Raw genomic sequence first — 56,079 nt, forward strand, 5'->3', positions numbered from 1 at the left:
CCCCACCCCCGCCCCGCGCCGCCGGGGGGGGGGGGGGCGGGGCCCCCCCCCGCGGCCCCCCCCCCCCGCCGCCCCCCCGGGGGGGGGGCGGCGAGGTTGCCCCCGACCCCACCCCGCTTCGCAAAATGCCGCCCTGCGGCATTTGCTCCGCGACCCTCCCCCCAAGGGGGAGGGTTAAGAGCCGCATCTCAGATGGCAGCGGTAACGATGATCTCGACCAGATATTCCGGTCCGGCAAGCTTGGCCTCGCCGGTGGCGCGGGCCGGGGTATGGCCCTGCGGCACCCACTTGTCCCACTCCGCGTTCATCTCTGCAAAGGTGCTCATGTCGGCCAGCCAGATGATCGCCTGCAGGATCTTGGTCTTGTCCGTTCCGGCCTTGGCCAGCAATTCGTCGATGGCCGCCAGAATGTCCCTCGTCTGGGCGCCGACGTTTCCGCCCGGCTCGCCGACCTGACCGGCCAGATAGACGGTATTGCCGTGGATGACGATCTGGCTCATGCGCGGGCCAACATCGATGCGACGAATGCTCATGGGATGTTTCCTTCTGTTGTCGGTTGCGCCTCTTTAGAGTCGCCGTCTGCCGGGGGCAAGGTCGACTGAGTGAATCCTCTTGAGCCAGCAGGGCATGGGGCTAAACAGGACACGCCAAATGGTTTAGTCGCCGCAATTCCGCCCGATTGACTTGTTGACTAATGTAATAACATCACATATCCAATCGCCGCCGCCGTACCTGTCGTGCCACCGGATCGTCACATGACCAAAACCTGCCTGACCTTCAGCGACCTGACGCTGGGCTACAACAGCCATCCGGCAATCCATCATCTCGACGGCACGATCCACCGGGGATCGCTGACCGCGGTCGTCGGCGCCAACGGCTCGGGCAAGTCGACCCTGATGAAGGGTATCGTCGGCGTGTTGAAGCCGATGGCCGGAACGGTTGTCCGGGCGCCCGGCGTGCGCGCCGCCTATCTGCCGCAACAGTCGGAGCTCGACCGCTCCTTTCCGGCCAGGGTCGTCGATCTGGTTTCGCTCGGGCTGTGGCCACGCCGCGGGCTGCTCGGCCGCTACACCAGGGAAGATCGCGAGTCGGTCAGCCAGGCGCTGATGGCCGTCGGCCTCGGCGGCTTCGAGAAGCGCCCGATCGACACGCTGTCGGGCGGCCAGCTGCAGCGCACGCTGTTTGCCCGCGTGCTGCTGCAGGATGCCGATCTCATCCTGCTCGACGAGCCGTTCAACGCCGTCGACACCAAGACCGTCGGCGACCTGATCGCACTGATCAAGCGCTGGCATGGTGAGGAGCGCACCATCATGGTCGTAGTCCACGATCTGGATCTGGTGCGCCAGAATTTCCCCGAAACGCTGCTGCTGGCGCGCCAGCCGATCGCCTGGGGCGAGACAAAGGAAACGCTGCGGCCGGAAAACCTGTTGCGCGCGCGCCGCTTCCACGAAGCCTGGGAGGAGAACGCGCCCTGGTGCGAGCCCGACGACCACAAGCATGGTGGTCACGCTCACGACCATGGGCACGACCATCATCACGGCTCCGGGCCGCGGGCAGCATGATGGAAATGCTCTACGGTCTTCTCATCGCTCCGTTCGCCGATTTCGCCTTCATGCAGCGGGCGCTTGCCGGGTCGCTGATGCTGTCGCTCGGCGCCTGCCCCGTCGGCGTCTTCCTGATGCTGCGGCGCATGAGCCTTTCCGGCGACGCCATGGCCCACGCCATCCTGCCGGGTGCTGCCGCCGGTTTCCTGTTCTATGGGCTGGAGATCCTGCCGATGACCATCGGCGGGTTGATTGCCGGCATCATCGTCGCGCTTGGCGCCGGCGCCGTCTCGCGTTTCACCATCCAGCGCGAGGACGCCTCGATGGCGGCCTTCTACCTGATTTCGCTGGCCATCGGTGTGCTGATGGTATCGATCCGCGGCTCCAGCGTCGATCTCATGCATGTGCTGTTCGGCACCGTGCTGGCGCTCAACAATGAAGCGCTGACGCTGATCGGCGGCATCGTGCTGGTCACGCTGGTCAACCTTGCCATTTTTTGGCGGGCGCTGGTCGCCGAATGTCTCGATCCGCTGTTCCTGCGTTCGGTCAGCCGGCTGGGCAGCCCGGTGCATTTCATCTTCCTCGGCCTCGTCGTGCTCAACCTTGTCGGCGGCTTCCAGGCGCTCGGCACGCTGCTATCCGTCGGGCTGATGATGCTGCCTGCGGCCGCCGCCCGCTTCTGGACCATGCGCGTCGAGCCGATGTGCGTGCTGGCGGTGCTGATCGGCTTTGCCTCCTGCGTCGCCGGGCTGCTGTTGTCCTACCACGTGTCGCTGCCATCCGGCCCGGCGATCATCCTGTCTGCGGGCGTCGTCTATTTTGCCTCGATCCTGTTCGGCACGCGCGGCATCCTGCGCGCCCGTATTATCCATCACCGCCACAGAACCGCCTGATCCCAACAGAGGTGACCTTTCCATGCTGAAATCGATCCGCACCGCCTTGGCAATGAGCGTTATAACATTAAGCGCCTTTGGCGCATCATCGGCCCTCGCGGAGCCGTTGAAAGTGGTCGCCAGCTTCACGGTCATTGCCGATTTTGCCAAAAATGTCGGCGGCGACCGGATCGATCTGACCACCATCGTCGGGCCGGACGGCGATGCCCACGTCTACGAGCCGAGTCCGGCCGACGCGGTGGCCATGGCGGGTGCGGATGTGGTGCTGGTCAACGGCCTGCATTTCGAAGGCTTTCTGCAGCGCCTGGTCGACGCCAGCGCCACCAACGCGACAATCGCCGTTCTGACCAAAGGCGTCACGCCGATCAACTTCAAACCCGAATTCGCCGATGCCGACGCCGCTGAAGGCGAAGATACCGATCCGCATGCCTTCCAATCGGTCGCCAATGCCAGGATCTACGTGAAGAACATCGCCGACGCCTTCTGCACCGCCGACGCCGAGGGTTGCGACACCTATAGCGCCAATGCCGCCGCATACACCGAGAAGCTCGACGCGCTCGAGGGTGAAGTGCAGATGGCGATCCAGTCGATCCCGCAAGAGAAACGCGTCGTCATCACCTCGCATGACGCGTTCGGCTATTTCGAGAAGGCCTATGGCCTCACCTTCCTGGCCCCCGAAGGGGTGTCGACCGAGTCGGAGCCGTCCGCTGCGGACGTCGCAAAGCTGGTCAGCCAAGTTAAGCAGGACAAGGCGGCGGCGGTCTTCGTCGAGAACATCGCCAACGCGCGGCTGATCGAGCAGATCGCCAGCGAGACCGGGGTCAAGGTGGGCGGCACGCTCTATTCAGACGCGCTGTCGCAGCCCGACGGCCCGGCCTCGACCTATATCGACCTGATGCACAACAACATCGCCCAGATCAAAGGCGCGATACTCGGAGGGTGAGACGCCGACCACTTGGTCGGCTTGCGCACGTGTAGGCAACAAACTGCTACAGCGTCCTTTGTGGATCCAAGGATGCGCGGTGCTGTAGTAGCCCGGCTGGATTTCCCGCATGAGAATGTCTATCTGCGCAGCGGGATTTCTTTCTGGGCGGATTGCCGTCCAGCCCTGGAAGTGGCAAGACTCCGCCCCTGGCCAGCAGGCATCGAACATTGCGAGGACGCCATCATGGAATATCGTCAGATCAGCGAGGACTATTCGGTCTCGGGCCAGATTCAGCCCGAAGAGATCGCCGCCATCAAGGCCGCCGGCTTCAAGAGCGTCATCTGCAACAGGCCGGATGACGAGCAGCCCGGCCAGCCATCAGCGGACAGTGTCAAGGCAGCGGTCGAAGCTGCCGGGCTCGCTTTCCGCTACATCCCGGTCATCAGCGGCCAGATCACGGCCGAGAATGTCGGGGACCAGGCCGAGGCGCTCGACGAACTCGAAGGCCCGATCTTCGCCTATTGCCGTTCCGGCGCACGCTGCACCAATCTTTACGGGCTGATCCGGCAGTCGAAGGGCTAATTTAGATCGGCAGCGCGCCGGTTTCCTTCAGCGTTTCGAGTACGATCGCCGTCTTCACATGCTGCACGGACTCGTGCGGCAGAAGCACGCCGTTGACGAATTCCGACAGCGACTTCAGGTCCGGCGTAACCACCTTCAGGATATAGTCCATCTCGCCGGTTAGCGCGTGCGCCTCCTGCACTTCCGGCAGCCGCGCCACCAGTTCGCCGAAGCGCTGCGCATTGTCGCGGTTGTGGGTGGCCAGCGTCACCGAGATGACGTTGACCAGCGAGAAGCCGAGCTTGTCGCGGTCGAGCACCGCGCGATAACCCCTGATGTAGCCGTCCTCCTCCAGCCTTTGGCGGCGGCGCGAACATTGCGACGCCGACAGGTTCACCCGTTCCGACAAATCGTTGTTGGTCAGCCGTGCGTCGCCCTGCAATAGAGCCATTATCTTGCGGTCAAACTGGTCGATGCGCGCCTCATCCATAGAATCTTCTCCATACGTGCACAGTTCGCGCATCACTCGATCATTTAAAGCGTTTGAATGCAAGCACCATGCGCCCGTTCCGCGCTATGATTATGCGGAAATGGCCCTTTCCGGCCACAGAGCTTTTTGGAGGACAACACCATGGGCCCCTTCCCACACGACGCACCGCCCGCAAAGATCAGCAAGGCCAATCCCGCCGGCACCGACGGCTTCGAATTCGTCGAGTTCGCGCATCCCGAACCGGAAAAGCTCGCCGAGCTTTTTACCCGCATGGGCTATGTGCCGGTAGCCAAGCACCGCACCAAGGACATCACCGTCTGGCGGCAGGGCGACATCAACTATGTCGTCAATGCCGAACCCGGCTCGCATGCGATGAAATTCGTCGACAAGCACGGCCCCTGCGCTTCCTCCATGGCCTGGCGGGTCGTCGATGCCAAGCATGCGTTCGACCATGCCGTCGCCAAGGGCGCGACGCCCTATGAAGGCAAAGATAAAACGCTCGACGTGCCGGCAATCGTCGGCATCGGCGGTTCACTGCTCTATTTCATCGATACTTATGGGGAAAAGGGCTCGGCCTACGATGCCGAGTTCGACTGGCTGGGCGCGCGCGACCCGAAGCCGGAAGGCGTCGGCTTCTATTATCTCGACCACCTCACCCACAATGTCTACCGCGGCAACATGGACAAATGGTGGGATTTCTATCGCGACCTGTTCGGCTTCAAGCAGATCCATTTCTTCGATATCGACGGCAAGATCACCGGCCTGGTCAGCCGCGCCATTACCTCGCCCTGCGGCAAGATCCGCATCCCGCTCAACGAGTCCAAGGACGAGACCAGCCAGATCGCCGAATATTTGAAGAAATATAATGGCGAAGGCATCCAGCACATCGCCGTCGGTACGGACGAGATCTACGGCGCTACCGACAGGCTGGCCGCCAACGGGCTAAAGTTCATGCCGGGCCCGCCGGAAACCTATTATGACATGTCCCATGCCCGCGTGCACGGCCATGACGAGCCGATCGAGCGCATGAAAAAGCACGGCATCCTGATCGATGGCGAAGGCGTGGTTGACGGCGGCACGACCAAGATCCTGCTGCAAATCTTTTCAAAAACCGTGATCGGCCCGATCTTCTTCGAATTCATCCAGAGGAAGGGCGACGAAGGTTTTGGCGAGGGCAATTTCCGCGCTCTGTTCGAATCGATAGAGCAGGACCAGATCAAGCGCGGCGTGCTGAAGGTGCAGGCGGCGGAATAGGCAGCGGCCTAACCTCTTGCGGTTGGATCAGTTGTTGCTCAGATTCTAGCCATGAATATTTCTGTCGCCGAGGCCAAGGCCAAATTGTCGGAACTCGTTAGGCGTGCGGAAGCCGGTTAGGAGATCGTGCTCACGCGCTGCGGCAAAGTCACGGCTCGCCTCGTGCCGCCAGCATCGCCCGACCTCCTGCCTCGCATTGGCGCCTTGAAAGGCAAGATCCGCATCGGTGACGACTTTGACGAACTCAGCCCTGAATGGGGCGACTACGACAAATGATGGACACGTGCGCCAATCAGTGACGTCGCACCGGTAAGTGGAGGAGCAAGCTCCAAGCGCCGAAGTTTACTTGGTGAGGCCGGCGGCTTTGCGAAGAATGTCGTTGATCCGGCTCTGCCAGCCGGGTCCGCCGGCACGAAAGCGTGCAACCACGTCACTATCGAGCCGAAGCGTCACCTGCTTCTTCGGATTGTCGAGCGCCGGCCGCCCGCGCGAACGGCGAATGCTTTCGGCGAGGTCCGGAAAAACTTCAGCGAAGGGACGTGCGTTTCGAAAATCCTCCTCTGTCCATTCCGGATTGTCCGAAACGGCATCCCAATCTTCCTTGCTATAGCCGCGCCCCGGTTCGAACTTTGTCTGCAACTTACGTTTTGTCATCGAACAACCTTCTTTCAGCCGGGCTGGCCGGACGCATCGAAATTATCGAGATGCCCTCGGAGCCGAGCCGGGCAAACACCACGGCAACGACACCATCGACGATCCGGCCAATTGCGATGAGGCGACCAGCTTTTGCCGTCCGGATTGTCGAGGCAAGAAAAAACTCGTCATCCAGCGCGGCAAAATCCAACCCGTGTTTCTCGATGTTGGCCAACCGTTTCGGTTCGTCCCAGACGATCTTCATCCGAAATTTATGTACCTACAATAATTAAGTCAAGAATTTTCGTAACTACAATTAATTGCCGCCATTAATTGCCAACCTCTCGACCTCGGCTTTCCTGAGTTGCAGATCATAGTCGAGGAAGAATTCGTCGAGTTGCGGCGGTTTCACCGACGTACCGGACAGCATGGCGTGCACTTGGCCGCGATGATGGATGTCGTGGATGAAGAGGTGGGCGAGCAGGTCGCCGATCCGCTCCGGTATGTTTCCGTCCTCGCGCCGGTCAGTGACGACACGGCGGTCTAGATCGGCCGCCGACAGACCGTCGCAGAAGGCGATCAGCCCCCGGTCGGCCGCGACCTGGGCGGCAAACAGCGCTGGTGGTTCATCGAACGGCACGAAATCGTCATGGGCCGCGGCGCCAACGCCACCCTGCTCGAGAAAATCGAGATAGAGATGATCGACAGCCAGGATGTGATTGAGCGTGGCCTTGATCGAGGGAAAGAAGCTGGTTCGCTCGGCTTCGAATTCACCGGGCTCAAGCTGTAGCACGGCGCGGTAGAGCCGGTCGTTCGACCAGAGATTGTTGCGTGCCATGCGGCGATTATGGTTCAGCAGGTCCACGTCACATACTCGCCCAACCAGCCCAGGCAATCAAATTCACAGCAATACCGATAGCACCTATGGCTAGCAGACGAGCGATCATGCCACGCCGCAGCGCTTGCGTTTCAACATCGCTTCCAACGTCCCGGTTCAAAGCGACGTAAATAGGCTTCGCCCGACGCGCAACGCTGCTGAAGTTGCGGAGTCTTTCAGATCGGTCCTCAACCTGATGGCAAAGTCGGATTGCCGAAATTAGAAGCCAGGCAGTAGCGATGCCGCAAATTCCCACAAACCAGAGATAAGTAGCAGTGTACGGCATCCTGATCCTGCCAGCGTTTCGGAACGACGCTAGATATAGAATTGCTTCAAATTGCGTATTTCTCGACCTTCTGCTCGATCGCACCAAAAATCGAATGTCCGGTCCTGTCCTTCATCTCGATGCGTACCGTGTCGCCAAAGCGCAGGAACGGCGTTGTCGGTTCGCCGGCCTCGATCGTTTCGATCATGCGCAGTTCGGCAACGCAGGAATAGCCGGCGCCGCCCGCCGAGGCAGGCTTGCCCGGACCGCCGTCGAGCTTGTTTGAGACCGTCCCCGAACCGATGATGGCGCCGGCGGCCAGCGGCCGGGTTTTTGCGGCATGCGCGATCAGCACCGGAAAATCGAAAGTCATGTCCACGCCGGCGTTAGCCCGGCCGAACGGCTTGCCGTTGAGGTCGACCAGCAGCGGCAGGCTGACCTTGCCGCCATCCCAGGCATCGCCGAGTTCGTCCGGCGTTACCGCGACCGGCGAAAAGGCCGAGGACGGTTTCGACTGGAAGAAGCCAAAACCCTTGGCAAGCTCTGGCGCGGTAAGGGAACGCAGCGTGACGTCATTGACCAGCATGACCAGCCGGATCGCGGCCCGCGTCTCATCTAGGCTTGCTCCCATCGGGACATCATCGACAATGACGGCGACCTCCCCTTCCATGTCTATGCCGAAAGCCTCGTCGGCCGCCCGGATCGGATCACGTGGCGCGATGAAACTGTCCGAACCACCCTGATAAATCAGCGGATCGGTCCAGAAGCTTGCCGGCATCTCGGCGCCGCGCGCCTTCCGGACCAGTTCGACATGGTTCACATAGGCCGAGCCGTCCGCCCATTGATAGGCGCGCGGCAACGGCGAATGGGCGTCATGCTCGTGAAAGCGCGCTGACGGCACCGCATTGTTCTCCAGCGATTCCGCCATGGCGGCGAGATGCGGCGCGATCCGGCTCCAGTCGTCGAGTGCCGCTTGCAGCGTCGGCACCAGAAACGAGGCATCGGTAAAGCGCGTCAGGTCGCGCGAGACGACGACCAACTTTCCGTCGCGCGACCCGTCCTTCAATGTGGCAAGCTTCATGCGGTTTCCTCTCCTGGTGCGGCTTTGGTGCCGCTTTGAATTTTTGTTCTACGCCTGATCTCTTCCGAAAACCGGTTCTCACTTTCGCTAGCGGTCCGGTTCGGGATCATGCTCCAGTCCCACAACAAGGCCGTCGCGGGCGATCGTCAAGTCACCGGCCCATGTTTTCCTGACGGCGGCGATCCAGTCGGCCTCGTCGATCTCGGGATCGTCGGCCGGAATGAGGTGGTTGAGCACCAGTCGCCCGACCCCAGCGTCGGTGGCGATGCGCCCCGCCTCCCCGGCAAGACTGTGGCTGGCGAGCAGATGTTCCCTCAGCCGCGCGCCGTTGCCGGTCTTCGCAAGGAGCCGCTCGATACCCTCCTCCAGCATGGCCTCATGGACGAGGATGTCGGCGCCTTTGGCAAAATCGGCCAATGGCGGAAAGAACGTCGTATCGGCAGAGAATACGACGCTTTGTCCGGCGTGCTCGAAGCGCAGCGCAAAGCAGTCGGTCACCGGCGGATGGTCGACGCGCAGCGCCGAAACCTTCAGGCCGCGCTGCTCCGTCACCCCGCCTTCGCCGAATTCGATGATCGAAACCATATCTCCGATATCAGGCCGGCCCTCGTCGGCGATGCGTATCTCGATGTCGAATTCCATCGCCTGGCAAAAGCGCTGCCAGTAATGGCCAGTGCCGGGCGGGCCGAACACAGCGACCGGTGTCGCCAGACCCGCCGTCCATGCGGTGTGGATCAGCGGACCGAGTTCCAGCACATGGTCGGAATGCAGATGCGTGATGAAGACCAGGTCGAGCGCCTTCAGGCTGATGCCGGCGTCGGCCAGCCCGCGCGTCACGCCAAGCCCGCAATCGACGACGATGTTGCGGCCGCCGATCTCCAGAAGCGACGAACTTGGCCACGGCCCGCACGGCCGGAGCGCCGGGCCGCCCTTCGAGCCCAGCAGCACCAGCCGATCCCGCGTAGGATCGGCGCTCAAGACCAGTCGCCCTCGGGCGTGCCGTTGAAGCGCTTCTTCAGATCGGCCCAGCAGTCGATGTAATTCTCCTGCCGGGTTTCAACTTCGGCGGCGTAGCGGGTCAGCATCTGCGGGAATCGCGTCTCGAACATGAAGGCCATGGTGTTGTCGAGCTTGACTGGTTTCAGGTCCGCGCGCGAGGCCTTTTCGAAGCCAGACGCGTCGGGCCCGTGGGCCAGCATCAGATTGTGCAGGCTGATGCCGCCGGGAACGAACCCCTCCTCCTTGGCGTCGTATTGGCCGTGGATCAGGCCCATGAACTCGCTCATGATGTTGCGGTGGTACCAGGGCGGACGGAACGTGTTTTCGGCCACCAGCCAGCGCGGCGGGAAGATGACGAAGTCGATGTTGGCGGTGCCCTCCTCGCCGCTCGGCGCGGTCAGCACCGTGAAGATCGACGGATCGGGATGGTCGAACAGGATCGCCCCGACCGGCGAAAACGTTGCAAGATCATATTTATAGGGCGAATAATTGCCGTGCCACGCCACCACGTCCAGCGGCGAATGGTCGAGTTCGGCGACATGAAACTGGCCGCACCATTTCACGATCAGCCGGCAAGGCGTCTCCTTGTCCTCGAACCAGGCGCAAGGCGTCTTGAAATCGCGCGGATTGGCCAGGCAATTGGCGCCGATCGGGCCACGATCCGGCAGCGTCAGCTTGGCGCCGTAATTCTCGCAGACATAGCCGCGCACTGTCTCATCGACCAGTTCGACCTTGAACACGAGGCCGCGCGGCAGCACCGCGATCTCGCCGGGTCGCAATTCGATGACGCCCATTTCGGTAACGAAGCGCAGCGCCCCCACCTGCGGCACGACCAGCAACTCGCCGTCGGCGTTGAAGAAATGGTCGTCGACCATCGAGCGGTTGGCGACATAGACATGCGCCGCCATGCCGGTCTGGCCAAGCACGTCGCCGGCGGTGGTGATCGAGCGCATGCCGGCAATGAAGTCGGTCGGCTCCTTCGGCATCGGCACCGGATTCCAGCGATATTGGCCGAGCGCCAGTTCGTGATCGCCGATATTCGGCGCGCTCTTCCACAGCGGATAGGTCGCCGCCTTGAAGCGGCCGGTGTGCCTGACGCTCGGCCTGATGCGATAAAGCCAGGAGCGCTCGTTGGTGCCGCGCGGGGCAGTGAAGGGCGAGCCGGAGAGCTGCTCGGCATAGAGGCCGTAGGCCGGCCGCTGCGGCGAGTTTCTCCCTTGCGGCAGCGAGCCTGCCAGCGTCTCAGTCTCGAAGTCGTTGCCGAACCCCGGCATGTAGGAAAAGGCCATGGTTTCCTCCCTGGATACTGACAGAGTGCTCTTCTCGCCTCCAATGGCTGCGGCACTCAGGCGTTGACGTAATTGGTTTCATTTGTAACCATCGAAAATGTAACTATCAACGGCAGCAACTGCCGGGATACTAAGCCATGGACATCCTGAAACTGGAAAGCTTCCTGCCCTACCGGCTCTACCGTCTCGCCGATGCCGTCAGCCGCGAATTCTCGAGGGTCTACAAGGACCGTCACGGCCTCACGCGCCCGGAATGGCGCACGCTGGCCGGGCTCGGCCAGAACGGCACGATGACCGCGACGGAACTTGGCGAGCAATCCGCCATGCACAAGACCAAGGTCTCGCGCGCCGTCGCCGAGCTCGAACGGCGGCGGTGGCTGACCAGAGCGCCCGACGAAAACGACCGCCGCCTCGAACATCTGGCACTGACCAGAGCTGGCCTTGCCGCCTATCGCGAAATGGTGCCGCTGGCGAAAGCCTTCGAGCGGCACTTGCTGGGAAAGCTGAATGCCAGCGAGCGCGCAGCAATCACGAACGGACTGAATGCACTCGAAATAAACTTCGCCTTGGGCAAGGGTTAAATAGCTATAGTGGTCGGTAGTGCGCCCAACCCGAAGTAAGTGCGTTCGGTCTCAATCATGCGCCTTATTTGGCGTCGAAACGCAACCGGGTCTTCGACGTGAGCCAAGACCGAGTGCGCTCGCGAAGCAGCGGGCTCCCGTACGCTCCCCAGCATCAGTCTTGCCGTGCCTTGATCCCCAGCCAAAGCCGCCGCAACACCGGCATGGAAAGGAGCCCACACGCCGTGGTCGCCCAATTTCAATTCGTTCACCAGGACCGTGGCAGTTGCAGCTACCCAAGGGAACGTCGATCGATAAATCTGGTCAATTTCGGCTGCCGTCCTGGCCATTTGACTTGCCAAGGGGAGAAACTGCTCAGGACTTTCAAACTTGGCAAACGAGCCAACGCGCTCAACGCGATCGAAGGTCAATGTGCTCGGTAGTGAACCCCAAAGCCAGTGAACCGCTAAGTTCAGATAAGAGCCTTTTGACCATGAGCTGGGTTGGAACTCGACAACACTTAGCCAGAAGCCACGATCGGCAATCCATGTTCGCGACTGACCCTTCCGCCGAAATCCAGCGGGTTGCAATGCGATCTTTGCCTGCGAAGCAATGATACGTCCGTGCTCGTTTTCCGCCATCTCGGCCCCCCAATGTGAAGACAAATGGGCTGGCGCTACCAGTCCATCACCACCTTGCCGGAATTGCCGCTCTTCATCGCTTCGAAGCCCGAAATATAGTCGTCAATGCCAATGCGGTGGGTGATCAGGCCGCTGACATCGAGCGGGCCTTGCACCAGTGCGATCATCTTGTACCAGGTCTCGAACATCTCGCGGCCATAGATGCCCTTGAGATGCAGCATCTTGAAGATGACCTTGTTCCAGTCGATCTCGAAGCCGGTCGGCGCGATGCCTAGAATGGCAATCTTGCCGCCATTGTTCATGGCGTCGATCATGTCGCGGAAGGCGGGTGCCGCACCCGACATTTCGAGGCCGACGTCAAAACCTTCGGTCATGCCGAGCGCCGGCATGATGTCGCGCAGCTTTTCCTTCGACGCGTCGACCACATGCTGAACGCGGAGCTTTTTCGCCAGCGCCAGCCGCACCGGGTTGATGTCGGTGATGACCACTTTTCGCGCGCCGACGCATTGAGCGACGAGTGCAGCCATGATGCCGATCGGCCCGGCGCCGGTGACCAGCACGTCCTCGCCGACGAGATCAAAGGACAATGCGGTGTGAACCGCATTGCCTAAGGGATCGAAGATTGCGGCGATTTCGTCGGGCACGTCGTCGGGGATCGGCACGACATTGTGCTGCGGGATCGCCAGATATTCGCCGAAGGCACCCGGCCGGTTGACGCCGACACCGAGCGTGTTGCGGCACAGATGCCCCCTGCCCGCCCGGCAGTTGCGGCAGTGGCCGCAGACGATGTGGCCTTCGCCCGAAACACGCTGGCCGATCTTGTATTCGGTCACCGCCGCACCGAAATCGGCGACCGTGCCAACGAACTCGTGCCCGGTCACCATCGGCACCGGCACGGTCTTTTGCGCCCACTGGTCCCAATTGTAGATGTGGACGTCGGTGCCGCAGATCGCGGTCTTCTTGATCTTGATCAGAACGTCGTTCGGGCCGATTTCCGGCACCGGCACTTCTTCCATCCAGATGCCCGGTTCGGCCTTGGCCTTCACCAGCGCCTTCATCATGTTCGACATTCTTTTGTCCCTTGAATCTCTTGATCCGGACTCGCTTTTGGCTTCCGGCCGTTCAGGAAATCACACCGAGTTCGCGCCCGACCGCGCCGAACGCCTCGACCGCGCGGTCGATGTCGGCACTGGAATGGGCGGCCGACATTTGCGTGCGGATGCGCGCCTGGCCCTTCGGCACCACCGGAAACGAGAAGCCGATGACATAGATGCCGCGCTTCAGCATGCGCGCCGCCATCTCCTGCGCCAGTGTCGCATCGCCCAGCATGACCGGGATGATCGGATGATCGGCGCCGGCAAGCGTAAAGCCGAGCTTACCCATTTCAGACCGGAAGCGCGCCGCATTGGCATAGAGACGCTGACGCAGCGCATCGCCATTGCCGATCAGTTCGAAAACCCGGATCGAGGCGCCGGCGATCGCCGGCATCAGCGTGTTGGAAAACAGATAGGGACGCGAGCGCTGGCGCAACCAGTCGACCACCTGGCTCTTGGCCGATGTGTAGCCGCCCGATGCGCCGCCCAATGCCTTGCCGAGCGTGCCGGTGATGATGTCCACCCTGCCCTCGACGCCACAATGCTCGGCCGAGCCGCGGCCGTTCTTGCCAACGAAGCCGGCTGCATGGCTGTCATCCACCATCACCATTGCATCGTACTTCTCGGCGAGATCGCAGACGCCCTTCAGATTGGCTATGATGCCGTCCATGGAAAATACACCATCGGTGGCGATCAGCCGAAAACGGCAATCCCTTGCCTCCTTCAGCCGCGCCTCCAGATCGGCCATGTCGTTGTTGGCGTAGCGGTAGCGCTTCGCCTTCGATAGCCGCACGCCGTCGATGATCGAGGCGTGGTTCAGCGCGTCGGAGATGACCGCATCCTCCTCACCGAGCAGCGTCTCGAACAGGCCGCCATTGGCGTCGAAGCACGAGCCGTAGAGGATCGTATCTTCCATGCCGAGGAAGCCAGAAATCGTCGCCTCGAGCTGCTTGTGCTCTTCCTGCGTGCCGCAGATGAAACGCACCGACGCCATGCCGTACCCGTAGCGGTCAAGCGCCTGCTTGGCCGCGTCGCGCAATTCGGCGCTGTCTGCGAGCCCGAGATAGTTGTTGGCGCAGAAATTCAGCACCTTTTCGCCGCCCACCTCGATCTCTGCCGACTGCGTCGAGGTGATCACCCGCTCGGATTTGTAGAGGCCGGCCGATTTCAGCCCTTGAAGCTCGCTGTCGATATGGGAGAGGAATGCCGCGCTCATGATCAGGCCCTGTTGAGATTTGAATGGACTGTCGCCCCGCGCGGGCGAAAAATCCACCGCAAAAGCGACTGCTTCGGTGACGCGCCGGCCAGTGGCCAGAATGCCGCCCCAGAATGCCGCCAAATGGCGGAATGCTCAAATGCAGGTGCCGCGCGAAAGAACGCGATAACCATTTCGCGAGCTTTCCACCGCTGCCGCTATCGCCGCTCTGTCGACTTCCAGAGCTGTTAACACTTTTAAGCCAATGGTTCTCACACCTAAACAATCTGTCGGCGAGAGGGACCGCCCCAGAAAATGTCGCAGCAACCGGCGCAAACCATTTCGGGCAGGCTGATACTGTTGATCAAGGCCGGCTATTGGCTGGCGCTGCTGATCATTGCAGCCATGGTGGTGGCCTCCTTCATCCTTCTCCAGCAGATGATGGCTGCCCAGCGGCACGACGATACGCTGCTCGATATTGTCGGCATGCAAAAGACGCTGTCGCAACGCATTGTCTTCCTTGCAAACGCTGCAGGTGCTGCTTCGCGCAACCAACAACCGGCTCTGGTCACCGCATTCAAACAGGCCACGGCGGAGTTCGAGAGGAACTACGACCTTCTGCTCGAGCGGGTCGTCGCCGACCCGGCGTCATCGGCAAGGTTCGATCCAAAGTCAGTCGAGAGCGTGCTTTTCGCCAAGCCGTTTCATCTCGATTACTTCTCGGTCGGGCTTATCGCCAACGGCCAACGCCTGGTTTCGGCGTTCGAATCACGACTCGGTATGGCCGATAATGGCGGCTACAAGGGCGGCGGCGAACGCGTCAACCTCGACGCTTCCATCGCCAATGCGACCCTGTCGGGCTATGCGGCACTCGGCCAGCGCATCAGCGCCCATGCCGATGCGCGATCGGAAACACTTCTCGATCTCCATCGAACGCTGTTCTACACCACCATCGGCGTCATCGTGCTGGTGGCACTTTTCATCTTCAGGCCGATGTCGAACGCCATTCTGCGCAAGACGCATGAACTGATCGATGCCCGCAATTCCATGGCCTTCATCGCCGTGCATGACGGCCTTACCGGCCTGCACAACCGCACCTTCCTGACCGACCATTTCGATACGCTGATCAAGGGGGCACAGCGCCGGCGAGAGCGGCTTGCGGCGGTCCACCTCGACCTCGACCGGTTCAAGCAGATCAACGACACGCTTGGCCACGCCGCCGGCGACTATGTGCTGGTGGTGACGGCGCAGCGCATGCGCGATTCCTGCCGGGCTTCGGATCTCTGCGTGCGTCTCGGCAGTGATGAGTTCGTAATGATCCTCAATGGTGCCGGCGGCACCGAGGACATCAACATGGTCGCCAGACGCGTTCTGACGCAGATCAACGAACCGATCGTCTTTCGGGGCACGACCATCCTTCCGGGCGCCAGCGCCGGCGTCGCCGTCTATCCGGTCGACGCCGACAATGCGCAAGATCTGCTCGTCCATGCCGACCTCGCGCTCCACTCCGCCAAAAAGCAGAGTGGCGGCAGCCTCTCATTCTTCTCCGAGGAGTTGCGGCATGAACTCGATTTCCGCAAGCGGCTCGAGCATGACATTAGGATCGCGATCGCGGAGAAGGCGTTCCAGGTCTATTTCCAGCCCCAGGTTTCGTTGTCGAACGGTACGATCAGCGGCATCGAGGCGCTGGTTCGCTGGAAACATGTCGAGCGCGGCATGATCGCACCGGGCGAATTCATTCCCGTCGCCGAAAAATGCGGACTCATGCCGGAGATCGGCCGCATCGTCATCGCCAAAGCAATCAGCGAGGCGGCCGAGTGGAGCCGCGCCGGTGTTGCCTTTGGACGGCTCGCCGTCAACGTGTCCGGCTCCGAACTGCGTGAGCCCGATTTCGACGCCTTCCTCTTCGGCGTGCTGGAAAAAACTGGCCTGCCGCCACAAAAGCTTTCGCTGGAAATCGTCGAATCCGTCATTCTCGACGACGAGAAGACCGGTATCGCGGCAAAGCTGCGGCACATCCGCGCCGCCGGTGTTCATCTCGAACTCGACGATTTCGGCACCGGCTACGCGTCGCTCAGCCACGTCAACCCGAACGAGATCGACCGGCTGAAGATCGATCGCCGCTTCGTCCAGAACATCAATGAGAACGACGACAACACCAAGATCGTGCGGGCCATCACCGAACTCGCCCGCGGCCTCGGCATCTCGATCGTCGCCGAGGGCGCCGAAACCGAGGCCGAGCTCGATTCGCTGATGGCGATCGGCTGCGACCAGGTGCAGGGCTATTCCATCGCCTTCCCGATGCCGCAGGACACGGCACGCGAATGGCTGGTCGCGCGGGCGCCGAAGAAAGCCAGGCTAACGCTGCTGCGGGGAAGCCGGGCGTAAGGCGCCAACCTTGACATGCCGCTTCGGAAATGGCGGCCTGACGGGTAAGTCCGGCTAAGGTGCCGCCGACTGTCGCAATGGCGGCAAATTCTTCAGCGGATTGAGCATCAGCACCCCGAGCGGTGCAAAATGACGCTCGTTGTCCGTCAGTATCGTCAAACCGTGGACCTCGCCCGTAGCGGCGATCGCTATGTCTTCGAACCCTGGCCGATGCGCCCTTGCCTGATCACGGATGGACCCGGCGGCATGTGCGGCGCGCAAATCGAAGGGAAGAACCCTCTTTCCTTGGGCCACTGAAACAATGCGTTCGGCAGTTTGGGATCAATCGACATTCGCCCGCAGCGCCGCCAGGACTTCCGCGAACTCCGCCAGCCTCTCGTCGGACAACCCGGTCCGCAGCCGCTTGTCGAAGGCGAGTGCTGCCGTGCGCAATTTCAGGAACAGCGCCTCTCCCACTTCGGTCAGCTCGACCTGATGGACCCGGCGGTTTTCCGGATCGCGGCGCCGGGTCAGCAGGCCTTGCGTCTCCATCGCGTTCAGATGGTGGGTCAGCGTCGCGCCTTGGATTCCGATCATGCCGGCGAGCTCGCGCTGGTTGGCCAGTTCGCGCGACTTGATCGACAACAGAGTGACCCAGACCGGCAGCGTGCCGCCAGCCTCGACCAAGGCGGAGTCGAAGGCCTGTGCGACAAGCTTTGCGGTGCGGGCGAGATTCATCCCGACTGGCGGGCGGTCAAAAAGCGTCATGATCCGACACTAGAGCAAGGGAAAGGCCGATGGAACTGGCCCTTGACTTTACATTGACATCTAATCATTCGATATCTAATCCTATGGAAAGCGGTGGGAAAGGAGAAAATGCGGTCATGCAATATGTCTACATCGTCGTCCTCGGCCTTCACGTCATGGCCGGTGTGTTCTGGGCTGGAACGACCATCGCGGTCGCCCGCGTTCCGGAGATTCGGATCGAACGGTTTTTCCGGCCGCAAATGGGTGCGGCCGGCATGGTTTTCCTGACCGGCGCTCTGCTCTGGCATTTCTTCCACAGCGGCTATTTCGGTTCGATGGAAATCATTCTGGCCCTGGGTATCGCGACGGCGCTGGTTGCCGCCGGTATTCAGGGCGCGCTGGTCGGCTCTGCCAGCAGGCGGCTTGCCGGCACTGACGCGGCGACGGAAATGCAGTTGCGCGCGAAAATGACAAGGGGCGAACGCATCGCTGGTGGGCTGCTGGTCATCACCATACTTTGTATGGCTACCGCCAGGATGTTCTGAGTGGGGCCTGCCGCAATCACGGTTCAAGAGATCGTACGGTGTCTGGCGGCAAGCCGACAGCGTGCGCGGCGCGCAGATCGGACCGACGTGCCTGATGGCTCTCCGTGCGGAGGTTCGGCTGCGCGCCACCAATCAATCCGAAGTGATCTTCAGATCCGCAATCCGAACCTGATGCCGTCATAGACTGCTGCGTGGATGTTGCGAGAGGCTACCGCATCGCCGATGCGGAAAAGCACGAAACCGCCTTGCGGATTGCGCGCCGGAAAAATGTCGCCGCCATTGACCAGCCGCTCGTAATCGACCGCGCCGCCGTTCTTCGACAGCGGTTTCAGTGCGAGATAGAGATCATCGAGCGGCAGCGTGCCGTGCTCGACCACCACCTGATCGACCCGCCGCTCGCCGCGCCAGCCGTCAGCGAAGTCGGAGCTGAGCTCCGCAACCAGTTGATTGCCCTCGCGCCGCACCGAACGCAGCCGCGTGTTGATGGTGATGGTGACGCCCTTTTCCTGGAAGGCGCGCATATAGGGCACGTGGTTCATGCCGCCCATTTCCGGGGCGAAGAAGCGTTCGGGCGAAACCAGCTCAAGCTTTGCACCGCTATTGGCGATCAATTCGGCCGCACCCATGCCCTGATGGCCGCCATTGTCGTCATAGAGCAGCACGTGTTCGGCCGGCTTGATGCTGCCGGCCATGATCTCCCAGCTCGAAGTGACGAGATTGTCGCCCGCCACCAGCGGCGGGTTCTGCGGCAGGCCGCCGGTGGCGACAACCACCACGTCGGGCGACAGCGCCAGAACATCGTCCTTCTCCGCCCAGATGTCATAGCGGATATCGACGCCGAGCCGGCCGAGTTCGGCCAGCCGCCAGTCGATAATGCCGATCAACTCCTTGCGGCGCGGGTTTTGCGTCGCCAGCCGCACCTGCCCGCCGGCCTGGCTCGACGCTTCCAGCACCGTCACCTTGTGACCGCGCTCGGCCGCGACACGCGCCGCCTCCAGACCGCCGGCCCCAGCGCCGACAACGACCACGTTTCGCTTCGGTCCCTCGGTTCTCGAGATGATGTGCGGAATATCAGCCTCGCGGCCGGTTGCCGCATTGTGGATGCACAGCGCCTCGCCGCCCTCATAGATGCGGTCGAGGCAGTAAGTGGCGCCGACGCAAGGGCGGATTTCGTGCTCGCGGCCCTCCATCACCTTCCGGATGATATGCGGATCGGCCATGTGGGCGCGGGTCATGCCGACCATGTCGAGCTTGCCGGTGGCGATGGCGTGACGCGCGGTGGCGACATCGGCAATCCGCGCCGCATGGAAGGTCGGGAATTTCGTCGCCGCCCTCACCTCGCCGGCGAAGTCGAGATGCGGCGACGAGCGCATGCCGGTCACCGGGATGACCTTGGTCAGCGCGGCATCGGTTTCGATCGAGCCGCGGATGATGTTGAGGAAGTCGACCTTGCCGGAGCCGGCCAGCCTCCTGGCGATCTCCACGCCTTCCTGTTTCGAAAGGCCTTTTTCGAAATCCTCGTCGGCGACCATGCGAATACCGACGACGAACTTTTGGCCGACCGCCGCCCGCACCGCATCGAGCACCATGCCGGTGAAGCGCAAGCGGTTGTCGAGCGTGCCGCCGAAATCGTCGTCGCGCTGGTTGGTGGCCGGCGACCAGAAACCGTCCATCAGGTGGCCATAGGCCTCGAACTCGATGCCGTCGAGGCCGGCGGCCTGGCAGCGCTGGGCGGCGGCGGCATAGTCGGCGACGATGCGCTCGATGTCCCAGTCCTCGATCGTCTTCGGGAAGGCGCGATGCGCCGGTTCGCGCACCGGCGACGCGGACAGCACCGGCAGCCAGTCGGCCTTGTTCCAGCCAGTGCGGCGGCCGAGATGGGTGATCTGGATCATCACCTTGCAGTCATGCTCGTGGCAGGCATCGGCGAGTTCGGTGAGCCAGGGCACGATGCGGTCGTCATAGACATGCAGATTGCCGAATGCGGCCGGGCTGTCGCGCGAGACGATCGCCGAGCCGGCTGTCATGGTCAGCGCCATGCCGCCTTTGGCCTTTTCGGCGTGGTAGAGCCGGTAGCGCTCCTTCGGCATGCCGTCCTCGGAATAGGCCGGCTCGTGACTGGTCGACATGACCCGGTTCTTCAGCGTCAAATGTTTGAGCTGATAGGGCTGGAGAAGCGGATCGTTAGTGGTCATCGTCTTCCTGTTTCAAATTGTGCTAATGAGCGGCAAATTTTTGTTTTGCGCATGTCGTATCCCAAAACCGCGCGGGTCAGGCCCGTGGGCAGGCTTTTGGGCGACATGCAGTAAGGAACCCGCCCATGACCGATACGAAAAACCTTACCCAGCTCGGCACCAACGTCGAGGCGCCACAGAGCCCTGAAGCGGCAGTCCTGGAAACCGTGCCGTTTTCGCGCGGCGACGGGCCGCCGGCCATCGTTCGCTTCACCTGCCCGGAATTCACCTCGCTCTGTCCGGTCACCGGCCAGCCGGACTTCGCCCATATCGTAATCGACTATGCACCCGACACGCTGCTGGTGGAATCGAAGTCGCTGAAGCTGTTCATGACCTCGTTTCGCAACCATGGCGCCTTCCATGAAGAGTGCACCGTCATGATCGGCCGCCGCATCATCGCCGCGACCAAACCACTGTGGTTGCGCATAGGCGGCTATTGGTATCCGCGCGGCGGCATTCCGATCGACGTGTTCTGGCAGACCGGCGCGCCGCCGGAAGGCGCATGGCTGCCCGACACCGGTGTTGCGCCCTATCGCGGGCGCGGGTGAGCCTGAGTTTCTAAGGAACGCACGTTGCATCAGTTGAGCGGCAGCCGCCGGTAGCGTCCGGGATTGTTCGGGTCGCTGAAATGGCCCATCGGCCCGTGTTCGGCGAAGTGCCCCGCCCAGCGCTTCATTGCAGCGGGGTCAAGTTCGACGCCAAGTCCGTTGCCCTCCGGCACACGCGCCGTGTTGCCGGTCTGCCGGAAAGGACCGTCCTTGATGACGTCACCGATCTGCCAGCGAAACAGCGATTGCGATGCTTCGGTAATCCACGGCGTCGCCGCCACGACATGCAGATAGGCCGATGTCATGATGCCGAGATCGTTCGAGTAGCACCAAAACCCCTTGCCCATCGCTTCGCAGGCGGCGATGAATTTCAGGGTTTTCGACAAGCCGCCGAGGGCTGCAAAATTGCAGACGAAGTAATCCGGCGCGCCGAGCGCGACCGCCCGTCTGAGATCCGGGATATGCGTGGAGAACGGAATGCGCGAATGCTGGCGCAGCGCCGCCATTTCCTCGAAGGTCGCGACCGGATCCTCGTAATTGCGGATGTTGAACGGCTCGATTTCGCGCAGCACCCAGCGCGCGGTGGTCAGCGACCACTGCATGTTGGAATCGAGTCTGATCTGCGCCTTGTCGCCAAGCGCCTCGCGCAGCATGCGCACGGTCCTGATCTCGAGTTCGGGATCGCCCATGATCAGCTTGCCCTCGAAGATGGTCGAGCCATGCTCCTCGCGCATCTTCAGGCAGTACTCGACGATCGCTTCGGACGTCATCTCGCCACCCGTTCCGCCCTGCGCGGCGCGAAACGAGAAATATTCCGAAAACGGAATGTCCTTGCGCACGGCGCCGCCGAGGACTTTGTAGAGCGGCATGCCGAAGACCTTGCCTCTGATGTCCCACAGCGCCAGTTCGACGGCGCCGAACGCCACCGAGGCGGCATTCTCGCCGGTGTTGGCGGTGATCTGCCAGGGCGGCACGCAGCGCGCCTCGCAGTCGGCGATGTCGAGCGGATCGGCGCCGATCAGCGCCGGCGCGATCTCGGCCTTGATCACCTCGCCGAAATGCCACCACGGCGCCTCGCCCAGTCCGACCACGCCTTCGTCCGTCTCGACCTCGATGATCGATTTTGAGGCGCCGCTATAGAGACCAGCCGTCCACCAGAAGGGGGCATCTAGCGGAACGTTGACATGGGTAACGCGGATGTTGGTGATCTTCATCGGTTCTCACTCGCACTGATACTGACTGAGCGCCCATTCGCCGGTCACCGACAGAAGGTCCGTGATCTTCCAATCGCCGTCGACCTTCCTGAATTTCCACTCCAGCCGGTGCGGATTGCCAGCGACGACGAAGGCGACGACGACCTTGGCTTCGTCGCCCTCGACCGCTTCAATGGTCTTCAGGCTCTTGTCGATCTCGGCCCTGTCATACGCCGCATTGTCGAGCGCCATGTTGGGATCGAGACACTCGCCCTGCCCTGATTTCCGCAGCGCATCGCTCTTGTCGAGCACCGACTTCGCGGGATCGGCGAAGTGACTACGCTCTGCCGGATCGAGCTCAAGCCCGACATGCTCGTAGAACGGTTTCACCACCGCCGTTGGCGAGCCCGGCTGCACCGGGGCGGCCGGGGCCCCATCAGTCGGCAGGGACGCGGCCGGCGCATTTGCGGGCGGCGCGCCGATCAGGCCTTGAGCGGCGGTGCTGCTCAACCCCGCCGCCAGCAGGCACACAGTCGCCAGGGCGCGGGCCATGGCATCACTCCGGAGTCTGACCGGCCAGGCATTCGAGCGCACTCAGCGTCCAGCCGCTGCTCTTCGAGGTAATGTCGGCGATCTTCCATTTGCCGTCGATCTTCTTCAGCGACCAGACCATTTCGCGTTTGGAATCCTCGCCTTCCGGGAAAAGCTTGAAGGTCACCGTCACGCTGGCGCTGTCGCCATCCACCGCTTCAGACAGCTTCAGCGTCTTGGCGACTGTCTTCTCGTCATAGTCCTGCGCGTCGAGACCGGGGGCGAAATCGATGCAAGGCACCTCATCCGGCTTGTTCTTCTGCGCCTGGTCGTTGAGGTCGAACAGCTTGGTCACCGGCTCGGTGAAACGGTCGCGGTATTTCGCGTCGGCCTCGAACTTGACCTCGGGCATGTAGAAGAACTTCACCGCGTTGGATGCCGGCCCGGCCAGGGCGGCCGCAGGCGCTGCGATCGAGAGGGCGGCGGCAAGCACAGTCAGTCTCATCCGATAATCTCCAGGCTTTCGTGGTGGGAACCGTTCAATACCACGAATCCTGCATCCCGGCTTTTTTGCAGCCTATGAAATCCCTTTGGGCGTCAACTCAGGCGCCCTTGGGCGTTAATTCAGGCGTCCAGCCAGACGTTCTGGAGATCCATCTCGAAAGTCTGGTGGACAGCGTAATTCTTCACCTTCTTGTTCATGTGGCTGTACAGCTTCTGCCAGAACGGCTGAATGATGACGCCCGAATCCTGCAGGATCTGCTCGACGTCCTTCATGACCTCGCGGCGCTTCTCCACGTCGATCAGCGAGAGAGCCTGCTTGAGCTTGGCGTCGAAATCGGGATTCGAATACGCCGTCTCATTCCAGGCCTCGCCGGTGCGATAGCCGAGCGCCAACACCTGAACGCCGAGCGGGCGCATGTACCAGATGGTCATGGAATAGGGATATTTCGTCCAGTCGTTCCAGAAGGTCGACCCCGGCAGCACCGTGCGCTTCACCTTGATCCCGGCATCGCGCAGCTGCCCGGCAATCGCGTCGCCGGTGTTCCTTTGCCAATCGTCCTCGACGGTGATCAGTTCATGCTCGAAGTCGGCCTGTCCGGCCTCGGCCATCAGCGCCTTGGCGCCCGCCGCGTCGCGTGTCTTCTTAGGCAGCGGAAAATATTCCGGATGGATCGGGCTGACATGGTGGTTTTCACCTGGGGTGCCCCGCCCGGCGTAGCCAAGTTCGAGCACCGCATTGTTGTCGACGGCCATCTGCAGCGCGTTGCGGACCTTTTGGTCGTCATAAGGTTTGTGCGTGATGTTGGTCCGGGCAACGAGCGTCGTCGCTGTCGCGACCTCCGATTTCACCAGATCCATCTGGTCGAGGATGTCGATGAAGTCGGCGGGTGTCTCGAAATTGACGTCGATTTCGCCCGATTCGAAGGCATTCACCGAAGCATTGAAGTCGGTGCCGTAGTCGATGAATTCGACACTGTCGAGCGGCGCTTCACCGCCCCACCACTTGCCATTCTCACGACGCTTGACGACCGCTTTCTCGCCGACCGAATAAGACACAAGTTCGAAAGGCCCGGTGCCAATCGGCTTGGCGATCGGATCGGCGCCGTCGGCGTCGAATTTGCGATGGACGACGAGCGCCGGATAGTCGGTGAAGTTCGGGATCAGCGAGATGTCCGGTTCGTTCAGCTTCAGCTTGACCGTATTGTCGTCGACCTTGGTGATCGCTCCCTCCCTGGCCTTGCCGGTCTTTGTGTCGATCAGCGCACCGACGCGCGCGGCCATTGAATTGCCGGCGGCATCCTTCCCGCACCAGCGTGTCAGATTGTAGACGACATCATCGGCGTTGAAAGCGTCGCCATTGTTCCAGGTGATGCCCTTGCGCACATGCAGCACATATTCGGTGGCGTCGTCGTTGACGTCCCAGCTCTCGAGCAGGACCGGCTCGAATGTGAATTCGCGCGTATAGCGGACAAGCGGTTCGAGCCAGGTGCGGGTGATGTTTGCCATCTCCACCCAGTCGTAGGTGCGCGGATCCTTCTGCGCCTTCACCGACATCGACACGTGCAGCGTTCCGCCTTTCTTCGGCTCTTCGGCCAACGCCCGTTCCGGCACCGCAAGGCCGATCATACCGTAGGCAAGCGCAGTCGATGCCCCGAAGGCGCTCGCCAGCGCCAGAAACTCGCGCCGGTCCATCCGACCTGCACGCGTCTCTGCCGCCATCGCCTCGATCGCATTCGGCACGCGATCACCGCTGCTTCTGAAGAGTGCCATTTTTTCCTCCCGTCTGGTTCCCGTCAGGTCTTCGCCTGTCCTATTAACTAACGCTGTCGGGCAGCTTCTCCTCGCGCAGCGCGATCAAATCTTCGAGACCATCGGCGATGCCCTCATCGAGCTTCGGCTCCTCATAGTCCGCCAGCATGTTGCGCGCTTTCTCGCGGCCGCGCGTGTCATGGTCCTTTGCCCCTTCGGCCTTCCACTGTTCGTACGAATTGAAGTCCATGATGCTCGGCATGAAGAAGGCGGACTCGAAATGTTCAAGCGTGTGCTGGGTGCCGAGGAAGTGGCCCTGCGGCCCCACCTCGCGGATCGCCGCCATCGCTTCCTTGAAATCGTCGAACGGAAGGCCGCCTGCATATTTGTACCAGCCAACAAGCTGTTCGCAGTCTGTGGCGAATTTTGAATAGCCGCAGGTCAGGCCGGCCTCGAGCCATCCGGCGGAATGCCAGATGTAGTTGGCGCCGGCAAGGATGGCGGCATGCATCAGCATGTTCGCTTCGTAGCCCGCCTGGGCATCGTTCAGCTTCGATCCGACATGGAAGCCCGACGTGCGCCATGGCAGCCGGTATTTCCGCGCCAGTGCCCCCATCAGGTACATCATCTGGGCGGCCTCCGGCGTGCCGCCCATGGGAGCGCCGGTCTTCATGTCGACCGTGACCATGAACTGTCCGTAGATCTGCGGCGAGCCCGGACGCAGGAGCTGCGTGAACGCGACGCCCGCCAGCGCTTCCGCATTGACCTGCGCGACCGCTCCCACCGCCGAGGCCGAAGTCGAGGCGCCGCACAGCGCGAACGGCGCCAGGATCAGCGGCTGGTTGTGACGCGCATAGACCTTCATCGCGTCCAGCATGGTGGCGTCCCATACCAGTGGCGAGTTGCAATTGGTGATCGCGACCAGCACAGGGTTGTCACGGACAAAATCCCCGCCGAACACGATGCCCGCCATCGCCATCGTGTCTTCCGCCCGATCCCTGGACGTCACGATCCCCATGAACGGCTTGTCGGAATGCTTCAGCGCCGAATGAATGATGTGGAGGTGACGCTTCGGCACCGCAATTTCCATCGGCTCGCAGATGATCGAGCTCGACGAGTGCAGCGCTGGCGCCATGTAAGCGAGCTTATGAAAATTCTGAAGGTCGGCGAGCGTGCCATAGCGCCTAACGTTGTCGAGGTCGCGCACGTAAGGCGCCCCGTACATCGGCACGAAGATGGAGTTGCTCCCGCCGACGCGGACCGAGCGCTCAGGGTTGCGCGCATTGAGCGTGAACTCCGGCGGGACTTTCGAGACGAGTTCCATCAAGAGCGCGCGGTCAATGCGGACGCGCGTCTCAGAGACATCGGCTCCGGCGGCCTTCCACAGTGCTATGGCCTCGTCGTCGCGGAACTCGCATCCCACTTGTTCGAGGATGGCGAGTGACTCCTGGTGGATAAGCTCCACCGCCTCGTCCGGAACCATCTGATAGACGGGGATCTGGCGCACCAGAGTCGGAAACGACGCTATGGGTGCGCCCCGCAGCGCCTTGCGCCCCAAGCGGCCGCCGCTGCGGCGGTTGGCGTGTTCGGTCACTTCAACGGCCGGTACGTTCATGGCAACTCCATCCTCCCAGAGCCAGTCAACTTAGCGAGACAAAATACAGCTGTGACGCTGGAAAATCCTGATCTCCTGTATAAGTTCAGCTTATGCGAAGCCTGCGCCACCTGCTGCCGTCCGCCGGCAGCCTGATCGTTTTCGAAGCCGCCGGGCGGCTGTCGAGTTTTACCGCCGCCGGGCGAGAGCTTGGCATGACGCAGGCTGCCGTGTCCTACGCGATCCGCGGGCTTGAAGAGCAGCTCGGCGCGAAACTCTTCCAGCGTCGCCATCGACAAGTCAGCCTGACCGAAGCCGGTGACCGCTTTCACGCCGACGTCTCGCTTGGCCTGTCGCACATCCGCAAATCGGCGGAGGATTTGCGCCTACAGGCGACCGGCGGCCATGTGACGCTTGCCGCGTCGACCGCTTTCGGCTCCTTCTGGATGATGCCGCGCCTGCAGCAGTTCCGCGACGAACTGCCGGGCATTGATCTGCGCATCCAGACCGCCGACCGCGATCTCGACATCATCGCCGAGGGCATCCCGCTCGCTGTGCGCGGTGGCGAGCCCCGGGAATGGCCGGACTATCATTCACTGCCACTGGCCGACGAGGAGATATTCCCCGTCGCCGGCGTGAGCTATGTGGCACGGTTCGGGCTGCCGGAAACCGTCGAGGATCTTCCATCACACCGGCTCATCCATCTCGAAGAACCGTTTCGCGAGGCCGCGAGTTGGGACGAGTGGTTCGCCTCGGCCGGGGTCAACATCACCGATGCCGGGCGCGGCTTGCGCATCAATGATTATGCCTTGGTGATCCAGGCGGTGATGGAAGGGCAAGGCATTGCGCTCGGCTGGGGTCACCTCGCCCAGCGCCTGCTGGCGTCGGGACTGCTCGTGCGCGTCACCGACCACACAATGACGACCGGCAAGGGCTTTCATGTCATCTGGTCGAGAAACCGGGAGCTCAGCGACAATGCTCGCAAGGTGCGGGACTGGCTGGCCGCGCAAGCATGAGGCTCCCATTAATGCTCAATCAACCGTCACGACGATCTTGCCGAATTGCTCGTTCGACTCGAGAAAGCGATGCGCTTCGACGATCTGCTCGAATGAAAAGGTTTTGGCGATTGCCGGCTTTAGCGAACCTGACATCAATCCGTCGAGGATGAACGCCTTGGCAGCTTCCAACTTCACCGGATCGCCAGTGATCTCGTGGACGAGATAGCCGCGCAGCGTCAGCGCCTTGGCCAGCACAGCGAACAGCGGGAACGGCGTCGGCTCGGGGCTCAAGCCGCCATATTCGATGAGAATGCCACCCCGTGCCATCGCCGCCGTCAGAGGCGCGAAAATCGGGCCGCCGACCGCGTCGAACACCACTCGGATGTTGTCCGGACTGGCGATTCCCCTCAGCCGGGCTTCCAGATCTTCGTCCGCTGAAGCGACGACATGGGCCGCGCCGAACTTGAGCAGGGCCTCTCTCTTGGCAGATGTCCGCGTGACCGCGATCGCGGTCGCACCAACGATGTTGGCAATCTGGATCGCGGCAAGTCCGACACTGCTCGATGCTGCGGTAATGACGACAAAGTCGTCTCTGCTGAGCTTGGCAATGTCGATCAGTGCACCATAGGCGGTGAGATATTGCATCCAGCCGGCTGCCGCCTCTTCCCAGCTGAGCGATGGCGGATGTTTGACCACGAGCTCGGCGGGATATGTGGCAATCTCACCATAGGCGGGCCAGCGGGCCATCGATAGTGGCGGCACGACGCTGACGGCGTCACCTGGCGCAAAACCGTGCACGGCTTCGCCGACCGCTTCGACGACACCCGCTGCCTCAAGGCCAAGACCGGAAGGCAACGGCGGCGTCTGGATATAAGTGCCCGAACGCAGCAGCGCCTCGGCCCGGTTGAGACCCAATGCCTTGACCCGGATCTGAATCTCGCCCTGACCGAGCGCGGGAATATCGAGATTCTCGATGCGCAGAACCTCGGGACCACCATGCTCATGAAAGCGGACAACACGTGCCATGCGGTCATAACTCCAAAATATTTGAACCGAATACGCTATGCCAGCGGCCATCCGGCAGATAAATGGTTGCTTGGGCAAGACAGTAGAAACTGGGAGTTTTGAATATGGATCGCCTTACGAGCATGGCCGTGTTCGTCAAAACCGTCGATCTCGGCTCGTTCGCGGCGACTGCTGCCGCTCTCGACCTGTCCGGACCGATGGTCGGCAAGCATGTCCGGTTTCTCGAGGAGCGTCTGGGCGTGCGCCTCATCAACCGGACCACACGCCGCCAGAGCCTGACCGACTTCGGGCGCGCCTACTATGAGCGCTGCCGGATGGTACTCGCTGAAGCCGAAGCTGCGGATGCACTCGCGGCCGATCAACTTTCCGAACCACGCGGAAAGCTGCGCGTCATCATGCCCGTGCACTTCGGCCGGCGCTGCGTTGCCCCGATCCTGCTGGAGCTTGCGCAGCGATATCCCGCTCTGGAACTCGACCTGTCGTTCAGCGATCCCATCGCCGATCTTGCAGAGGATGGCTGCGATCTTGCCATCCGGACCGGCAATCTGGAGGATCAGGCCAGCGTGATGGCGCGTCGCGTCGCGCGCCAGCGCATGGTCGTCTGCGCGTCGCCATCCTATCTCGAGATGCATGGGTTGCCACGGCAGATAGAGGATCTCGGCAGCCACCAGACCATCATCTACCGCCGTTCGGGCCGTGTCGTTCAACCGTGGTTGTTCCCGCGTCACGGCCAGCCTGCGCTGGAAGTCATGCCGGTCAGCCGGTTGCGGTTCGACGACCTCGCTGCGATTGCCGATGCTGCGGCAGCCGGCATGGGGCTTGCCTGGCTGCCATACTGGCTGGTCCGTGAGCGCATTCAGGCCGGCGCACTTGTCCCGCTGTTTTCGGACCAGTCGGGATTTCTTTACGACGCCTATGCGCTCTGGCTGCAGACGCCTCACTTGCCGCTGAAGGTTCGCCTTGCCGTCGACGCGCTGGCAGCGGCACTGCCCAGGCTGATGACGTGAAATGCAGGAGCACGGTGAGCGGCGCGGATTCCTGAATTCGCCCCTCCCGCATGGGCGACGAATCCGCGTATAGTACCCCCATGCCCATCCGCCAGCTTTCCGAAACGATGATCAACCAGATCGCCGCCGGCGAAGTCATCGAGCGTCCGGCAAGCGTGGTCAAGGAACTGGTCGAGAACGCACTCGACGCCGGCGCTGCCAGAATAGAGATCGTCACCGCCGGCGGCGGGCTCAACCTGATCCGCGTCACCGATGACGGCTCGGGCATCCCGGAGAAGGAACTGGCGCTGGCGATCGCGCGCCACTGCACCTCGAAGCTCGCCGACAACATCCACGACATCCGCTCGCTCGGCTTTCGCGGCGAGGCGCTGCCGTCGATCGGCTCGGTGGCGCGGCTGTCGATCCGCTCGCGCACGGCCAACGGCGACAGCGCCGCCGAGATCGGCATCGAAGGCGGCCGCGTATCTGCCGTCAAGCCGGCGGCCGCCAATCGCGGCACAACGGTCGAGGTGCGCGACCTGTTCTTCGCCACGCCGGCGCGGCTCAAATTCATGAAGGGCGAGCGCGCCGAAAGCTCGGCGACCAGCGACGTGATCAAGCGCATCGCCATCGCCTTCCCCGCCGTGCGCTTCACGCTGGCCGGTTCCGACCGCTCGACGCTGGAACTGCCGGCGACCGACGACAGTGCGGAAGGCCGGCTGCGCCGCGTTGCGCAAGTGATGGGCGCCGACTTTCCGGCCAATGCCATCGCTATCGACGCCGTGCGTGACGGTGTGCATCTCGCCGGCCACGTCTCGATCCCGTCCTTCAGCCGCGCCAATGCGCTGCAGCAATACGCCTATGTCAACGGCCGGCCGGTGCGCGACAAATTGATCGCCGGCGCCATCCGCGGCGCCTTCGCCGACGTGCTGCCGCGCGATCGCCATGCGGTGACGGTGCTGTTCCTGACGCTCGATCCGGCCATCGTCGACGTCAATGTCCATCCGGCCAAGGCCGATGTCCGCTTCCGCGATCCGGGGCTGGTGCGCGGACTGATCGTCGGCGCCATCCGCGAGGCGCTGGCCAATGCCGGCATCCGTGCCGCCACATCAGGGGCGGCCGGCATGATGGCGGCGTTCCGGCCGGGCGCAGCGTCCTATGCGCATGCCGGTCCAGCCAACGGCCATCGCAGCTATGAGGCCGCCTACCGTGCCTCCGGCTTCGCCGGTTTCGATCCGGCCCGCTCGCCGCAGCGGCCGCTGGACATGGGCTTGGAAGGCGGGGGATTTGAAGACACGGAACCAGGAAACGGCGGCTTCGGCGAAAACGATCAGGTGGCGTTCGACGCCGGACCGCTTCACAGCGCCGACGCGCGTGCCGGACAGACTGAGGCGGCGGATGCGCTGCTCGGCATGGCGCTGGGTGCCGCACGCGCGCAGGTGCATGAGAACTACATTGTCGCGCAGACCAGGGATTCGCTGGTCATCGTCGACCAGCATGCGGCGCATGAGCGGCTGGTCTACGAGGCGCTGAAGAACGCGCTGCATGCGCGCGCCGTGCCGTCGCAGATGCTGCTTTTGCCCGAGATCGTCGATCTGCCGGAAGAGGATGCCGAGCGGCTTGCCTTGCATTCCGAAACGCTGGCCCGCTTCGGCCTCGGCATAGAGCGTTTCGGCCCGGGTGCTGTCGCCGTGCGCGAGACGCCGTCGATGCTCGGCGAAACCAATGTCCAGCAGTTGGTGCGCGACCTTGCCGACGAGATCGCCGACAACGACACGGTCGACACGCTGAAAGAGCGGCTGGACAGGATAGCCGCGACCATGGCCTGCCACGGCTCGGTGCGTTCCGGCCGCCTGCTCAAGGCAGAGGAGATGAACGCACTGCTGCGCCAGATGGAAGCGACGCCGGGGTCCGGCACCTGCAACCACGGCCGCCCGACCTATATCGAGCTCAAGCTTGCTGATATCGAGCGGCTGTTTGGCAGGCGGTAAGCAGGCGCAGGGCGTAGACCCCACCCGGACCTTCGGTCCGACCTCCCCACAAGGGGGAGGTAGGGAGCTTGGCCGCGGACGTCTCGCGAGGAGCTTACCCTCCCCCTTGTGGGGAGGGTCGCTGCGGAGCAGCGGGGTGGGGGTCCGAAAAGAGCCGCTGTATAGCGGCTCTTTTCGAGTCAAGAGACGGCCCACCCTCTGATTTACCTCTTCAAATTCACCACAATCACGCCGCCCAGCGCCAGTGCGCCACCGAGAATGCCGAGCAGCGTCGGCACCTCGCCCAGCCAGAAGAAGCCGATCAGCGTCGCCACCGGCGAAACCAGATAGAGGAAGTTCGAGGCGCGCGCCGCCGGCAGCCGCGAAAGCGCCGTCGCCCAGGCGGCGTAGGCGATGAGGCTCGGCACGATGCCGAGAAAGATGACGGCGCCGAGACCGGCGTTGTCGGCAACCGCCGCCTGCGCCAGGCCGCTCGGCAGGAAAGGCAACAGGCAGAGCGCGCCGAGCACCATGTTCGAGGCCGAAATGGTCAGCGGATGATGGCTGGCAAACAACGGCTTTTGCACGATGGTGTTGACGGCCGAGCACAGCGCCGAGCCGAGGACCAGCAGCGCACCATTGTCGAAGTGAAGCCCCTGCCCTTCGCCCATGGCGATGATGCCGATGCCGGCGAAGGACAGGAACGTTCCAGCCCAGGCCAGGCCTGAGAAGCGTTCGCCGAGCAGCGCCATCGCCATGATCGCGGTGAAGATCGGGCTGACGTTGATGATGAAGCCGGCAGCACCAGCCGAAACGGTCAGTTCGCCGAAATTGAGCATTACCGTGTACAGCGCAACGAAGACGGCGCCGCCGAACCCGAAGCGCGACAATTCATCGAGCCGGGGCAGCGCCGGCCGCTTGACGGCGAGGAAGATCGCCGCCGGTACCGCCGCGATGGCGAAGCGCAGCGCGCCGAGTTCCAGCGGCCCGAAAGCGACGAGGCCGGCACGGATCGCCGGAAAGGCGGAGGCCCAGCCGACCACTGTCAACGCCACCGCAATGGCCGCCGTGGTATCTATCCGCTGTGTCGTATTCAACGTGCCGGTACAGGCGTTCATTTCATTATTCCCACGTTTCATGTCCTCAAACACACGAAACGCCTTTCCTGATCGGTTGACAAACGACCAAATCGAGGGTCAGCTGTGACTATGGATCACAGCTCGGACGCAATACTGCCGCTCGAAACCCTGCGCGCCTTCGACGCCGCAGCGCGGACGGGCAGCTTTTCGGCGGCTGCCGAAAAACTCAACATCACCCATGGCGCCGTCAGCCGGCAGATCGCCAAGCTCGAGGACTGGCTCGGGCTGAAAGTGTTCGATCGCGGCTCGCGTGGGGTGTCGCTAACGATCGAAGGCAACCGCCTGCATCTGCGCACCACTGAGGCCTTCGCGCTGATATCCAGCAATTCGGACCGCTGGGTCGAACCGCGCGGCACCGCCGTGGTGCGGCTGACCTCGATCCCTTCGGTCAGCGGGCTGTGGCTGATGCCGCGCATGGCGGCGCTGGAAAACAATCCGTCCAGGCTGCGCATCGTACTCGATGTCGACATCCGTCAGGCTGACCTTGCCGATGACGGCATCGATCTGTCGATCCGCTGCGGACGCGGCCGCATTCCCGGCCGCGTCTCGGTGCAGCTTTTCGAAGAACATGTGTTTCCGGTCGCCTCGCCGGACCTCGCCCGCGAGATCGGCCGTGGCGACCCTGCCCGGCTGCTCAAATTCCCGCTGATCAACGATTCCGACGCCTCGGCCTGGCGCGCCTGGTTTGCCGCCCAGGACATGGACTATCGCCCGCGTCCGCAGGACCGCCGCTTCGAGGACTACAATCTGGTGCTCGACGCCGCAGCCCATGGTCTCGGCATCGCGCTGGCGCGGCCGCCGATGATCGAGCATCAACTGAAGTCAGGCCGCATCGTCGCTGTGGACGACCGCATCGTTCTCAGCCCGATATCCTACTGGCTCGACCGCCCTACAGGGCGACCGCGCGCTGCCGCCGCCGAGCTTGCCCGGCGCATCGCGGCCCAGGCCGGGCTGGCGGCGGAAAAGATCGAGGAGTTCATCGTAGCCGAGCAGTAGGATGCCGGACATCCGCTTTGCCGGCTTGCTCGGCTGGTTGTCGTCTGAAACAGAGCCGACCAAAGCCAATCTTGTCTCGCTCCAAGCTTGACCTTGCCGGCATTTTGTGGCGATGACATCGTCATGAACCTTGGCTCCATGTCATGATGAACCGCTTCGAAGGCCCCGGCGGCAAGGAAGCCCGTATCCGCTACCTGGACGGCGACTTTCAGGTGACCAGCCCCGGCGCCTTCGTGCGCTGCGCGGTCACCGGCGAAAGCATCCCGCTCGATGACCTCAAATACTGGAGCGTCGCCAGGCAGGAGCCCTATGTGAGTGCCGCGGCCTCGCTGCGCCGCGAGATCGAGGCACATCCCGAAATGCGCAGCCGGCGCTAAACCGGTTGCGCAGAATGAGACCCGATCTGTAGCGATCCTGTCCCGCCAGCATTCCGCAAAAGGTTCTGCCGTCGCGACGCCGAAGGCCTTTCAGCCCTGCAGCTTGCGCTGCCGCCAGGCATCCAGCGTCTCGTCGATGATGCGTTCGGGCACGTGGGCGGGATCGAACACGGTGTCGATCTCCAGCACATCGAGCTGTCCGAGGAAATCGGCGGGCACGGCATCATGGCGCAGCCGGGCGGCGTCCTTGGCGGTGGTGATCAGCCCAAGTCCGGCACCTCGCGCTGTCGTTGCCAGTTCGGCAAGCTCGTCCTCGCCATAAAAATGATGGTCCGGAAACGACCGGGTCAGCGCAACCTCGCCGCCGGCCTCACGGACCGTGTCGAAGAATTTCTCGGGATGGCCGATGCCGGCAAAGGCGAGAAATCGCTTGCCGGCCAGCCCCGCCTTGCTGCTTGGCCGTGTACGCGCCTCGAAGATCGGCCGGCCGGCACGCGCCGCCTGGCGGACGACCGCATCGGCAGCAAGGCCCTCGCCCATCTTCAGCAGCGCGCTGGTGAAAACCAGTTGGTCGACGATGCCAGCCCTGAGCGGACCGCCAGGAATGACGCGGCCGTTGCCGAGGCCGTAGCGCGCATCGACGACGACCAGCGCGTAATCGATGTGGATGCGTGCGCTCTGAAAGCCGTCATCCATGATCAGGAAATCACAGCCATGCTTTTCCAGCAGAAGGCGCGCGCCGGCGGCTCGGTTCGGCGTCACCGCGACCGGCGCGTGTTCGGCCAAAAGCAGCGGCTCGTCGCCGACATGCTTGGCGGCGTCATGATGCGGATCGACGACATGCGGCTGCGCGAAGGAGCCGCCATGGCCGCGCGACAGGAAACCGGGGTTGAGCTGCATGCGCCTGGCCTGTCCGGCCAGCGCGATCGCCACCGGCGTCTTGCCGGTGCCGCCGACGGTGAAGTTGCCGACGCACAGCACCGGCGCCTCGATCTTCTCGCGCGCCGCCGAGCGCATGCGGCGGCCGGCAACGAGCGCATAGATCGCCGACAGCGGCGCCAGCGCCAGCGCCCGCCAGTCCGGTTCTTCCCACCAGAAGGGGGGCGCTTCGCTGGCCATCTTAGCGGCCGTTGGCGCCCTTGAGGCGCGACTTGACGACCAACGGCTGAATGTAAGGTTCGAGCGACTTCAAGGTGACCGCCAGCGCGCCGCGCATCTCGTCGACGGTCGCCGCGCCGGCCGCCATCATCTCATGGCGGGCCACCTCGTTGCTCAACAGGAAATTGACGGCGCCGGCCAGCATGTCGCGGTCGCGCACCAGCTTGGCGCCGCCGCTGTCGAGCAGGCGCTGATAGGTCTCACGAAAATTCTGGACATTGCGGCCGGCCAGCACCGCCGTGTCGAGCATGGCCGGCTCCAGCGGGTTCTGGCCGCCCTCCGAGGTGAGCGAACGGCCAACGAAGGCGATCTCTGTCAGCCGGAGATAAAGCCCCATCTCGCCCATCGTGTCGCCGAGCAGAATGTCCGTATCGACGGTGATCCGGTCGCCCTTGCTGCGCCGCGCGACTTTCAGGCCCATGCCGGAAATCTGCGCGGCCAGCGCTTCGGCGCGATCGGGATGGCGCGGCACGACGATCGTCAAAAGACCGTGGTGACGCTTGTGCAGCATCGCGTGAACCTCGGCAGCGACCACCTCCTCGCCGTCATGGGTCGAGATCGCCGCCCAAGTCGGGCGGGCGCCGAGCTGGCGCTTCAGCGTGTACAGCGCCCTTTCATCGGCCGGCGGCGGCATGGTGTCGACCTTGAGATTGCCGGATACGGTGACCGGCCGGGCGCCGAGCGAGAGGAAGCGCTCGCCGTCGACATCCGACTGGGCGACGACATGAGCGAGATTCTCGAACAGCGCCTCGGCGATGTTGGCGCGCTTCTTCCAGGATTTGAACGAACGGTCGGATAGCCTGCCATTGACCAGCACCTGCGGCACACGGCGCGCGCCGAGCTCCAGGATGGTCATCGGCCAGATTTCCGATTCGGCGATGATCGCCAGGTCCGGCCGCCAATGGTCGAGGAAGCGGCTGACCGCCGGCTTGAGGTCGAGCGGCACATATTGGTGGATGATGCGGTCGCCGAGCCGTTCGTCGGCAACCTGAGCGGAGGTGACAGTCCCCGTCGTCAGCACGATGTTGACGCCGTAGTCGAGAATGCTCTCGACCAGCGGCACGACGGCGATCGTCTCGCCGACGCTCGCCGCATGGATCCAGATCACCGGCCCGTCGGGGCGCTCGCGCCCGGCGATGCCATAGCGCTCGCGCCGGCGAATTCGGTCTTCCTTGCCCCTGGAGGTGCGCCAGGCGACATAGGGCCCGATCAGCGGGTAGGCGGCTGCGCCTGCGAAACGATACGCCGTCAGGAAGGTGCGCGCCCAGCGCTCGCTCATTTCGAGCCATCCACGAGGCGGTAGGCCTCGGCGGTCGCGGCGTTGAGCGCGGCCGTGACCTCCTGGCGCTTGCGTTCCATTTCGGCCTCATCGGCATTGGCCGGAACGAACACCGGCGTCCCCAGGACGATCGAGGCGCGGCCGAACGGCAGGTTGATCGTGGTCTTGTCCCAGCTGCGCTCCAGCACCTTGCGGCGGCTGGTGGCGATGGCGGCGGGCAGGATCGGCCGGCCCGAAAGCCGCGCCAGGAGAACGATGCCAAGTCCCGCGTCGCGCGGCGTGCCATGCGGAATGTCAGCGATCATGGCGACGTTCTTGCCGGTGGCGAGTGACTTTTTCAGGGCAATCAGCGCTTTGGCGCCGCCCTTGTCGCGACGCTTCGAGCTTTCGCGTCCGCCCGAGCCGCGCACCGCCTCGATGCCGAATTTCTCGATCATCAGTGCGTTGAGCTCGGCATCGGCACTACGCGATACCATGGCGACCAGCGGCCGTCCCCTGGGATAGTAGGCCGGAGTCAGAAGGTGCTGGCCGTGCCACAGGGCTATGATGCCGGGTTCGAACTCCGAGTAGGCGCCGCCCGACATCTGCGCCGATCCGTCGACAACACGGTTGGTCAGGCGGACGAGGCGAACGAACTGCGCAAACAGGCTGGCGATGGCGTTCTTGACGAATCGCGATTGCGCCAGCGGTTCGCGTATTTTGCGCCAGAATGTCTTCGAGGTGCCACCGCGGCGCCCGCTGACCGCGGACCTCGTGGTCGGCCCTTTCACGCCTTCATGATCCATCAATGTCAACCGGCAGCCTTGTTGTCGGGGTCGAGCAACCGGTGCAGGTGAACGACGAAATAACGCATGTGGGCATTGTCGACGCTGGCTTGGGCCTTGGCTTTCCACGCCGTTTGCGCGGATTGATAATCCGGATAGATGCCGACGATATCGAGCGCGTCGAGATCACGGAATTCGGTTCCGCCCAGCGTCTTCAGTTCGCCGCCGAACACCAGGTGCAAAAGCTGCTTCTTTCCGTCTTCCGCGGTCATGTCGGTCCTTCACATATCGTGAGTTTGTGACAGGTCTAGACCAAAGCCGCCGACTTTGGAACCATTGATGATATGTTCAACCGCCCAGCCCTGCGATGATGCCGGAGAGCACGGCGAGCAGTTCGCCGCTGCCGGCGGCCAGCGCGCCGTGGTGGATCACTTCACCGGCATAGCGCGGTGCGCGGCCCTTCTGGTCGAGCAATGCGCCGCCGGCCTCGCGCAGGATGAGATCCGCCGCGGCGATGTCCCAGTCATGTGCATTGGGTTTGACAAAGGTCGCGTCGAGCCTGCCATTGGCGACCATCGCCAGCCGGTAGGCGAGCGAGGGAATATAGGGCACGCGGCTCAGCCGGCCCCGCCATTCCGCCGGCATCAGCCCAATCAATGGCTTCGGCCCGCCAATTTCGACCATCGCCGCCGGGCGGCGCACGGCAATGCGACGGCCGTTCAGGAACGCCCCCTCACCGGGCAGCGCCCAATAGGTCTCCTCCGTGGCCGGACATTCGAGCACGCCGGCAAGCGTGCGGCCGTCCTCGACCACCGCGACGCTGACGCACCAGGAGCGCAGGCCCTCGAGGAAGCCGCGCGTGCCGTCTATCGGATCGACGACGAAGGTGCGGCGGGCGGCAAGCCTTGCCGGATCGTCGGCCGTCTCCTCCGACAGCCAGCCATAGTCCGGCCGCGCTGCAAGCAAGATTTCGCGCAGATAGGCGTCGGCGGCGTGATCGGCCTCACTCACCGGCGAGGTGCCGCCCTTCATCCACACTTGCGGATTGTTGCCGAAATAGCGCATGGCGATGGCGCCCGCCTCGCGGGCAGCTTCGCGCAGCAGCGGCAGATCCTCGCGAGCCCCGGCGGAAGTGACCTGGTCAAGCTCCGGCAAGGGTCATGCCTTCGATCAGAAGCGTTGGTGCAGCGGTGCCGAAATTGCGATCGAGGTCGCTCGCCGCAACCATGTTGAGGAACATGGTCTTCAGGTTCGAGGCGATGGTCACTTCAGCAACCGGATAGGCGAGCTCGCCATTCTCGATCCAAAAACCGGAAGCGCCGCGACTGTACTCGCCGGTCACCATGTCGACGCCCTGGCCGAACACTTCGGTGACGTAAAAACCTGATTTGAGCGACTTGATGAGGTCTTCGGGCGTCCCCTCGCCCGGCTCGATGGCGAGGTTGGTCGATGACGGCGAGACGGAGGAGCCGTTACGCGAGCCGCGCCCGTTGGTGGTCAGCCCCAATTCCCGCGCGGCCGAGGTCGATAGGAACCAGTGGTTCAAAACGCCCTTCTCAACCATGAGCAGCTTTTCGCCCTCGATGCCTTCACCGTCGAACGGGCGCGACGCCTGGCCACGGAGCCGGAGCGGCTCGTCGGTGACGGTGATCGCGACCGCCGCTACCTGCTTGCCCATCATGTCGCGCAGAAAGCTGGTCTTGCGCGCGACCGACGCGCCATTGATGGCGCCGGCAAGATGGCCGGCGATGCCGCGGGCGACGCGCGGGTCTAACACCACATCGACCGGCCCGGTCGTCGCCTTGCGCGCGCCGATGCGCCGCGCGGCGCGTTCGCCGGCCTTGCGGCCGATGTCCTCCGGTGCGTCCAGGTCGGAGAAATGCTGGCGCGAGGAGAATTCATAATCGCGCTCCATGCCGGTGCCCTCGCCGGCGATGACGCTGGTCGAGCGCGAAAAGCGCGACGCGACATAGTGGCCGACAAAGCCGTGCGAGGTGGCGAGCACCAGCCCGCCAAGCCCGGCGCTGGCGCCGCTGCCGGCCGAATTGGTAACGCCCTTGACGGCAAGAGCCGCCGCTTCCGCCGCCAGCGCCGCTTCCTTCAACTGGTCGGCCGAGACTTCCGTCGCGTCGAACAGATCGAGGTCGCGCGGCTTCTTGACCAGCAAGGCCGGATCGGCGAGGCCCTGATAGGGATCTTCCGGCGAGACTTTCGCCATCGCCACGGCGCGCTCGGCTAGCGCTTTGGGGTCGGAGGCAGCGGTTGCCGAGACGCTCGCCACCCGCTTGCCGACGAAGACGCGCAGCGAGACATCCTCGCTCTCGGACGCCTCGGTGCCCTCGACCTTGCCAAGCCGCACCGACACGCCGGTCGAGCGGCCGCGCACGGCAACCGCGTCGGCGGCGTCGGCGCCGGCCCGCTTGGCCGCCTCGACCAGGGCCGCGACGCGGTCGGTCAATTTCGCTGAGTCGAGCGTATCGGTCATGCGCATGTTCCTGTTTTTCCGCCTGACATAAAAGGGCGGCCGTTCCGCACCATCTATTGCTCCGATGTGGCTTGTGCAATGGCAGAAGTCGCAAGCAGGATAAATCGGCCAGCAGAGATCGGCGTTAGGCGGCATGATCGAAACGGTGCGTCAAAGGCTGCTTCGCGCCAGGTTTGGACTGGTCGACAACCTCTTTGATGCCGTGTCTCGATCACATGCGGACGTTCGATTGCGGTAACGCCGCCTATGTCCGTTCCACTCATGAACGTCACCTGCCCGAAACCGCTAAATTTAGCGATTTCTTGTGTATCCTTGGAACTTTGTAGCTTGCGTTCCATTTTCAACGGCATGCGAGACTCTGTGATCCAAGGCATTAGGACTGCGGTGAACGAGTCGCCGCCGCGGTATTCGCTGGTCCTTCCAATATACAATGAAGAACAGGTGCTGCCTCGACTGATCGAGCGGATCAGTTCCCTGATCTGCCGGTTGGATGGAGAGGCTGAGGCGATCTTCGTCGATGACGGAAGCCTCGATGGAAGCGTCGAATACCTTCGAAAAGTGGTCGGCGTCGAGCAGCGCTTCCGGCTGATCGAGCTTTCCCGCAATTTCGGCCACCAGGTCGCGATCACGGCCGGCATGGACGCTGCTGCTGGTGATGCCGTCATCGTCATGGATGCCGACCTGCAAGACCCGCCGGAGGTGGTTCTCGATCTGGTGGCGAAGTGGAAGGAAGGCTTCGAGATCGTCTATGCCCGCCGCGTCAAGCGTGAGGGCGAATCCTGGTTCAAGCGCTTTACGGCGAGCCTCTTCTACCGTCTGCTGGAGAAAATGACGTCGGTCGACATCCCGCGCGACGTCGGCGATTTCCGCCTGGTCGGCCGCAAGGCACTGGAAACCTTCAAGCAAATGCCCGAACAGGACCGCTTCGTCAGGGGCATGTTCGCCTGGATGGGCTTCAAGCAGACGGCGGTGCCTTTCGAACGTCCCGCGCGGACCCTTGGCCAGACCAAATACCCATTCTGGAAGATGATGCACCTTGCCGTTCACGGCATCGTCAGCTTCTCCGAGAAGCCGCTGCGCATCGCGTTGTGGGGCGGATTGGCCATCTCCGCGCTTGCGGTGGTGTTCGGTGCTTACGCTATCTTCGCCTGGATTTTTGAAACCGGCATCATTGCCGGCTGGACATCCACCGTGGTGATCGTGTCGCTCCTTTGCGGCATCAATCTTTTCATGACCGGCGTGGTCGGGCTCTATGTCGGCGGTATCCACGCCGAGGTCAAACGCCGTCCGCTTTACGTGATCGACAGGGTCGCCGGCTTCGACACGGCAGTGCGTTCCGCCACCCCGGGTGAGAGCCGTCGATCGTTTCGAAAACCCAGGAACGGAGCCTCGGCTGATGGCCGAACTCTTCGACAGCTATAAATCAAATTATGGCGAGGCGGTCGCAGGATCCATCCGGTTTTCCGGCCTCAGGCACGACTTCTTTCTTATCGCCAAAGCCGACCTGCTGCAGCGTCTTGTCGTCGAGCGAAGGCTTCGGCAGGATGGTGCCGGTGTGCGGGCGGTGGATATCGGCTGCGGCGTCGGATCGCTCCACCCTTATCTCGAAGGCGTCTTCGAGAGCCTGGATGGCTGCGACGTCTCGGAAGAATCGATCCTGCGCGCCGGCCAGGACAATCCGCGTGTGAGCTACAGGGCCTGCACCACGCCGAGCCTGCCTTATGAGGACGGGGCGTTCGATCTGGCTTTCGCCAGTTGCGTCGTCCATCACGTTCCGCCCGTTTCCTGGCTCGATTTCTTCCGGGAAATGCGGCGCGTCGTGCGGCCGGGCGGCGTCGCCTGCATCATCGAGCACAATCCCTATAATCCGCTGACGCGTCTTGCGGTGTTGCGGTGTCCGTTCGATCAGGATGCGGTCCTGCTCAACGCTGCCAAGGCAAGGTCCCTCTTTCAGGAGACGGGATTCAGGGATATCCGATCCGAGCACTTCCTGCTGCTGCCGTCGGCCAGGCCCTTCGTCAGAAGACTCGAGCGCCTGCTCGCGCCCCTACCGCTCGGAGCCCAGTTTGCGTGCAGCGCGCATGTCTGAGGACCGTTCGACTGCCGGCGCCGGGCTGAAGCTGCTGGCGCGCTTCGGCTTGGTCGGCATCGCCGCGACGATCCTGTATGCCGTCCTGGCTATCGCGTTGGTCGAATCGAAATGGATCGGCTTCTCGCCTGTCCAGGCGTCGCTTGCGGCTTACGCCATTGCTGCCGTGTTTTCGTATTTCGCCCACAAATCAGTAACCTTCATGTCGAGCGGATCGCACCGATCGGAAGCTGCGCGTTTTCTGCTGCTGACGGCGACAGGCTTCGCCGTGGCTTACGCGGCGCCGGCGCTTTTGACGGCGAAACTCGGGCTGCCGCCCATCATTGCCATTCTGGTTACATGCCTGCTTATTCCGGCGGTCAATCTTCTCATGCTCGACCGATGGGTTTTTGCGCAGCGAAGACCCGACCGGCACGGCGACCGCTCCACCTAATCCGTGTCAATCGCATCGAGCCGGAACGACACCAGCTTGATGGATCGCTTGTAGATGTTGCTGGCGGCCGGCGTTGGCGGAATGCCGTCGAGATAGTCGAAGGCGATTTCGAGTGTATCGGCCTTGCCAAGAGCCGGCGGTGGAACGACGAACGAGACCGTTCGTGGTTCTTTGCCAGACAGCGTCTCCGCATGCACCCGAAACCCGTTCACCGAGATCACCACCCTTTGCGTGATCTGCGGTGGACGAATGACGGCGGCCATTTGCAGCGTGGCCATCAGCCCGTTGCGCAGCGGCGGTATCTTCACGCGAAGCCGGGAGGTCTCGCCCACGGAATGGGTGCCGTCGGCAACGGGTCCCGACCAGCCGCAGACCTTTATGCTGGCTGCCAGTTTGGCGCCGTCGTTCCGGAACGATATCGTCTGGCCAAGTGTGTAGCTGCCGACGGCATCGCGATTGAGACAGGTGGTCGTCCGATCGATGTAATAGGCGCGATAATCGGCATTGACGTTTGGATTGAGAGCAAACGCAAGGATGACGGTCTCGGACCCGGCCAGAACTGCCACAAGTGCGTAGCCGCCGATCGAGGCGGCGCGTCTGAAAGGCTCCCAAATGTCAGACAAGGGCAAGGTAGCCTCCGATCCACGCCACAGTCATGAAATAGCAGGCGCCCAGGAAGAGAACCAAAGCCGCGAGCCAAATGAGCTTCGACGCCGACAACAGGACGACGAGCATCATTGTCAGAGGCGCAAGCCCAACGACATATCTGACCATCGAGGCCAGGTTGGTAATCAGCGGCAGGATAATACCGAGCGTGCAGAAGAGTGCCGCGCCATATTGCCTTCGAGCCGCCAGAACGGCCGACAGCGCCAATCCGGTGATCGCGGCGAGCGCGCTCCATTGCGGCGCCGTGGGCAGCCATCCGGTGGTCGGAACCGCTGAGAGCCCGTCCCATAGAAAGACCAGCGGATTGCCCGCCACCCGTCCGAACGCGCGCTGGATGTGCAAGAACGCAAAGCCGTCTCCGACGGTGAGGTACAGGAACAGGATGTAAGCGAACAAACCAGCGGGCGAGATAAAGATAGCGACCAGCAGATCTGGTCGGCCAAGTAGCCAGCGTGGGAAAGACAGTGCCGATCCGCCCTGCTGGCGGTGCTCCCTGAACATCTGGATGATAGTCGCAAATACGACGAAGACACCGACGAGCCTGGTCGCCGACAGGAGTGCGGATGAAACACCCGCGGCGAGATAGCTGGAGCGCTTGAGCGCCAGAAAAACGCACGAGGTCAAGAGCACGAAAAGCGGTTCGCTCAGGAAGGTCGTGAAGTGAAAGGAGAACGGGCCACTGAGCAGAAATGCGCAATACAGCACATAGGCCCGCATGTTTTTCTCCAGCAGCGGCCATGCGACCAGACAGGCGGCGTAGCTGCAGACAATGGAAGTGATGGTGGCGACCAGTATCGTAGGGAAAGGGAAAACAGACCGGATCGCCGCCACCAGCATCGGATAGAGCGGGAAGAAGCCCCAGCGACCGACATTGCTGTGGTCTGGAATGGGAAAGCGCTCGTAACCCTGTTCGCTGATGCCGATATACCAGGCGCAATCCCACCGACAAAGCGCGCGGGCATAGGCCGCGAAACCTGGTTCCTCCGACACCGAAGCAAATGCCGCATAGCGAATGGCCAGACCGCTGAGCACGAACAGCAACGGCAACGCTGCGACGGTCAGGACCATGACGCGAGCGCCAGCGCTCGGACGCGCGACATCTTCGAGCGCCAACTCTGCCTCCACCCATTCGAGTGGCTGGCGCCACTCTCCCCCTCTAAAATTAGCGCCGCCGGGGCAAATTCAAGACACCCCTTGCGTCGGCGGCATCATCTTCGTCCCCGGATCACGAGTCTCTCAGCCAGACCAGCATCTCGCCGGGATCGCGGTTGTCCCAGGCGAAATAGGGAACGGCGGTGACTTTTGCTTCCTCAACCGCCGGCGGTTCGGTGCGGTAGAGGCCGTTGTCCCAGCTCTCAAACGCCTCTTTCCTGGCCAGAGCCGAAAGCGTCACGACGCCGCCCAATAGGTTCGGCTGCTTATGCGCCTCGATGTTTGCCGTGCGTGGCAAGGCGATGCGGTGCAGCTGGCCGGCATTGTCGGTCTCCTCGACGCAATAGATCAACGGGCCGCGGGCAAGCGCGACGCGGCCGATGTCCTGCCGCACCTCCGGATTGGCATAGAGCCGGTCGACGGCCATTTCGAGGTCGAGCTCGACCTGGTCGCCCTTGCGCCATTCGCGCCGGATCGCGGCATAGCCGTCGCTGGTGACATCATCCAGATCGACCGCCTCCCCGTTCACCTTGAGCGCCGCCTCGCGGCACCAGGCCGGCAGGCGCAGGTGCAAGGTGAATGTCGTCGGCGCCTCGGGTTCGACGCCGATCGAGACTGCCCCGTCCCATGGATAGTTGCTGGTCTGGGTCAGCTCTATTTGCTTCCCCCCGATATCGAAACGAGCCGTGCTGTTTCCATAGAGATGGACGGCCAGCGCGTCGTCGGACAGGCTGTAAAAATAGCTGCCGATCGAGGCGACCATGCGTCCGACATTGGGCGGGCAGCACGGGCAGCGATGCCATTTCCAGCGGTTGTGCTTCCCCCGGCTTTCCAGCGGATTTTCATAGAAGAACAGCGAGCCGTCCAGCGACAGGCCCGAAATCGAGCCGTTGTAGAGCGCCCGCTCCATCATGTCGGCGTAGCGCGCATTCGGACCCATGCCGAGCATGCGGCTCGCCCAGAACACCAGTCCGACCGAAGCGCAGGTCTCGGCATAGGCGGTTTCATTGGGCAGGTCGTAGTCGGCGGTAAAACCCTCATTGTGCGAGGATGGCCCAAGGCCGCCGGTGACGTAGAGGTTCTTGGTGGTGAGATCGTCCCACAGCCGGTCGAGCGCCACCCGCAGCGTGTCGTCGCCATATTCGGTCGCGATATCGGCCATGCCGGAATAGAGATACATCGCCCTGACCGCATGGCCGACGACGTTGTCCTGTTCGCGCACCGGCATGTGCGACTGGCTGTATTCGTAGGTCTTGAAATGATAGGACTTTGGGTCGGCGCCGCGGGCCCGCGCCTCCTCGTCGAAATAATGCGGCTCAAGGCCACGCTGGTCGATGAAGTATTTTGCGAGGTCCATATACTTTCGCTCGCCGGTGACGCGCGCGAGCTTGACCAGCGCCAGCTCGATCTCCTCATGGCCGCAATAGCCCTTCCTCTTGCCAGGCTCGGGACCGAACGTCTCGGCGATATGATCGGCATAGCGGCACATGATGTCGAGCAGCTTGCGTTTTCCCGTGGCCTGGTAGTAGGCGACCGCGCCTTCGATCAGATGGCCGGCGCAATAGAGTTCGTGGCAGTCGCGCAGATTGGTCCAGCGCAAGCCGGGCTGGATGCGTTGGTACCAGCTCGATAGATAACCGTCGGGCTGCTGCAGCTTGCCATACATATCGATGACGGCGTCGACCTTCTTCTCCAGCTCGTCATTGCGGCGGCGATACAGCGAGTAGGCCGCGGTCTCGATCGTCTTGCCCCAGTCGGAGTCCCAGAACATCTGGGTGGTCACCGTCGATCCCGTGAACTCGTTGCCGGCGGTGGCGGCCTCGTCCGGCGAGGGTGAGTGGAACGGAATGACGACGCCGGGCGACGGCCGGTCCGGATCGATCTGCTCCAGCATGCGCGCCTCGACGCAGCGGTCATAGAGGATGCCGGCGGTCCTGGTGGCGACGGCATCGACACGGTCGCCCCAGAAGCCGCGCACGTCGACCTGCGGCACCGGAAGCGGACGGAAGGCGAGTTTTGGCCTGCCCGGCGTGGTGCCCTGAAGGGCCGATTGCGATGCGGTCATGAATTTACTCCGTTCGATAGGGATCACTTCACGGCCCCTGCCATGAGGCCGCGGATGTAGAAGCGCTGCAGCAAGAGGAAGAGCACCAGGCATGGCACCATCATCACGGTGACGCCGGCCTGCACCGCGCCCCAATCGATGGCGCCGAAGCGGCCTGACTGAAGCGCCGTCATCATGATCGGCAGCGTGAATTTGGACTGGTCCGTCATCAGCACGAGCGCTGCCAGGAACTCGTTCCAGGCGCCGAGGAATGCGAACAGCGCGATGGTGACGATGCCCGGCCAGACCAGCGGCAGCATCACCCTCAAGAGCATGGTGACATTGTTGGCGCCGTCCATGCGGGCGGCTTCCTCGATCTCGCGCGGCACCGCGTCGAAGGCGTTGCGCATCATGAAGATCGAGAACGGCAGCTGCAGCGTGACATAGACGCAGACCAGCCCGGTCAGCGTATTGTGCAGGCCGATCTTGGTCAGCACCAGGAAGATCGGCGTCAGGATCGACTGGAACGGGATCATGATCGTCGACAGGATCAGGACGAAGAGCAGGTTCTTCAGCGGAAAGCGGAAGCGCGAGAAACCGTAGCCGGCCAGCACGCTGACGATCACCGACAGCACCACCGTCATGGCAGAGACATAGATGCTGTTTTGCGCCGGCAGCCACAGGCCGTCGCCGAACGTGTTGAGCGTGGCGTAGTTCTCGACCGAAAAACCCGTCGTCGGCCAGGGCGGCAGCGGCGGCTGGCGCGATTCCTGCGCCGGCTTGAACGCCGAAAGCACGGTCCAGACGATCGGCGCGAGGAACAGCAACGAGGCGATGATGCCCGTCGAGTGCTCGGCGATCTGCATGCCGATGCGGCGTTTGCGGCTCCTTGCCTGCGCCATCAGTCAACGCCCTCCGGTTGGCGCAGCAGGCGCAGCTGGATCAGGCTGAGCGCGACCAGGATGAGCAGCAGGATCATCGACAGGGCGGCGCCATAGCCGAGCTTGAACGACACGAATGACTGGTTGAAAATCCAGTAGACCGCGGTCAGCGTCTGGTTGCGCGGCCCGCCGCGCAGGATGATGTAGAACTGGTCGAAGGCGAGCACCGAGCCGGCAACCGACAGGATCAGCGCCAGCGCCAGCGTGCGGCGCATCAGCGGCAGGGTGATGGCGCGAAACCGCGCCAGCGGCCCTGCCCCGTCGATCATCGCCGCCTCCTGCAGATCCGGCGGGATCGATTGCAGGCCGGTCATCAGGATGATCATGGTGAAGCCCGCCACCTTCCAGACGACCATGGCGATGATCGACCAGAACGCCGGCTGAAAGGTGGCCAGCAGATTGACCTTCTTCTCGGTCAGCCCGAGCTCGAAGGCAGCCGGGCTGAACAGGCCGGAATCGACATTGAGAAGCCACGACCAGAGCAGGCTGGCCGAGGCGAAACCGATGACGGCCGGCATGAAGAAGGACGTCCGGTAAAAGCCGGTCAGCGGCCGCGGCCTTTCGATGAACAGCGCCAGCGGAAAGGCGACGGCGAAGATCACGATTGTCACCACCACCGTGTAGTAGCCGGTGAAGCGCAGCGCGTTCCAGAACCTGGTATCGCGCAGGATCGCCCAGTAATTGTCGAGGCCAATGAAGGAGTGCGCGCCCATCAGCGGCCAGTTGTGCAGCGACATCCACGCCGTCATGCAAAGCGGGATGATGAAGAAGACGACGACAAGCGCGACGGCCGGCGCGACATAGAGCAGGCCGATCCACTGCCGGCGGCCGGCGCCGACCAGTTTGCGGGCGCGTGCTGGGGTGGAGGTTGCTGCGATCGAGGTCATGCCTGGCCGCTCACTGGGTTCAGGGCAACCGCAACGGCAATAGACCCCCTCACCCGGATTGCCAACCGAATTGCAAAGGGCAATTCGGGGCAATCCGACCTCTCCCCGAGTGGAGAGGAGGTCGCCAGCGTTGACGCCAGCCTCTTCTCCCCAGCGGGGAGAAGGTGGCCGCGAAGCGGCCGGATGAGGGGGTCTTTTCTCAATGCGATAGCCTTGCTGTTAGCGCGACGTCCCCCTCCCCCTCGAGGGGAGGGTCCGGCCGAAGGCCGGGGGTCGGGTCGCCTGTGCAGCGCGCCGACGCAAAAAGAACGTCGAGCACTGCCGCAACGACCCCACCCGGACCTGCGGTCCGACCTCCCCTCGAGGGGGAGGTTAAAGCCGGCGCTTACTGCTGCGGCGCCGAGTCGATGATCGACTGCATGGTTTCCTGCGCGTTGGCGATGGCGCCGTCGACGTCTTCGCCGAAGAAGACCTCGTTGACCATCTGGTTCCACGGACCGTTGGCGGAGTTGATCAGGTCGTTGAACACCACCGAATAGGGCGTGCGGCCCTTGGCCATGGCCTCTGCGGCGACCTTGTAGCGCGGGTCGAGGTCCTTCAGCGCCTCATTGGCGATGTCGCCGCGCACCGGAAGGCTGCCGTATTTCGCCAGGATGGTCTGGCCTTCCAGCGAATAGGCGAAGTCGAGGAACTCCTTCACCACCGCGACCTTCGTGGTGCCCTTGGTGACGACGAAATTGTCGCCGCCGGCAAAGGACGACCAGCCGCCATCCTTGCCAGGCAGGAAGGTGACGCCATAGTCGATATCTGGGTATTGCGTGTTCAGCGCGCCGATGGCGAAGGCGCCGGACGGCGAAATGCCGATATTGCCGGCGGCAAACGCAGCAAAGAAGTTGGAGCCGGTGTCGGTCTGTGCGCCTGCCGGCACCAGATCCTTCTTGACCATCGAGCGGTAGAGGTCGATGGCGCCGCGCAACTGCGGGCTGTCGAGCGTCGCCTTCGAGCCGTCCTCGGTGAGGATGTCGCCACCCGAGGCCCAGATCAGCGGCGTGAAGGTGAAGATGTTGCAGCCGCCGCAATTGCCGGAGAAATAGAAGCCCTTGATGTCGCCGCCGAGCGCGTTGACCTTCTCGGCATGGGCTTCGATCTCGGCCCAGTTGGTCGGGCCTTTTTCAGGGTCGAGCCCTGCCTGCTTGAACAGTTTTTTGTTCCAGATCAGCACCGAACTATCGGCGGAGAACGGCAGCCCGTAGATGCGGTCCTTGTAGGTGCCGGTTTTGACATGGGCCGGCGACAGGCTGTTGAAATACGGCAGCGATTTCGCCCAGTCTGTGATGTCCTCCAGCTGGCCGGCGGCAGCGAAGGACGGCGTGTAGATCAGGTCGAGCGAGAGCGCGTCAGGCGCGGTGCCGCCGGCGGCAGCGGCGCCATATTTCGGGATGATCTCGGCATTGGGGATGATGTCCAGCTTGATCTGGTTCTCATGCCCCTTGTTGAAGGCATCGACGATGCGGGGCATGAAGTTCGAGCCGTCGGCGCGAACCCAGATGTTCGCGGTCTCGGCGGCGGCAGCCGGCCCCACTGTTGCCAGCGTGGAAAAAATGCTCGCGGCAAAGGCGAGCCCGGTAATGATGGTCCTCATGTTCTCCTCCTCATGTTTTTCTCCTCATTCGGCCGCACTGCCCTGCAGGCGTGCGCGACCTTTTGCTTTGATGCATGTCGTGACCCCAAAACCGCTGCGCACTTTTGGGCGACATGCATTGGTCTCAGCCGCCCGGCGGACGGCCGCATGACTGACGCACCACCAGCCGGCACGGCAGTTTTCGGATGCCCGGCTCGGCGGGTTCGCCGCCGACGAGCGAAAGAAGCGTAAGACCGGCCTCGCGCCCGAGCGCCGCCAGGTTCATGTCGACGGAGGTCAGCGGCGGGCGGGTTGCCTCGGCCACGATCTGCCAGTTGTCGAAACCGATGACGCCGACTTCGTCCGGCACGCCAAGCCCGCGCTCGCGCAGCGCGTCGATGACGCCGCGCGCGATCTGGTCGTTGCCGCAAAAGACGGCATCGGGCTTTTCGCCCCCACTCTTCGACAGCTTGCCGTCGAAGAGCTTCTTCACCGCCTCGTGACCCCACGCTTCCGACCACGATCCGAGCAATGGTTCCATAACCGGCAAGTCTTTCTCGGTCAGCACGTCACGATAGGCCTGTGCCCGCGCGTGCACCACGGCAAAACTCGCCGGCCCGGTGACATGGGCAATGCGCCGGCGCCCGAGCCGCCAAAAGTGCTCGACCGCCAGGCGCGCCCCGCCGGCGTCATCGGACACAAAAGCGATGGCGCCGGGATCGGGCTGGGTAAAGGCATAGATCACGGGAATGCGCAGATTGGCGAGATCGACCGGCAGATGGCGGTCAATGCGCTTGCCGGTGGCGATGATGCCGTCGACGCGCTTGTCCAGCATGGCCTCGACATGGAGCTGGGCAAGCCGCGTGTCGTCCTCGACATTGCACAGGAACACCGAGACGCCGGCATCGACCAGCGCATCGGAAACGCCGGACATCAGCGGCAGCGAAAAGCGGCCATAGGTGTCGTTGGTCAAAAGCCCGACGGTAAAACTGCGCCGCCGCAACAGGCTCTGCGCCAGGCTGTTCGGGCGAAAGCCGAGACGCTGCGCCGTCTCGCGAATGCGCTCGCGCGTCTCGGCGGTCATCCGCCCCTGCCCGTTCAGCGCTTTTGAGGCCGTGGCGACACTGACACCGGCAAGGGAGGCCACCTCACGCAGGGTGACTGGCTGCTTGGCGGAGACTGGCTGGGCGTCGGAGGCCATTTTGTGCAGCGGATTCCTTAGTTGGGAAAAGGTTTTCTCTTAAGCGTCCCGCAAGTGCTGACTGGTGCGGTCAGCGAAGGCGGGCAATTTGGGAAAAGGTTTTCTCAGAGGAGATTAAGGGAAGGATGGGGGGATGGCAAGATTTGGTTTTGGGCGTGTCTAAGATTTTTTGCCAGGTGCCGTGATCTACGACCGCTTACGCCATTTCCGGACTTTCGGTGTGTTCGCGAGCCGCTCTCAGCCTCACGCGGCTACATCACGAGCACGGGAACGACTAAGCGGCTCGCGTTCACAGTGCCTCATTCGCCGAGGGACTCGATGCTAGCGATCTCGTCGATGCGAAGGAATTGCTCGGCCAACTGCCATGGGTGCTATTCGCAAATGGTTGGCATTAAGAGAGGGCATCCTTCCTTCCGCTAGTCCGCCCCGTCGGTTTTTGCCCGCTCGATAAATTTCCCCGCGACCGCTTTACCGAGCGCGGCGCCGGCCAGGGCAGCCACCTCACGGAGGGTGACCGGCTTGGTAAAGGCGGGCACTGGCTGGCGAGCGGGCGACGCGGTTGTTCGTCAATGACCGCCTTGCGCCAGTAGCCGGCGTTCATCGCCTGGCCTGCGAATTACCGCTTTCGATGTTAGGCAGCCCTTCCGCGGCGGGCGCGCTGCGAGGCAATTTGACTCATTTGCGTCTGTCGTGAACCGGTACTGATGTCCCTAGATGACCCTGGTTTGAATCGCATGCGAGGCCGTAGTCAGTCTTCGACGATCTATTAGAGATGACGAATATCCCGTACAGTACGACCTGCTAGCCAAGGCTAGTGGTGTGAAGCGCATCGCCTGTGGGGTCCGTATGTCGGAACAGCAGATTACGCGCCGGCTCGCCGCCATCCTCGCCGCCGACGTCGCCGGTTACAGCAGCATGATGGAGACCGACGAGGCCGGCACGATCGCTGAGCTGCGGCAGATTTGGAGCGAGACATTCAATCCCGCCGTCGCTGCGCGTCATGGCCGCATTGTCAAAATGATGGGCGACGGTGCGCTGGTCGAGTTTGGCAGCGTCGTTGAGGCGGTCGAATGCGCGGTTGCGATCCAGCGGGCCATGAGTGGGCGCAATTTGGCTGCTCAGCGGCGCGTCGAGTTCCGCATTGGCATCAATCTCGGCGACATCGTCATCGAGGGCGATGACATATTCGGCGACGGCGTCAATGTCGCAACCCGGCTTGAAGGCCAAGCGCCGCATGGCGGCATTCTCGCCTCAGACGTCGTCCATGCCCAGGTGAGCGGCAAGATCGGCGTCACGTTTGTCGATTCTGGCGAAGTTAAGCTCAAGAACATCGATCGGCCGTTGCGGGTGTGGCGATGGCACGGCGACGAAGTCGCGTCGAAGGCAGGCCCCATGGCCAATTTCACCCGGCCGCTCGGCACCGACAAGCCGTCTATTGCGGTCCTGCCGTTTTCGGTGATGAGCAACGACCCGGAGCAGGAATTCTTTGCCGACGGCCTCGTCGAGGACATCCTTACCACCCTCTCAAAGCTCTCCGGCCTGTCCGTAATCGCGCGCCATTCAAGCTTCGTCTACAAGGGGCGCTCAGTGGACGTGCGCCAGGTCGCCCGCGAACTCGGCGTGCGCTTCGTGCTGGAGGGAGGCATCCGCAAGGCCGGCAGCCGCATCCGCATTACTGCGCAGTTGATCGACGCCACGACAGGGGTTCACATCTGGGCAAATCGTTTCGACCGTGACATCGGCGACATCTTTGCGGTGCAGGACGAGATCACGCTAACGCTCGCGACCGAGATGCAGGTCCGGCTGACCGAAGGCGAGCAGGCGCGCCTACGCTATACCACGACCACGAATGTCGAAGCGTGGAGCCTGTGGATACAGGGGCTGAACCACTATCGCGGTCCGAATACAACGAATGCCCATGTCCAGACCCGCCGCTGCTGGGAGAAGGCGCTCGCGCTTGATCCCGATTCGGCGACGCTCAACGCCATGCTCGGCTTCGAGCACTTCGCCGACGCCCGCCATGGCTGGACGGGCGAAGACCGCGAAACCGCATTGAACAAAGCGCAAGCCTATGTCGAGCGGGCGCTGACGATCGACCCCGAGAATCCCGACGCCTATCGCGCCACCAGCGGGATCTTGCTCCTAAGATCGCGGTTCGACGAGGCAGCCGCCGCTGCCCGGAAGGCTGTCAAGCTCGGCCCCAATCTGCCCGACGTGCTGGTGTTCGGAGCCTTTGTACTCGCTTGTTCCGGCCATGCCGCCGAGGGGATCGGCCAGATCGAGAGGGCCATTACGCTAAGCCCGAATTATCAGGCGTGGTATCTCGGCGTGCTGGGCAACGCCTATCGGCTCGCCGGCCGCTCCGAGGAGGCGATTGCGGCGTTCCGTGCGTATCATGCCCGCAGTCCCGGCTATGGTTTGGCCGACATCGTGATGGTCCAGGAACAGGACGGGCGTCTCGAAGAGGCCCGCGAGACCGCCGTGCAGCTTGCCGCGGCGCGGCCAACCTTCACTGTTACGTCCTGGCTCAGAACGCAGTTCCGCGGCGATACCGAGCAGATGGCGGCCGACTTGGCCTCGCTCCGCGCTGCCGGTGTTCCGGAACAATAGATGCGTACTCAAAGGCGGTTTTGGGCGCAAGTAGGCAGGACCTGTGCCGACCGACATGTAGTCTTTTTTGCGCGAATGCGTCCATCAGTCGGCTGCAATGAATGACGGTTCGTCATCCCAATCCGGAACTTTGAGGTGATACGATGGAACGGAAGGAACGGGTCAGAGGCGACCGTTCCAACTCACCCAGCAACACGCTCCCACGCCGGCGGTGCTTCACTGCTTGAAACAGTGCTCACGGTGCCATTGCAAGAAACGAGGATGCGGGCGGTCAAACTGCCGGCGAGCGGGAAGCGCGCGACGGGTTGTGTTTATGAATGCCTGCACGCTGTCGAGGTCATTGACCTGTCGTGAGATCAGGATTTCCAAGTCATCGGATAGACTGATCAATCCTCGATCGAACATCCAATGCGCTGTACCTGATAGCGCGATCCCATTGTTGATGACATCGGGTCCGTTCGCTTCGACCGGTCGAATGTGCGCGGCGGAAACCTCAGCTCGACCGCCACCATTTATCAACTTAAGCCCCGTGATCGCGCAGCGCTCGTCGTAGGCGCGCAAGACGATGCGACGGAAAATGCGGTCCCGCACAATTCGCGATCCGATATAGTTTACGCGATCACGGCTCTGCTCGAATTCGAATGGCGTTTGCTCATCTTGAAAGCCGGTAGATGTGCCAACCTCGTCAACGCGCGGCAGCAAGAACTCATTCGTGTCCAGACCCAAATCGATAATGCGGTTGAAATCGGCTGGACTGATTGGGCGAACGGCCGATTGAGCGCGACCGGAAATCCGTCCTTCGACGTTGAGCAAGCCTCGCTCAACGAGACCGTCGGTTCCATTAAATGAAACAGGGTTGACGAAATCGAGGTAGCTTTCGGGCTCAATCAGAGCAAGGTACATGGCAGGGGCCACGGGATCGGGAATGACCTCTTGGACTTTGGCCATGGCGAAATATCCACGTGTCTCGCTTACCTTGCTGGGCTCATAGTAGATGATCCAACTGCCGACGCATGCTTCGACACGACGCAGATACTGGCTGGGAAACTGGTATTGCTCAGCAGGGCTGTCGTCGTAGATCGAATCTTGTCGGTGGATGAAGACCCCAAATCCCATGATCTTCCTGCGGTGAGTTCTTGGAGGTATCTGTCTCGGATGTGATACCAAAATCCGATACCGGCTGCTTAGTCTAGGCCGGAGAAAAGTTCTCCCCATAGTGTCGGTGTTTGCCAGCGCCGTCCGTCCTCTGAAAGAAGGAACCCGCCATGCGAAAACTCATCGTCACAGAATTCATCATTGTCGATGGCATTGCCGAGGTCGAGAAGCTGCCCGGCGTGACCTGGAACGATGAAATGCAAAGGTTCAAGGAGTGACGAGCTTGCCGACAGCAGCGCCATGCTTCTGGGGCGCGTGACCTATGAGATTTTTGCCGGCTCCTGGCCTGAGGAAACCGGAGACTTCGCCGACCGGTTCAACGCGCTGCCGAAATATGTCGCCTCGTCGAGCTTGAAGGTGCTCGACTGGAAACCGGCCGAGCTGCTGAAGAGCGCCTTGCCGGAAGCGGTCAGGGAACTGACGCAAGGCAGCGGCGGCAACATCTATGTGCATGGCAGCCTGAGCATTGCCCAGCAGCTGCTGCGCCACGGCCTGGTCGACCGCATCAGGCTCCTCAGCTATCCCGGCGCCGTCGGCCAGGGCAAGCCGCTGTTCCCGCCCGGCGAGCAGTTGCCGCTCGAGCTGATTTCGGCCACGCCATTCAGCAACGGCGTGGTGGCGCTTGAGTATGCGCCTGTAACGTGGAAGTCGTGAGGCGCGTAACGGTGCCAATGTACGATTTCGTTGATAAGTTGACGGGACAGCGCCCCCCTCTGCCCTGCCGGCCATCTCGGGAAGATCGGCAGTTCGGGCCTTGGCGCTCATCCTGCAACGCTGGTGATTGGCGAAGGCGCCGATGACGGCCAATCTCCCCCCTTGAGGCAGGGCTGTCCGGGGAAAGTTTTGAGTGAATCGAAATGCCGCATGTGCATGCCCCGTAAAACGGGGTTTGTCCGTCTTCTCTCTGGTTGTCGAGACTCAGAAAAGGGACGGGGCATGCGCTTTGCACCTAGCATCTTCGGGCAGCTTCTTGAACCCATCGATCGGCGTCACTTCCAAGCAATTGTGGATCGCCACGACGGGGATGCGTACGACAAATCGTTCAGAAGCTGGGATCATCTGGTGGCGCTGATCTATGCCCAGTTCTGCGGCAGCAGCGGCTTGCGTGGCCTGGAAGCCGGCTGGAACGCCAACAGCCAGCGTGGCGAACCTGCTCGACCGGCAAACGCGGCGCGAGGGCGAAGCAATGCTGCGGCTGATCGACTCGACCCCCATCCCGCTCGGCAAACTGTGCGATTGGGCCAAGTCGAACGGGCGCATCCGCGGCATGAAGGTGCATGTCGTCTATGACCCGAAGGCCGACTGTGCGCGCGTCCTCGACATCACCGACGCCAACGTCAACGACGCCCAGGTCGGCCGCCAGATCACGATCGAAGCTGGAGCGACCTACGTGTTCGACAAGGGCTACTGCCATTATGGCTGGTGGACGGCGATCGCCGAAGCCGGATCGATCTTCGTGACGCGGCCCAAGGCCAACATGGGGCTGGCGCTGGTGTGCGATCGCCCTATAGCCGAGCCGCAGGGCGACGGCTTCCTGGTTGTGGAAGACAGTGAGGTAAGCCTGGTCAGCAAGGGCGTTTGCAAGCTGCCGATGCGCCTGCGTCGCCTGCGCGTTCAGCGCCAAGAGGGCGATACCATCACGCTTTTGACCAACGATCTGGAGCGCTCCGCCGTCGAGATTGGACGGCTCTACAAAGGCCGCTGGCAGATCGAGCTTCTGTTCCGATGGATCAAGCAGCACCTCAAGATCCGCAAGTTCCTCGGCAACAACGGCAATGCAATCCGCCTG

General features: G+C 62.7%; 54 protein-coding genes and 2 pseudogenes (1 of these 56 running past the window's edge). 21 read left to right on the top strand and 35 right to left on the bottom strand.

The features are described 5' to 3' along the window. Positions 1–188 precede the first annotated feature (188 nt). Positions 189–533: a RidA family protein gene (locus AC0L14_RS16625; RefSeq protein WP_095496140.1), complete on the bottom strand. Its 345-nt coding sequence runs from the start codon at positions 531–533 to the stop codon at positions 189–191. A gap of 222 nt (positions 534–755) precedes the next feature. On the opposite strand from AC0L14_RS16625, the gene aztA reads away from it, so the two are divergent. The 4 genes from aztA to AC0L14_RS16645 all read left to right on the top strand — a co-directional run bounded on the left by aztA (position 756) and on the right by AC0L14_RS16645 (position 3,944). Beyond that, entirely contained in the window at positions 756–1,562 is an 807-nt protein-coding gene (gene aztA, locus AC0L14_RS16630) for a zinc ABC transporter ATP-binding protein AztA (RefSeq protein WP_473487772.1), read from the top strand. Further along, the gene (aztB, locus tag AC0L14_RS16635; RefSeq protein WP_473750180.1) at positions 1,562–2,437 is read left to right on the top strand and encodes a zinc ABC transporter permease AztB; all 876 of its coding nucleotides are present in this window, start codon (positions 1,562–1,564) and stop codon (positions 2,435–2,437) included. The genes aztA and aztB overlap by 1 nt, the downstream gene beginning before the upstream one ends. Before the next feature lie 22 nt (positions 2,438–2,459). Further along, entirely contained in the window at positions 2,460–3,380 is a 921-nt protein-coding gene (gene aztC / locus AC0L14_RS16640) for a zinc ABC transporter substrate-binding protein AztC (protein ID WP_473750139.1), read from the top strand. 225 nt (positions 3,381–3,605) lie between these two features. After that, a complete protein-coding gene (locus tag AC0L14_RS16645; protein ID WP_473528797.1) occupies positions 3,606–3,944 on the top strand; it encodes a protein tyrosine phosphatase family protein in 339 nt (112 codons plus the stop codon). Position 3,945: 1 nt separating this feature from the next. Here AC0L14_RS16645 and AC0L14_RS16650 read toward each other — a convergent pair whose 3' ends face one another. Beyond that, entirely contained in the window at positions 3,946–4,413 is a 468-nt protein-coding gene (locus AC0L14_RS16650) for an Lrp/AsnC family transcriptional regulator (RefSeq protein WP_473750140.1), read from the bottom strand. A 141-nt stretch (positions 4,414–4,554) separates the two neighbouring features. Between AC0L14_RS16650 and hppD the strand changes: the two genes are divergently transcribed. Together hppD and AC0L14_RS16660 are read left to right on the top strand one after the other, a co-directional pair. Next, complete coding sequence (gene hppD, locus AC0L14_RS16655; protein ID WP_473487776.1) at positions 4,555–5,667, top strand: 4-hydroxyphenylpyruvate dioxygenase; 1,113 nt, start codon at positions 4,555–4,557, stop codon at positions 5,665–5,667. 126 nt (positions 5,668–5,793) lie between these two features. Continuing rightward, positions 5,794–5,943, top strand: coding sequence for a type II toxin-antitoxin system Phd/YefM family antitoxin (locus AC0L14_RS16660; RefSeq protein ID WP_473528800.1), 150 nt, complete (start codon positions 5,794–5,796; stop codon positions 5,941–5,943). Between the two features lie 66 nt (positions 5,944–6,009). Here AC0L14_RS16660 and AC0L14_RS16665 read toward each other — a convergent pair whose 3' ends face one another. From AC0L14_RS16665 to hmgA, 6 genes are all read right to left on the bottom strand, one after another. Then, a complete protein-coding gene (locus tag AC0L14_RS16665) occupies positions 6,010–6,321 on the bottom strand; it encodes a BrnA antitoxin family protein (protein WP_123147618.1) in 312 nt (103 codons plus the stop codon). Continuing rightward, positions 6,308–6,565 carry a BrnT family toxin gene (locus AC0L14_RS16670; RefSeq protein ID WP_473487778.1) on the bottom strand — a complete coding sequence of 86 codons (258 nt, stop codon included), beginning with the start codon at positions 6,563–6,565 and terminating at the stop codon, positions 6,308–6,310. The genes AC0L14_RS16665 and AC0L14_RS16670 overlap by 14 nt, the downstream gene beginning before the upstream one ends. Before the next feature lie 51 nt (positions 6,566–6,616). After that, complete coding sequence (locus AC0L14_RS16675; RefSeq protein WP_473750141.1) at positions 6,617–7,165, bottom strand: DinB family protein; 549 nt, start codon at positions 7,163–7,165, stop codon at positions 6,617–6,619. 344 nt (positions 7,166–7,509) lie between these two features. Beyond that, positions 7,510–8,523 (bottom strand): fumarylacetoacetate hydrolase family protein, encoded by a 1,014-nt coding sequence (locus tag AC0L14_RS16680; RefSeq protein ID WP_473528803.1) that lies wholly within the window; start codon positions 8,521–8,523, stop codon positions 7,510–7,512. A gap of 87 nt (positions 8,524–8,610) precedes the next feature. Next, on the bottom strand, positions 8,611–9,501 hold the full coding sequence (locus AC0L14_RS16685) for an MBL fold metallo-hydrolase (RefSeq protein ID WP_473750142.1): 891 nt from the start codon (positions 9,499–9,501) through the stop codon (positions 8,611–8,613). Continuing rightward, the gene (gene hmgA / locus AC0L14_RS16690) at positions 9,498–10,811 is read right to left on the bottom strand and encodes a homogentisate 1,2-dioxygenase (RefSeq protein ID WP_473750143.1); all 1,314 of its coding nucleotides are present in this window, start codon (positions 10,809–10,811) and stop codon (positions 9,498–9,500) included. The genes AC0L14_RS16685 and hmgA overlap by 4 nt, the downstream gene beginning before the upstream one ends. A 137-nt stretch (positions 10,812–10,948) precedes the next feature. Here hmgA and AC0L14_RS16695 point away from each other — a divergent pair, with 137 nt between their 5' ends. Next, the gene (locus tag AC0L14_RS16695) at positions 10,949–11,392 is read left to right on the top strand and encodes a MarR family winged helix-turn-helix transcriptional regulator (protein WP_473750144.1); all 444 of its coding nucleotides are present in this window, start codon (positions 10,949–10,951) and stop codon (positions 11,390–11,392) included. Here the strand turns inward: AC0L14_RS16695 and AC0L14_RS16700 are convergent. From AC0L14_RS16700 to AC0L14_RS16710, 3 genes are read right to left on the bottom strand one after another with little or no spacing between them, the layout of a single operon-like run. After that, the gene (locus AC0L14_RS16700; protein ID WP_473750145.1) at positions 11,389–12,012 is read right to left on the bottom strand and encodes a DUF4304 domain-containing protein; all 624 of its coding nucleotides are present in this window, start codon (positions 12,010–12,012) and stop codon (positions 11,389–11,391) included. The two genes, AC0L14_RS16695 and AC0L14_RS16700, sit on opposite strands and share 4 nt — an antisense overlap. A 35-nt stretch (positions 12,013–12,047) precedes the next feature. Next, the gene (tdh, locus tag AC0L14_RS16705; protein WP_473750146.1) at positions 12,048–13,082 is read right to left on the bottom strand and encodes an L-threonine 3-dehydrogenase; all 1,035 of its coding nucleotides are present in this window, start codon (positions 13,080–13,082) and stop codon (positions 12,048–12,050) included. A gap of 52 nt (positions 13,083–13,134) precedes the next feature. Further along, positions 13,135–14,322, bottom strand: coding sequence for a glycine C-acetyltransferase (locus AC0L14_RS16710; protein WP_473750181.1), 1,188 nt, complete (start codon positions 14,320–14,322; stop codon positions 13,135–13,137). A gap of 294 nt (positions 14,323–14,616) precedes the next feature. Between AC0L14_RS16710 and AC0L14_RS16715 the strand changes: the two genes are divergently transcribed. After that, positions 14,617–16,689 carry a putative bifunctional diguanylate cyclase/phosphodiesterase gene (locus AC0L14_RS16715; protein WP_473750147.1) on the top strand — a complete coding sequence of 691 codons (2,073 nt, stop codon included), beginning with the start codon at positions 14,617–14,619 and terminating at the stop codon, positions 16,687–16,689. A gap of 54 nt (positions 16,690–16,743) precedes the next feature. Here AC0L14_RS16715 and AC0L14_RS16720 read toward each other — a convergent pair. Continuing rightward, positions 16,744–16,971: pseudogene (locus AC0L14_RS16720) on the bottom strand (PIN domain-containing protein); the annotation flags it as partial. Between the two features lie 39 nt (positions 16,972–17,010). Then, complete coding sequence (locus AC0L14_RS16725) at positions 17,011–17,436, bottom strand: MarR family winged helix-turn-helix transcriptional regulator (RefSeq protein ID WP_473489322.1); 426 nt, start codon at positions 17,434–17,436, stop codon at positions 17,011–17,013. Between the two features lie 116 nt (positions 17,437–17,552). On the opposite strand from AC0L14_RS16725, the gene AC0L14_RS16730 reads away from it, so the two are divergent. Next, the gene (locus AC0L14_RS16730) at positions 17,553–17,960 is read left to right on the top strand and encodes a hypothetical protein (protein WP_473750148.1); all 408 of its coding nucleotides are present in this window, start codon (positions 17,553–17,555) and stop codon (positions 17,958–17,960) included. 149 nt (positions 17,961–18,109) lie between these two features. Here the strand turns inward: AC0L14_RS16730 and AC0L14_RS16735 are convergent, their stop codons facing one another. Next, positions 18,110–20,155: an oxidoreductase gene (locus AC0L14_RS16735; RefSeq protein WP_473528812.1), complete on the bottom strand. Its 2,046-nt coding sequence runs from the start codon at positions 20,153–20,155 to the stop codon at positions 18,110–18,112. Positions 20,156–20,280: 125 nt separating this feature from the next. On the opposite strand from AC0L14_RS16735, the gene queF reads away from it, so the two are divergent. Further along, positions 20,281–20,742: a preQ(1) synthase gene (gene queF / locus AC0L14_RS16740; RefSeq protein WP_123151602.1), complete on the top strand. Its 462-nt coding sequence runs from the start codon at positions 20,281–20,283 to the stop codon at positions 20,740–20,742. Between the two features lie 29 nt (positions 20,743–20,771). On the opposite strand, the gene AC0L14_RS16745 is transcribed toward queF, so the two are convergent. From AC0L14_RS16745 to AC0L14_RS16765, 5 genes are all read right to left on the bottom strand, one after another. Beyond that, the gene (locus tag AC0L14_RS16745; RefSeq protein WP_473528813.1) at positions 20,772–21,956 is read right to left on the bottom strand and encodes a mandelate racemase/muconate lactonizing enzyme family protein; all 1,185 of its coding nucleotides are present in this window, start codon (positions 21,954–21,956) and stop codon (positions 20,772–20,774) included. 6 nt (positions 21,957–21,962) lie between these two features. Continuing rightward, complete coding sequence (locus AC0L14_RS16750) at positions 21,963–22,487, bottom strand: hypothetical protein (protein WP_473750149.1); 525 nt, start codon at positions 22,485–22,487, stop codon at positions 21,963–21,965. Between the two features lie 4 nt (positions 22,488–22,491). Beyond that, positions 22,492–22,971, bottom strand: a complete 480-nt coding sequence (locus AC0L14_RS16755; RefSeq protein WP_473528815.1) for a DUF3828 domain-containing protein — start codon at positions 22,969–22,971, stop codon at positions 22,492–22,494. 119 nt (positions 22,972–23,090) lie between these two features. After that, positions 23,091–24,740 (bottom strand): ABC transporter substrate-binding protein, encoded by a 1,650-nt coding sequence (locus AC0L14_RS16760; RefSeq protein WP_473750150.1) that lies wholly within the window; start codon positions 24,738–24,740, stop codon positions 23,091–23,093. 43 nt (positions 24,741–24,783) lie between these two features. Further along, entirely contained in the window at positions 24,784–26,334 is a 1,551-nt protein-coding gene (locus AC0L14_RS16765; protein ID WP_473750151.1) for a trimethylamine methyltransferase family protein, read from the bottom strand. 92 nt (positions 26,335–26,426) lie between these two features. Here AC0L14_RS16765 and AC0L14_RS16770 point away from each other — a divergent pair, with 92 nt between their 5' ends. Further along, positions 26,427–27,329, top strand: coding sequence for a LysR substrate-binding domain-containing protein (locus tag AC0L14_RS16770; protein WP_473750152.1), 903 nt, complete (start codon positions 26,427–26,429; stop codon positions 27,327–27,329). Positions 27,330–27,344: 15 nt separating this feature from the next. Here the strand turns inward: AC0L14_RS16770 and AC0L14_RS16775 are convergent, their stop codons facing one another. Then, positions 27,345–28,337, bottom strand: a complete 993-nt coding sequence (locus AC0L14_RS16775; protein WP_473750153.1) for a zinc-dependent alcohol dehydrogenase family protein — start codon at positions 28,335–28,337, stop codon at positions 27,345–27,347. A 104-nt stretch (positions 28,338–28,441) separates the two neighbouring features. Here AC0L14_RS16775 and AC0L14_RS16780 point away from each other — a divergent pair, with 104 nt between their 5' ends. Together AC0L14_RS16780 and mutL are read left to right on the top strand one after the other, a co-directional pair. Then, positions 28,442–29,344: a LysR family transcriptional regulator gene (locus AC0L14_RS16780; protein ID WP_473750154.1), complete on the top strand. Its 903-nt coding sequence runs from the start codon at positions 28,442–28,444 to the stop codon at positions 29,342–29,344. A gap of 80 nt (positions 29,345–29,424) precedes the next feature. Beyond that, on the top strand, positions 29,425–31,314 hold the full coding sequence (mutL, locus tag AC0L14_RS16785; protein WP_473750155.1) for a DNA mismatch repair endonuclease MutL: 1,890 nt from the start codon (positions 29,425–29,427) through the stop codon (positions 31,312–31,314). Positions 31,315–31,517: 203 nt separating this feature from the next. On the opposite strand, the gene AC0L14_RS16790 is transcribed toward mutL, so the two are convergent. Further along, positions 31,518–32,411, bottom strand: a complete 894-nt coding sequence (locus AC0L14_RS16790; RefSeq protein WP_473750156.1) for a DMT family transporter — start codon at positions 32,409–32,411, stop codon at positions 31,518–31,520. A 90-nt stretch (positions 32,412–32,501) separates the two neighbouring features. Here AC0L14_RS16790 and AC0L14_RS16795 point away from each other — a divergent pair, with 90 nt between their 5' ends. Further along, the gene (locus AC0L14_RS16795; protein WP_473750157.1) at positions 32,502–33,428 is read left to right on the top strand and encodes a LysR substrate-binding domain-containing protein; all 927 of its coding nucleotides are present in this window, start codon (positions 32,502–32,504) and stop codon (positions 33,426–33,428) included. Positions 33,429–33,571: 143 nt separating this feature from the next. Further along, positions 33,572–33,805 (top strand): DUF2093 domain-containing protein, encoded by a 234-nt coding sequence (locus tag AC0L14_RS16800; RefSeq protein ID WP_473750158.1) that lies wholly within the window; start codon positions 33,572–33,574, stop codon positions 33,803–33,805. 90 nt (positions 33,806–33,895) lie between these two features. Here AC0L14_RS16800 and lpxK read toward each other — a convergent pair whose 3' ends face one another. The 6 genes from lpxK to AC0L14_RS16830 form a co-directional block, all read right to left on the bottom strand. After that, the gene (lpxK, locus tag AC0L14_RS16805) at positions 33,896–34,924 is read right to left on the bottom strand and encodes a tetraacyldisaccharide 4'-kinase (RefSeq protein WP_473750159.1); all 1,029 of its coding nucleotides are present in this window, start codon (positions 34,922–34,924) and stop codon (positions 33,896–33,898) included. Between the two features lies 1 nt (position 34,925). Next, positions 34,926–36,242, bottom strand: coding sequence for a lipid IV(A) 3-deoxy-D-manno-octulosonic acid transferase (waaA, locus tag AC0L14_RS16810; RefSeq protein WP_473528823.1), 1,317 nt, complete (start codon positions 36,240–36,242; stop codon positions 34,926–34,928). Next, positions 36,239–37,027 carry a lysophospholipid acyltransferase family protein gene (locus tag AC0L14_RS16815; protein WP_473750160.1) on the bottom strand — a complete coding sequence of 263 codons (789 nt, stop codon included), beginning with the start codon at positions 37,025–37,027 and terminating at the stop codon, positions 36,239–36,241. The genes waaA and AC0L14_RS16815 overlap by 4 nt, the downstream gene beginning before the upstream one ends. Positions 37,028–37,032: 5 nt before the next feature. Beyond that, complete coding sequence (locus tag AC0L14_RS16820) at positions 37,033–37,278, bottom strand: DUF4170 domain-containing protein (RefSeq protein WP_029354097.1); 246 nt, start codon at positions 37,276–37,278, stop codon at positions 37,033–37,035. 76 nt (positions 37,279–37,354) lie between these two features. Further along, a complete protein-coding gene (locus AC0L14_RS16825) occupies positions 37,355–38,161 on the bottom strand; it encodes a 3'(2'),5'-bisphosphate nucleotidase CysQ (RefSeq protein WP_473750161.1) in 807 nt (268 codons plus the stop codon). Further along, on the bottom strand, positions 38,148–39,491 hold the full coding sequence (locus AC0L14_RS16830) for a TldD/PmbA family protein (protein WP_473639264.1): 1,344 nt from the start codon (positions 39,489–39,491) through the stop codon (positions 38,148–38,150). Before AC0L14_RS16830 ends, AC0L14_RS16825 begins: the two co-directional genes overlap by 14 nt. Positions 39,492–39,932: 441 nt before the next feature. Between AC0L14_RS16830 and AC0L14_RS16835 the strand changes: the two genes are divergently transcribed. The 3 genes from AC0L14_RS16835 to AC0L14_RS16845 are packed head-to-tail and all read left to right on the top strand — an operon-like array spanning position 39,933 to position 42,013. Next, positions 39,933–40,913: a glycosyltransferase family 2 protein gene (locus AC0L14_RS16835; RefSeq protein ID WP_473639265.1), complete on the top strand. Its 981-nt coding sequence runs from the start codon at positions 39,933–39,935 to the stop codon at positions 40,911–40,913. Then, the gene (locus tag AC0L14_RS16840; protein WP_473750162.1) at positions 40,888–41,580 is read left to right on the top strand and encodes a class I SAM-dependent methyltransferase; all 693 of its coding nucleotides are present in this window, start codon (positions 40,888–40,890) and stop codon (positions 41,578–41,580) included. The genes AC0L14_RS16835 and AC0L14_RS16840 overlap by 26 nt, the downstream gene beginning before the upstream one ends. Then, positions 41,573–42,013, top strand: a complete 441-nt coding sequence (locus AC0L14_RS16845) for a GtrA family protein (RefSeq protein ID WP_473639267.1) — start codon at positions 41,573–41,575, stop codon at positions 42,011–42,013. Before AC0L14_RS16840 ends, AC0L14_RS16845 begins: the two co-directional genes overlap by 8 nt. Here AC0L14_RS16845 and AC0L14_RS16850 read toward each other — a convergent pair. The 7 genes from AC0L14_RS16850 to AC0L14_RS16880 form a co-directional block, all read right to left on the bottom strand. Then, positions 42,010–42,636 carry a hypothetical protein gene (locus tag AC0L14_RS16850; RefSeq protein ID WP_473750163.1) on the bottom strand — a complete coding sequence of 209 codons (627 nt, stop codon included), beginning with the start codon at positions 42,634–42,636 and terminating at the stop codon, positions 42,010–42,012. The two genes, AC0L14_RS16845 and AC0L14_RS16850, sit on opposite strands and share 4 nt — an antisense overlap. Further along, a complete protein-coding gene (locus AC0L14_RS16855) occupies positions 42,629–43,711 on the bottom strand; it encodes a hypothetical protein (protein WP_473750182.1) in 1,083 nt (360 codons plus the stop codon). Before AC0L14_RS16855 ends, AC0L14_RS16850 begins: the two co-directional genes overlap by 8 nt. 193 nt (positions 43,712–43,904) lie before the next feature. Beyond that, positions 43,905–45,896, bottom strand: coding sequence for a glycoside hydrolase family 127 protein (locus tag AC0L14_RS16860; RefSeq protein WP_473750164.1), 1,992 nt, complete (start codon positions 45,894–45,896; stop codon positions 43,905–43,907). Between the two features lie 23 nt (positions 45,897–45,919). Beyond that, on the bottom strand, positions 45,920–46,777 hold the full coding sequence (locus tag AC0L14_RS16865) for a carbohydrate ABC transporter permease (RefSeq protein WP_473750165.1): 858 nt from the start codon (positions 46,775–46,777) through the stop codon (positions 45,920–45,922). After that, the gene (locus tag AC0L14_RS16870) at positions 46,777–47,703 is read right to left on the bottom strand and encodes a carbohydrate ABC transporter permease (RefSeq protein ID WP_473750166.1); all 927 of its coding nucleotides are present in this window, start codon (positions 47,701–47,703) and stop codon (positions 46,777–46,779) included. The genes AC0L14_RS16865 and AC0L14_RS16870 overlap by 1 nt, the downstream gene beginning before the upstream one ends. Positions 47,704–48,088: 385 nt before the next feature. Next, positions 48,089–49,345: an ABC transporter substrate-binding protein gene (locus tag AC0L14_RS16875; protein WP_473750167.1), complete on the bottom strand. Its 1,257-nt coding sequence runs from the start codon at positions 49,343–49,345 to the stop codon at positions 48,089–48,091. A 124-nt stretch (positions 49,346–49,469) separates the two neighbouring features. Further along, the gene (locus tag AC0L14_RS16880) at positions 49,470–50,525 is read right to left on the bottom strand and encodes a LacI family DNA-binding transcriptional regulator (RefSeq protein WP_473750168.1); all 1,056 of its coding nucleotides are present in this window, start codon (positions 50,523–50,525) and stop codon (positions 49,470–49,472) included. Between the two features lie 846 nt (positions 50,526–51,371). Here AC0L14_RS16880 and AC0L14_RS16885 point away from each other — a divergent pair. After that, positions 51,372–53,135 carry an adenylate/guanylate cyclase domain-containing protein gene (locus AC0L14_RS16885; protein ID WP_473750169.1) on the top strand — a complete coding sequence of 588 codons (1,764 nt, stop codon included), beginning with the start codon at positions 51,372–51,374 and terminating at the stop codon, positions 53,133–53,135. Between the two features lie 216 nt (positions 53,136–53,351). Here the strand turns inward: AC0L14_RS16885 and AC0L14_RS16890 are convergent, their stop codons facing one another. Further along, the gene (locus tag AC0L14_RS16890; RefSeq protein ID WP_473750170.1) at positions 53,352–54,251 is read right to left on the bottom strand and encodes an HNH endonuclease; all 900 of its coding nucleotides are present in this window, start codon (positions 54,249–54,251) and stop codon (positions 53,352–53,354) included. Between the two features lie 279 nt (positions 54,252–54,530). Between AC0L14_RS16890 and AC0L14_RS16895 the strand changes: the two genes are divergently transcribed. Both AC0L14_RS16895 and AC0L14_RS16900 read left to right on the top strand, forming a co-directional pair. After that, positions 54,531–54,944: a dihydrofolate reductase family protein gene (locus AC0L14_RS16895; RefSeq protein ID WP_473750171.1), complete on the top strand. Its 414-nt coding sequence runs from the start codon at positions 54,531–54,533 to the stop codon at positions 54,942–54,944. 282 nt (positions 54,945–55,226) lie between these two features. Then, positions 55,227–56,079, top strand: a pseudogene (locus AC0L14_RS16900) (IS4 family transposase); it runs 213 nt beyond the window's last position.

Source organism: Mesorhizobium sp. WSM4841 (assembly GCF_055811515.1).

Coding starts and splice junctions, on each gene's coding strand:
- AC0L14_RS16795 (WP_473750157.1), top strand. CDS start 32,502: ATGGATCACAGCTCGGACGCAATACTGCCGCTCGAAACCCTGCGCGCC.
- mutL (WP_473750155.1), top strand. CDS start 29,425: ATGCCCATCCGCCAGCTTTCCGAAACGATGATCAACCAGATCGCCGCC.
- AC0L14_RS16665 (WP_123147618.1), bottom strand. CDS start 6,321: ATGACAAAACGTAAGTTGCAGACAAAGTTCGAACCGGGGCGCGGCTAT.
- AC0L14_RS16775 (WP_473750153.1), bottom strand. CDS start 28,337: ATGGCACGTGTTGTCCGCTTTCATGAGCATGGTGGTCCCGAGGTTCTG.
- AC0L14_RS16735 (WP_473528812.1), bottom strand. CDS start 20,155: ATGACCACTAACGATCCGCTTCTCCAGCCCTATCAGCTCAAACATTTG.
- AC0L14_RS16745 (WP_473528813.1), bottom strand. CDS start 21,956: ATGAAGATCACCAACATCCGCGTTACCCATGTCAACGTTCCGCTAGAT.
- AC0L14_RS16695 (WP_473750144.1), top strand. CDS start 10,949: ATGGACATCCTGAAACTGGAAAGCTTCCTGCCCTACCGGCTCTACCGT.
- AC0L14_RS16715 (WP_473750147.1), top strand. CDS start 14,617: ATGTCGCAGCAACCGGCGCAAACCATTTCGGGCAGGCTGATACTGTTG.
- AC0L14_RS16815 (WP_473750160.1), bottom strand. CDS start 37,027: ATGGATCATGAAGGCGTGAAAGGGCCGACCACGAGGTCCGCGGTCAGC.
- AC0L14_RS16780 (WP_473750154.1), top strand. CDS start 28,442: ATGGATCGCCTTACGAGCATGGCCGTGTTCGTCAAAACCGTCGATCTC.
- hmgA (WP_473750143.1), bottom strand. CDS start 10,811: ATGGCCTTTTCCTACATGCCGGGGTTCGGCAACGACTTCGAGACTGAG.
- AC0L14_RS16625 (WP_095496140.1), bottom strand. CDS start 533: ATGAGCATTCGTCGCATCGATGTTGGCCCGCGCATGAGCCAGATCGTC.
- AC0L14_RS16865 (WP_473750165.1), bottom strand. CDS start 46,777: ATGGCGCAGGCAAGGAGCCGCAAACGCCGCATCGGCATGCAGATCGCC.
- AC0L14_RS16750 (WP_473750149.1), bottom strand. CDS start 22,487: ATGGCCCGCGCCCTGGCGACTGTGTGCCTGCTGGCGGCGGGGTTGAGC.
- aztB (WP_473750180.1), top strand. CDS start 1,562: ATGGAAATGCTCTACGGTCTTCTCATCGCTCCGTTCGCCGATTTCGCC.
- lpxK (WP_473750159.1), bottom strand. CDS start 34,924: ATGGCCAGCGAAGCGCCCCCCTTCTGGTGGGAAGAACCGGACTGGCGG.
- AC0L14_RS16650 (WP_473750140.1), bottom strand. CDS start 4,413: ATGGATGAGGCGCGCATCGACCAGTTTGACCGCAAGATAATGGCTCTA.
- AC0L14_RS16725 (WP_473489322.1), bottom strand. CDS start 17,436: ATGACGCTTTTTGACCGCCCGCCAGTCGGGATGAATCTCGCCCGCACC.
- AC0L14_RS16730 (WP_473750148.1), top strand. CDS start 17,553: ATGCAATATGTCTACATCGTCGTCCTCGGCCTTCACGTCATGGCCGGT.
- AC0L14_RS16790 (WP_473750156.1), bottom strand. CDS start 32,411: ATGAACGCCTGTACCGGCACGTTGAATACGACACAGCGGATAGATACC.
- AC0L14_RS16645 (WP_473528797.1), top strand. CDS start 3,606: ATGGAATATCGTCAGATCAGCGAGGACTATTCGGTCTCGGGCCAGATT.
- AC0L14_RS16845 (WP_473639267.1), top strand. CDS start 41,573: ATGTCTGAGGACCGTTCGACTGCCGGCGCCGGGCTGAAGCTGCTGGCG.
- queF (WP_123151602.1), top strand. CDS start 20,281: ATGACCGATACGAAAAACCTTACCCAGCTCGGCACCAACGTCGAGGCG.
- tdh (WP_473750146.1), bottom strand. CDS start 13,082: ATGTCGAACATGATGAAGGCGCTGGTGAAGGCCAAGGCCGAACCGGGC.
- AC0L14_RS16885 (WP_473750169.1), top strand. CDS start 51,372: ATGTCGGAACAGCAGATTACGCGCCGGCTCGCCGCCATCCTCGCCGCC.
- AC0L14_RS16820 (WP_029354097.1), bottom strand. CDS start 37,278: ATGACCGCGGAAGACGGAAAGAAGCAGCTTTTGCACCTGGTGTTCGGC.
- AC0L14_RS16860 (WP_473750164.1), bottom strand. CDS start 45,896: ATGACCGCATCGCAATCGGCCCTTCAGGGCACCACGCCGGGCAGGCCA.
- AC0L14_RS16875 (WP_473750167.1), bottom strand. CDS start 49,345: ATGAGGACCATCATTACCGGGCTCGCCTTTGCCGCGAGCATTTTTTCC.
- AC0L14_RS16840 (WP_473750162.1), top strand. CDS start 40,888: ATGGCCGAACTCTTCGACAGCTATAAATCAAATTATGGCGAGGCGGTC.
- AC0L14_RS16830 (WP_473639264.1), bottom strand. CDS start 39,491: ATGACCGATACGCTCGACTCAGCGAAATTGACCGACCGCGTCGCGGCC.
- AC0L14_RS16870 (WP_473750166.1), bottom strand. CDS start 47,703: ATGACCTCGATCGCAGCAACCTCCACCCCAGCACGCGCCCGCAAACTG.
- AC0L14_RS16880 (WP_473750168.1), bottom strand. CDS start 50,525: ATGGCCTCCGACGCCCAGCCAGTCTCCGCCAAGCAGCCAGTCACCCTG.
- AC0L14_RS16800 (WP_473750158.1), top strand. CDS start 33,572: ATGATGAACCGCTTCGAAGGCCCCGGCGGCAAGGAAGCCCGTATCCGC.
- AC0L14_RS16895 (WP_473750171.1), top strand. CDS start 54,531: ATGCTTCTGGGGCGCGTGACCTATGAGATTTTTGCCGGCTCCTGGCCT.
- AC0L14_RS16700 (WP_473750145.1), bottom strand. CDS start 12,012: ATGGCGGAAAACGAGCACGGACGTATCATTGCTTCGCAGGCAAAGATC.
- AC0L14_RS16755 (WP_473528815.1), bottom strand. CDS start 22,971: ATGAGACTGACTGTGCTTGCCGCCGCCCTCTCGATCGCAGCGCCTGCG.
- waaA (WP_473528823.1), bottom strand. CDS start 36,242: ATGAGCGAGCGCTGGGCGCGCACCTTCCTGACGGCGTATCGTTTCGCA.
- AC0L14_RS16710 (WP_473750181.1), bottom strand. CDS start 14,322: ATGAGCGCGGCATTCCTCTCCCATATCGACAGCGAGCTTCAAGGGCTG.
- AC0L14_RS16670 (WP_473487778.1), bottom strand. CDS start 6,565: ATGAAGATCGTCTGGGACGAACCGAAACGGTTGGCCAACATCGAGAAA.
- AC0L14_RS16890 (WP_473750170.1), bottom strand. CDS start 54,251: ATGGGATTTGGGGTCTTCATCCACCGACAAGATTCGATCTACGACGAC.
- AC0L14_RS16770 (WP_473750152.1), top strand. CDS start 26,427: ATGCGAAGCCTGCGCCACCTGCTGCCGTCCGCCGGCAGCCTGATCGTT.
- hppD (WP_473487776.1), top strand. CDS start 4,555: ATGGGCCCCTTCCCACACGACGCACCGCCCGCAAAGATCAGCAAGGCC.
- aztA (WP_473487772.1), top strand. CDS start 756: ATGACCAAAACCTGCCTGACCTTCAGCGACCTGACGCTGGGCTACAAC.
- AC0L14_RS16760 (WP_473750150.1), bottom strand. CDS start 24,740: ATGGCACTCTTCAGAAGCAGCGGTGATCGCGTGCCGAATGCGATCGAG.
- AC0L14_RS16765 (WP_473750151.1), bottom strand. CDS start 26,334: ATGAACGTACCGGCCGTTGAAGTGACCGAACACGCCAACCGCCGCAGC.
- AC0L14_RS16680 (WP_473528803.1), bottom strand. CDS start 8,523: ATGAAGCTTGCCACATTGAAGGACGGGTCGCGCGACGGAAAGTTGGTC.
- aztC (WP_473750139.1), top strand. CDS start 2,460: ATGCTGAAATCGATCCGCACCGCCTTGGCAATGAGCGTTATAACATTA.